The organism is Corynebacterium sp. CTNIH16, from assembly GCF_032821655.1.
Classification (GTDB): Bacteria; Actinomycetota; Actinomycetes; order Mycobacteriales; family Mycobacteriaceae; genus Corynebacterium; species Corynebacterium marquesiae.
Map to the genome: position 1 here is coordinate 230,687 of NZ_JAVBIG010000001.1, position 56,338 is coordinate 287,024.

Here is a 56,338-nt window from a genome sequence, read left to right on the forward strand (position 1 = left end):
GCTGCGCCAATCCTATTAAGCTGGCAGACGTTTCGTGACTTCCCACTAACTTAAGGTTTCACATGAGCCAGCCACGGCACTCTGTTTTCGAATCCACCGTTCCCTCCCATGTTCGTGCGGCCTCCGGTGTGAGCCCGCACAGCGCTTCCTACCGCAAGTTCTGGTCGGGCCTATCCGGCGCCGTCATGGAGCAGATTGCCGATAATTGGGAGCGCACCCGTTCCGCCTACGCTGCCACCCGCCAGCAGCACTACTTCTCCGCGGAGTTCCTGCAGGGCCGCGCGCTGCTCAATAACCTCACCAACCTGGGCTTGGTCGACGATGCCAAGGCAGCGGCCACCGCTGCCGATCACGAGCTGAGCGATGTCCTCGACGCCGAGCACGATGCCGCGCTCGGCAACGGTGGCCTCGGCCGCCTTGCCGCCTGCTTCCTCGATTCCGCTGTCACCCAGGACTACCCCGTCACCGGTTATGGCCTGCTCTACCGTTACGGCCTTTTCCGCCAGTCCTTTGAGAATGGCTTCCAGAAGGAACAGCCTGATGCATGGATGGAAAACGGCTATGACTTCATCATCCGCCGCGCCTCCGAGCAACGCCGTGTCCACTTCGATGACATGGATGTGCGCGCCATTCCCTATGACATGCCTATCACCGGCTATGGAACCGATAACGTAGGCACGCTACGCCTGTGGAAGTCCGAACCCATCGCTGAATTCGATTACGACGTCTTCAACTCCCAGCGCTTTACGGAGGCCATTGTCGATCGCGAGCGCGTCATGGATATCTGCCGCGTGCTCTACCCCAACGACACCACCTACGAGGGCAAGGTACTGCGCGTTCGCCAACAATACTTCTTTGTCTCCGCATCCCTGCAGACCATGGTGGATAACTACATTGCCCAGCACGGCGAGGACCTCACCGGTTTTGCGCAGTACAACTCCATCCAGCTCAATGACACTCACCCTGTGCTCGCCATCCCTGAGCTCCTGCGCATATTGCTCGATGACCATGGTCTGAGCTGGGATGCGGCGTGGAAGATCGTCACCGAGACCTTCGCCTACACCAACCACACCGTGCTCGCGGAGGCACTGGAGAGCTGGGAAGTGTCCATCTTCCAAAAGCTGTTCTGGCGCATCTGGCAGTTGGTGGAAGAAATCGATCGCCGCTTCCGCGAAGATATGGCCCATCGCGGCCTGGATCAGGGTCGCATTGACTACATGACGCCGGTGTCCAACGGACAGGTTCACATGGCCTGGATCGCCTGCTACGCCGCTTACTCCATTAACGGTGTCGCCGCCCTGCATACCGAAATCATCAAGGCCGATACGCTGTCTGAATGGCATGAGCTCTGGCCAGAAAAATTCAACAATAAGACCAATGGCGTCACCCCGCGCCGCTGGCTGAAGATGTGCAACCCCCGCCTGGCAGAACTGCTCACCCAGCAGGCTGGTTCCGATGCGTGGGTTACTGACCTCACCCAGCTGGCCAGACTCGCCGATAAGGCCGACGATGCTGACCTACTACGAGAACTGATCGCCATCAAGCAGGCCAATAAGCGCGACTTTGCGCAGTGGATAAACGACCACCAAGGCGCTGAAATCGACCCTGATTCCATCTTTGACGTGCAGATTAAGCGCCTGCACGAGTACAAGCGCCAGCTGATGAACGCCCTCTACGTCCTTGACCTCTACTTCCGTATCAAGGACGAGGGCGAAACCGTGCCGAAGCGTACTTTCATCTTTGGTGCCAAGGCCGCACCGGGCTACGACCGCGCCAAGGCGATTATTAAGCTCATCAACACCATCGCAGACCTGGTCAATAACGACCCGGCCACCAAGGACATCATCCGCGTCGTCTTCGTAGAGAATTACAACGTCTCCCCCGCAGAGCACATCATCCCAGCCGCTGATATCTCCGAGCAGATTTCTGTGGCTGGCAAGGAAGCCTCCGGCACGTCCAATATGAAGTTCATGATGAATGGTGCCCTGACCTTGGGCACCATGGATGGAGCAAACGTAGAAATCGTCGAGGCGGTTGGCGAGGACAACGCTTATATCTTCGGCGCCCGCAATGAGGAGTTGCCACAGCTGCGCGCAGAGTACAACCCGGGCGAGCTTTACCAGAGCGTGCCAGGCTTGGCCCGCGTACTGGATGCGCTTGTCGACGGCACCCTGGGCGCAGACAATGCCGGTATCTTCGGCGATCTGCGCGCCTCGCTTCTCGACGGCTTCGGGGAGCACGCTCAAGACCAGTACTACGTCCTAGGTGACTTCGCCGACTACCGCGAGACCCGCGACCGCATGGCTGCCGAATACGAGGCAGACCAACTTGCCTGGGCCAAGAAGGCGTGGCTCAATATTTGCTACTCTGGCCGCTTTTCTTCCGACCGGACCATCGCGGACTATGCCAACGAGGTCTGGAAGATCCAACCAACTCCGATTTCCCAGAGCTAAGAAAAGTCCTGCCCCTCCGCTTCTGCAGCTGAGGGCAGGACTTTAACGTGGCGTTAGGCCTACTTCTGTTTGTTTAGCGCAGGCCGACACGCTTTAGCTGCTCATAGATGGGCTTTAGGTCAATATTGAGCACACCCATCTGCGTGGCTAGGAAACCGAGTCCGCCAACGACAGCGCCCAAGATTCCTAGGCCTGTAGCTAGACCTGCGGCAAAGCCCTTGCTGCTGCCCTTCTTTCCTGCATCATCCGCCGGATTAGTAGTACTTCCCGGCTGCTCTGGCTCGTCGGCAGAGCCGGCGTCACCATTCCACCACTCATCAAAGACCAAGTTGGCCACCAAGGTGTTATCGATGAAATCGCCGCGCACCGAATCCGTACCGGAGGTATTAGCCATGATGTCCTCAGAGCCTGCACCCTTGAAGAAGAATGGCACCAATTGGTTGGTGTGCTGCCCGGAGTACCAACCGTGCCGAGCGACCTTGCCCTTTTCGCCTTCCATGGCGTTAAAGCGGTCTTCCGCATCAGGGTTGTCGTCCGTCGCTGCCTCATTCGCACCGGATAGATAACCGGTTTCGTGATCCGCGGTCACGACGAGCAAAGTGTCCTCCCACGAGGAGTTCTCCTCTACCTACTTGATGGCAGCAGCAACCGACTTATTAAAGTCCTGAGTCTCCTCGATATCGCGCACTGGGTTATTTCCGTGGCCGGCCCAGTCGATGGCACCGCCCTCAATCATGATGGAAAAAGCCATCCTCGTCCTGTCCCAGCGCATTGAGGGCGCCAGTCGTCATGGTGGGGAGATCGACGACGTCGTTAAGCGGGTCAGAGTACGGAGCCTTTGCCTCGCCCGAGCGGGAGTTCTGCAACGTGGAACCTACCTGCGCGATACCCCAATACTTCTGCTACGGCTTGACGTCACCTTGCGCCATCTTCTTGAAGTCATCGTCGGACTCGAAGTAATTCCAGTCGGTCTCGCCTCCGGAAAGCTTGGCGTAGTCGTCCTCGTACATGAAGCTATAGTCGGGAGTATCGACCTTCTGGTGGTCATTATCGTAGAACGGGTGGCCAGCGGCCATGACCCAGTCGAGGGCGCTGCCGAGCATCTCACGGCTAATGTCCTGCAGCTTATCGCGGTCCTTGTTGTGCGCGGCCCACGCCGCCGGAGTGGCTTCGGAATAGAGAGTGTCTGATGGTTTGTGTGTGGGTACCTAACCTGCATGAGGAGATGGACCAGAATGACTACTGTGGCGAGACGAGATCCGGCTGATAAGGCCAAGATTGATGCGATTGAAAAGAAGCTTCTTGCTAACCCTGAAATCGCGAAGCTGATTGATGACCTAGGCACGTCTACAACGGATGCCAACGACCTGGTTCGCGGCATGCTACAGGCCTCGATTCCCAGAGGCCTCAACGCTGAAATGGATGCCCACCTGGGCTACGAGTCTGGCGACAGGAGCGCTAAAGCTGCAGCTAGAACAGACAATCACCGCAACGGGTCGTATCCAAAGACCGTGGATTCTAACTACAGGCCAGTCACCGTTGATGTGCCAAGAGATCGGGCGGGAACCTTCTTGCCGACTATGGTCCCTAAAGGCTCGAGGAGATTGACCGACGTTGATGACATGATCGTCAGCTTGTATGCCGGTGGGATGACAATTAGGGACATCCAGCACCATATGGCAACGGCGATGCGTGTTGATATTTCCCATGAGACGATTTCCGCAGTCACCGATGCCGTCCTCGATGAGGTCATGGTCTGGCAAAACCGCCAGCTAGACGAGTTCTACCCGGTCATTTTCCTGGACGCGCTGCGCATTAAAATCCGCGATGGCGGCCTAGTGGTCAATAAGTCCGCGTACATGGCAATCGGCGTGGCTCTCGACGGTATCAAGCACTTTTTGGAATCGTGGATTGCCAAAGAAGAAAGCGCTTCATCCTGGGCGCAAGTATGCGCCAATCTTTCTAACCGTGGGGTTAAAGACGTCTTTATCGTTTGCTGTAACGGGTTCAAAGGCTTGCCGGAAGAAGTAAAGGCAACCTGGCCGAACTCTATGGTGCAAACCTGTATCGTGCACCTGATTCGTGCCGCTAACCGATGGGTAGCCTACAGGGATCGCCGGGGCGTATCGGCCGCGTTGAAAAAGATTTACACCGCCACGGACGAGTCCACAGCTAAGGCTGCCTTAGACGAATTTGAAGCCTCTGAATTGGGAGAAAAGTATCCACGCTCAGTCAAAGTCTGGCGAGATGCATGGGCGCGTTTCGTACCGTTTCTCCAGTTCCCACCAGCAGCCAGCAAGGTCATTTACACGAAGAATTCGATTGAATCATTCAACAATGAACTGCGGAAAGCTACCCGCAACAGGGTGCAGTTCACTAACAATGAATCAGCGCTCAAGACGCTATGGTTGATGATCTGCAATATCGAAGACAGACGAGTTGCCAAGAGAGCGAAGCAGGGCAAACGAGTCTCAGCGACAACCGGCAGACTCATGGAAGGGACCCGAGTTTCCGGCTGGAAACAAGCCATTAACCAAATGGCCGTGGCCTACCCCGACAGCTTCGACAAATACCTATAAACCTAGCCCCACACACAAACAACTTGACACCCTCCGAACAAGCAAGCATTGATAGATGCAGGTCTGCACTACATTTTGTCGGTGAAACCCCACCGTGCCTGAGGTGATTGAAACCTGGCGGCGGGAAATCCCTGGTGAAGCCTACGCCCACGGCCAGATCTGGACACAAGCCTCGGCAAGCGATGCGCGCAAACACACAACCCCGAATACGGTGACCCACTTCCAGTACTCCTATGATCGGGCCAGACGCGGCCTGCGCGGAATCAAAGAGCAAGTCGCAAAAGCCAAACGCGCTGTTGACGGCGAAATCGCCATTAAGCGCAACCGCTATTTCGATCTTTCCACCCCGAACAAGAAGGTCAACTACGCTCTTGCAGCCAAACACCGAGCCCTAGCCGGAATTAAAGGCTATGAAACCGACCTGACCGCTCTTCCCGCCCAGGAGGTTATCGGGCATTACCGCAGGCTATTCCACATTGAAAATGTCGTATCGGATGTCGAAATCAGACCTGAAAGCACGCCCAATCTATGCGAGGAAACAAAACTCGATCACAGCACATCTCAATATTGTGATGGCAGCACTAGCCGTGACCCACCTGATGGAGACCCGCAGTGGTCACTTCATCAAACGCCTCGTGAGAACACTCAAGAAATACCGCAGCTTTCAACTCGTCGTTGGCGGCGAAACCATTCACGCCGCCGTACCATTCCCGCCCGACCTCACTGCCACCATCCAAGTAATCACCGGCCGCGAACTTCCGCACAAAATTGGCCTAAGTCAGGTTAGAAGGGAATCAGCACACCGTCTCGTGGGATTCGTGCTCTGGGTGCTCAATCTGGATGGTGGAGTGCTCGATACCGTGTTCGCGCAGGGCCTGCTGGGCGGCATCCAACAGCGGGCCGGTGCCGACGGTGCCGTCGCGCACGATATGCACGGTCGTGAGCACGTTCACGCCGTCCAGGCTCCACAAGTGCAGGTCGTGGATGTCAGCAACGCCCTCGACCTGCCGCAGCGCGGGCTCGATCGCACTGGCGTCGAAGTCCGCCGGGACTTGCTCGAGCAGCACGCTCGCCGAAAGCCGCATGAGCTGCCAGGCGCGCGGCAGCACCATCGCCGCGATCGCTAGGGAGGCGATCACGTCCGCCGCCACAAACCCCGTGGTCAGTACCACGATGCCGGCCACGATTACTGCGACCGAGCCGAGCATATCCACTAACACGTGCAAGAACGCGCCCTCCACGTTGATCGAGGATTTGCGGTGCCGGTGCAGAACCCACGCCGATAGCGCATTCGCCACCAGGCCGATCACCGCGATGATCAGCATCGTTTTTCCCTGCACTTCGGCCGGGCTCTGCAGGCGGCGCACCGCCTCGACGACAATCCACACCGAGATCGCCAGCACCATCACTGCATTCGCCAGTGCAGCAAGCACCTCCACTCGTCGGTAGCCGTACGTGGCCTGAGCCGATGCTTGTCGGCGCCCAACCAACACCGCTAACACCGCGATGATCAACCCCGCAGCGTCGGAAAGCATGTGCATCGCATCCGCCATCAGCGCCATCGAACCCGCCAACCAGCCGCCGATCAGCTCCGCGAAGAAGACGGTGCCGGTAATGCCTAGCGCAATCAAGAGTGCGCGCAGCGGCGTGCTGGAGTGATCGTGGTCGTGGTGCTCGTGTGCCATGCACTCAGCCTATCCCCGTCGACGCTTATTGACAATTAAATGAAAATGGATGGCGGTAAGCGCAGCCACTGAGGCCAAGTCGGCCTGATTTAGGTCATTGTGCAGTTGTCCTTTGAATGTGTAGAGAAGCTGAAACATGAACAACCAAAAAGTACTGCAGCCGCATGTCAGGAAAGCAACCGCTGAGTATACTCGAGGTAAATATAAATCTACATTTGTATAAATGTATATAGAAAAGCGCCGCGACCCGTGGAACGTGTTAAAAGAGGGTCACGGCGCTTGTACCAAAAGAAATTACTTTTTGGTCTCACCCAACAGATGGCACTGAATCATGTTGGTGTTACCAGCGATTCCTGGAGGGGTACCAGCAATGACGACAATCATGTCACCTTCCTCGTACTTATCCATCTTCAGCAATGCATCATCGATGGCTTCCATCATGTCATCGGTGGACTTAACATCCGGGCCCAAGAAGGTCTCAGCACCCCACGTCAGAGCCAGCTGGGAGCGAACCGCTGGGTCCGGCGTAAACGCCAACAGCGGAAGCTGGGAGTGCAGGCGAGCCACTCGCTTAGCGGTATCGCCGGAGGTAGTAAAGGCTACGATGGCCTTTGCATTGAGGCGCTCGGCAATATCGCGGGCGGAATAGGACACCACACCACGCTTGGTGCGCGGAACGTGGGACAGCGGTGGAACCTTGCCACCATCTTCAGCATTAGCCACGATCTTGGACATGGTGCGCACGACGTTCTGCGGGTCAATACCCACGGAAGTCTCACCAGAGAGCATAACGGCATCAGCGCCATCGAGAACGGCGTTAGCCACGTCGGAAGCCTCTGCACGGGTCGGGCGCAGGTTAGAAATCATGGAATCCAGCATCTGGGTAGCCACGATGACCGGCTTAGCGTTCTCGCGAGCAATCTGGATAGCGCGCTTCTGGAACAGCGGCACGCGCTCCAGCGGCACCTCAACACCGAGGTCACCACGGGCAATCATGATGGCATCGAATGCCAGCACGATAGACTCGAGCGCGTCTACTGCCTCAGGCTTTTCCAGCTTGGCAATGACCGGAACGCGGCGACCCTCTTCGTCCATAATCTCATGGACCTTATCCACATCTGCTGGGGAGCGGACAAAGGACAGTGCCACGAGGTCAACGCCGAGCTTCAAAGCGAAGCGCAGGTCAGCGATATCCTTTTCCGACAAAGCCGGAACAGAGATATCCATACCAGGGAGGGAAACGCCCTTGTTATTGGAAACCGGCCCACCTTCGGTGACCTCACAGACAACGTCGTTGCCGTCGACCTCCTTACAAACAACGGCAACCTTGCCGTCGTCGATCAGCAGGCGGTCACCTGGCTTGGCGTCCTTGGCCAGGCCCTTGTAGGTGGTAGAGACGCGGTCATGGGTGCCTTCGATATCGTCCACGGTAATGCGGACGATCTGGCCGTTATCCCACTGCTCCTCGCCATTAATAAAGCGGCCAAGGCGAATCTTAGGGCCCTGGAGGTCCGCTAAGATACCTACGGCGCGGCCGGTCTTATCGGTGGCTTGGCGCACCCAGTTGTAATTCGCCTCGTGGTCTGCATGCTCGCCGTGAGACATATTCAGGCGGGCAACGTCCATGCCGTCCTGTACAAGGCGCAAGATACCATCCTCGCTAGCAACGGCAGGGCCGAGAGTACAAACAATCTTCGTTCTTCTATCCAGCATTATTGGCCTATTCCGTCGGGGAAACTGAACACTCCCCAACCTACTCCTTCGAAAGGATTGGGGCCACAATTTCTCGGGCTCATTTTCTGAACGGGCACCCCAAAATGTCCTATTTCCCACAAAACCAAAAGCAACCGGGCACACTTGGGCAGTGTTTACGTCGATAAAGAACCCGGTTGCTGCCCGTCAGATACCGCGTGCTCATCGCGGTGCTCATCATGTGCGCGGTGCGCTGCCCAATACTTAGGATCCACCTCTTCGGGGGACTCTGGGCCCTGGCGGGGCCTATCAAGCATAAAGAAGACAACCGCGGCGATGATAAAAATCACTAGGGAGACGATGAGATTCACGCGGACCCCAAAGATATGGGTCGCCTCATCGGAACGCATCCCTTCAATAAAGAAGCGGCCCAATGTATAGCCCATGACATAGAGGGCAAAGACGCGCCCGTGCCCCAACTTCCAGGCCTTGTGAGCCCACAAGAGGAAAAGACAGACTAGAACATTCCACACGAGCTCGTACAAGAAAGTCGGGTGCACCGAGGTCATGACCTCACCCGTGGAGTGTCCGGAAACGGGAGCATAGCCGCCATTTTCATTGACGCGATAATAGATGTCTAAAGCCCACGGAACGTCGGTCGGGCGCCCATAGAGCTCTTGGTTAAACCAGTTACCTAGGCGTCCAATCGCCTGCGCGAGGACGAGGCCTGGCGCCACCGCGTCAGCAAAGGGGCCGAGCGGCACCTTTTTCACTTTGAAAAGCACCCACAAAGCTAGTGCGCCCAAGGCTACGGCGCCCCAAATGCCCAGTCCGCCATTGGTGATCTTCAGCGCGTCCGCGGGATTGCAGCTATTGCAAAAGTACTTCTGGTTATCGGTAATGACGTGGTAGAGCCGCCCGCCAATGATGCCGGCTGGGATGACCACGATGGCGGCATCCCATACTGTGTCTGGGTTACCGCCGCGTGCGGTGTAGCGGCGTAAGGTCATTCGCAAGGCGACGATAATTCCTACGATGATGCACAGCGCATAGGCACGAAGGGGAATGGGCCCCAACTGCCACACGCCCTGCGGCGGGGACGGAATATTTGCAAGAATTTCTGTGTGCACATAGCCAGTGTGCCTTATCCCCCACCCCACCAGCTAGTTGGGGTCTTATTCTATCTTGCGCGCGGGGCACGCTGGGTGCTGCCCGGCAGCCACCAAAGAGCGCGCCAGCGCCGTAGGATCCTGGGCAGCCATGACTGATTCGCCCACCAAAACTGCATCGGCGCCGCGTGAAGCATAGTGAAACAGGTTGCGCGCGTTATTTACCCCGCCTACTGCGATGCGCAGAATCGATTCTGGCAGGCCTGGAGCGATATCGTTAAACGCCTCGCGGTTAATAGCATCCGAAGCCAACGACCACGCATTGATGGCAATGACGCTACTTCCTGCCTTGATTGCGCGGTCGACCTCGGCGCAGTTGCGTACCTCTACGATGGCGGTCATACCGAGCGATTCCACCCGGTCCAAAAGCGCCTCCAGGCGAGCTTGCTCTAAGAGTTCGACCTGCAACGGAATAGCATCGGCCCCAAAGCACCGGGCTTCATGAATTTGGTAAGGGTCCACGATGAGATCGCGCGACATCATGGGAATATCAATCGCAGCACGGGCAGCTGCCATGTCTTCTAAAGAACCGTGAAAGCGGCGGAAATCGGTCTGGCATGCCATGAGATGTACGCCGCAGTGTTCAAAGGTGCGGGCCCATTCCGCCATCTGTTCCGCAGAGCCAACATGAGCGATTTCGCCGCCGTAGGGTACGGCGCGCTTGAGCTCTGTGATGACCGAGCAGCCTGTGCGTAGCAAAGCCGCGCGGGCATCCCGGGGAGGCTCCATGTCACGCGAGCGGGCCTTCACCTCTTTAAAAGACACGCGGGCTTCCCGCGCAGCGACGTCCTCCAAGACTCCTGCAACAAGGTGGTCAACGGCAATGGGCGTAGGCATCAGCACCTCCCTCCACGGGCGATTAAAATCACACTTAGGTTAACCCGCTCGCGTGCCGTTCCGGAAATTACACAGGAAACGGGGCTAATTTTTGCCCATATCAGTGGGATCGATATCACTATCAAGGGCGTCCCACATCACGCGGCCAGAGTCGGAAGAGGTTTCCAAATCCTCCTCCAACTTTGCCTGCCGTGCCGCCGGGGTTTCGTATTTGCTAGACGCCTTCGCCTTATCCACGCCTGGATTGCGCGCAAGCATGACCGCACCGAATAGGGCCGCTGCCGCACCTATTAGGGCCAGAATTGGTCCCAGGGAATGCACCTCGGTGGAAACGACCGTGGCCCAGTCAGAAATCTGGGCAGAGTCAACAGCGTTTTCATTGGCCGAGGCTCCCTGCAAGATCTTCTGCGCACGCTCGGCGTCCGCGCCCGCAGTCAGCAGGCTCACCGGGGTCCATGCACTAGCCGCCGCAGCGAGGGCGCACACAATGCCCACCACTCGCCTACCGACGCGCCGCAGCGCCATCCCCGCGACGGCACCGGCTACCAGAACCAGGGTCAAGGCCATGATTTCCAGCGACCAGGCCGAGCCGATGATGTCATTGGCCGCGGAGCCGGCCTTGTCGTCCTCGCTGGAGGCTACCACCCACGTAGCACGGGAGGACAGCCACAATACGATGGCTCCTACAGCGATAAGTAGTGGTCCAAGGCGTCTAGCCTTCACGATTGCCCTCCTAGGAGATCGGTGGCGTCAAAGCACGTGCGGTCACCGGTATGGCAGGCGCCGCCGCGCTGCCGCACGGTCAGCAGAATAGTATCTCCATCGCAGTCAAGGCGAACGCCCAGCACCTCTTGGGTATTTCCAGAAGTTTCTCCCTTGACCCAATATTCATTGCGCGAGCGCGAAAAATACGTTGCCTTGCGAGTAGCGAGGGTATGGGCCAAAGCGTGGTCATCCATCCAGGCGAGCATCAGCACCTCACCAGACTCAGCCTGGGCAATGGCCGGCACCAAGCCTTGGTCATTGCGCTTGAGCTGCTTGGCGATGTCCCCGTTAAGTTCAAAGTCGCCCGGGCTACTCATCGGCGCACCTCGTAGCCCGCAGCGTCTAGATCCTCTTTCACATCGCTGATTTCTACCTCACCGAAGTGAAAAATGCTTGCTGCCAAGACGGCATCGGCGCCGGCTGCAACTGCCGGTGGGAAGTCTGCGGCGTTTCCCGCGCCGCCAGAGGCGATAACGGGAATGATCACCGCTGCGCGCACGGCGCGCAGCAATTCAAGGTCAAACCCTTCCTTTGTGCCGTCGCCATCCATCGAGTTAAGGAGGATCTCCCCTACGCCGAGTTCTTCGCCGCGGCGTGCCCATTCGATGGCGTCGATCCCGGCCGATTCCGTACCGCCGTGCGTGGTGACCTCAAAGCCGGATGGCGCATACTCTTCGTGGCACCGGCGGGCATCAACGGACAGCACGATGCATTGGGCCCCGAAGATCTCAGCCATTTCGCGCAGCAGTTCCGGATTCTTAATGGCCGCAGTATTTACAGAGACCTTATCTGCCCCGGCGCGCAATAATTCTCGGACGTCATCAACGCTGCGAACTCCGCCACCCACCGTCAATGGGATGAATACCTGGTCCGCAGTGCGGCGTACGACCTCGAGCATGGTGGAGCGGCCTTGCTTAGAAGCAGAGACATCCAAGAAGGTAAGCTCATCGGCTCCTAGGGCGTCATAACGCGCGGCCAGCTCCACTGGATCGCCGGCATCACGCAGGTTGTCAAAGTTGATCCCCTTGACCACGCGGCCTTGGTCTACGTCTAGGCAGGGGATCACGCGTACGGCTACAGCCATGGCGGCCGCCTCCTTTTTAAGATGTGAATTTTAGCGGTGAAAAGTACCGGTATGACGAGAAAGGATATCCACGATGGTGGCATGAACCTGCGGGGTACCTGCCACCATGCCGCGCGACTGCGCAGTCCACGAATTGCCTTCCGGATCGGTGACAACGCCTCCAGCGGCCTGAATTTGCAGTGCTCCCGCGGCGTTATCCCATGGGTGCGGAGAGAAGTTAATCGCGCCATCGAACACACCCTGCGCGACGAAGGCATTATCAAGCCCCACAGAACCGGTCATTCGCGGGCGCAATCCGGTCTCGCGCAGCTCGTGGAAAATTTCAGTGGGCAGGTGCGAAGAGCACCCCACGTGGCCGCGTGCTTCATCAAATCCCATCGCATCGTCCCCTCCGCCGAAGCCAGTGGTTGGCCCGCCTACCGAGCGCAGTGGGGCGCCATCGCAGGTGACCAGACGGCGTTCCAAAAGCGGGAAGTCAGATACCGCGGCAACGGGCGCACCCTCATGAATGAGTGCCACCAAGATGCCGGCCATGGGGTTTCCGGCAGAGTAGTTTGCGGTGCCATCGATCGGATCTACCACCCACACGGTATCGAGCACGCTGCCGCCTGATTCTTCTCCATAGACCGGGATGCCGGTCATCTGGGTCAAGATATCGCGCAGCTGTTGCTCGATGACGAGATCTACCTCGGTGGCAAAATCTCCCTGTCCCTTAAATCGGGCGGGCGCAGCTCCGAGGCCGGAGCGAAAAATGGGTTCTACTTGGTCTACGGCCGCCTCCGCGAAGGCCACCAACTCGCGGGGTTCCATCATGACTTAGTTGTCCTCAGGGTCGAAAGGGTCAATGGTTTCTTCTGCCGGCAGCGGCTCTACCTCGGCCACCGCAGCGAGTGCTTCGTCGAGGGTGAAATTCCCCTCGTACAGGGCCTTGCCAATAATGGCGGAATCGATACCCTCATTTACATAAAGCGCGAGCTCGCGCAGGTCTTCCACGCTAGAAATGCCACCGGAGGCGGTGATTTTTGCCTCCGTCGCCATCGCTACCTCGCGCAGGAGCTCAATATTAGGTCCGGTGAGCGTGCCATCTTTAGATACGTCTGTCACCACAAAGCGCTGGCATCCGGCGGCATCGAGGCGCTCGAGTACCTCCCACAGGTCGCCGCCATCGGAGACCCAACCATTGCCGGCGGTGCGCCACTCGCCGCCATCTTCGCGCACGGCAAGGTCCACGAGGACCTTATCTCCGTAGCGCGCGAGGATGTCCTCGATCCATTCCGGCCGCTCAAGAGCAGCCGTGCCGATACTAATGCGCTGCGCACCGGTAGCCAGCGCGCGCTCCACCGCGGCATCGTCCCGAATGCCGCCGCTAAGCTCCACATTTACCCCTAGATCTCGAGTAATCATCGCCATTTCCTCGTGGTTGGAGCCCCGGCCGAAAGCCGCATCCAAATCCACAAAATGCAACCAGTGCGCACCCTGGGACTGCCACTTTTGTGCGGCATCGCGCGGGGAACCATACGAGGTCTCGGTGCCTGCTTCGCCTTTATCCAAGCGCACGGCTTGGCCTTGAGATACATCGACTGCTGGCAAAAGCGTAAAAGTCATATTCTTCATCCTACCTAGAGCGTGCGCATCCAGTTTTCCAAAAGCTGAGCACCGGCGTCCCCGGATTTTTCAGGGTGGAATTGAGTCGCCCACAGGGCACCGTTTTCTACCGCCGCGACGAACCTATCGCCCGCGTGCTCCGCCCAGCTCACCTGCGGCGGACGGGTAATTTCCGTTTCCAATTCCCAACGGCGAACGCCGTAGGAATGTACGAAGTAGAAACGTTCGTCTTCCGGTAGTCCGGCAAACATATCGCTGCCGACGGGTACTTCCACGGTATTCCACCCCATGTGCGGCAGCACCGTAGAGTGCAACTTTTCCACGGTGCCGGGCCACTCGCCGCAACCGATGGAGTTGATGTTGTGTTCCACTCCGGCGTCGAAAAGCACCTGCATGCCTACGCAAATGCCCAACACCGGCCGCTCTCCGGCCAAGCGCTGGCCGATGACCCGAGGGCCCTGCACCGCCCGTAGCCCACGTATGCAGGCAGCAAAGGCACCCACCCCAGGGACAAGCAGACCGTCCGCTTCCACCGCTTCCTTGGGGTCCGCGGTAACGGTGACGTCCGCGCCCACCCGCTCCAGCGCGTGCTGAGCTGAGCGCACATTGCCCGCGCCATAATCCAATAATGCGACCGTCTTTGTCATGGGCTATACCTTACGCATGCGACGCAGACGCGTCCGGATATCGTTGGTTTCGCTCACGCGGGTGCGCCCAAGGACAAAATCTGCCGACGTCATCACAACGCCTACGACGAGGATGACCACGCCGGCCCCAAAAGCCCCCGCATAGCCGTAGCCGGCAACCAAGGCACCCAAGAGGGTCGAGCCCAAGCCGGTGCCGCCGTCATAGAAGATATTCCAGATGGCAGAAGCCTCCGAGACCCGCTCGCGCGGCAGGCGATCAAACATGGACAGCAGCGCCTCATTTTGGGCAATACCGAATGCGCCACCGAACAGGAAGGCACCAAGCACGAGCCACCATACGGAACCATCGAGATAAAGAGGAACGGCAATGGCAAGCACGCCCACGATAGCCATTACCTGCCCGGGGATGTAGAGCCGGCCGGGAGTGCCTACGCGGTCTGCCACCATGCCCGCGAGGTAGCGGAAAATCATGGCGGCGCCGCCCACAATGGACAGCATGATGCCGGCCAAGCTGGCGCCGCGCTCTGCATCGAGTTCTTGTACCGCCGGCGGCAGGAAGGATGATACGGCGCCATAGCTCATAGAAAACGTCGTTAGCGCCAGCGCCGGAACAAGCACTAGCTTCCACGTAGGAACGCGGATAAGGTTCGGCTCTTCTTCGGTATCAGAGGCGAGCGTGACCTTGATCTTGGGAATGCGCAGGCACAGACCAAAGCCCACGAACCCAATGACTCCGGCGGTGATATACGTCGAGGCATAACCCAGCTTTTCCGCCATGGTCAATCCCAGTGGCAAAAAGACCATTTGGCCCAGGCCAGTGAAAACACCAATCATGCCGGTGGCCTTGCCCAGCAAGCGTACCGGCGCCAGTTCCGCAATGAGCGCGGACTCAGAAACGGTCAGCGCGCCAAAGCCCACGCCGCGCAGAGCAGAAAAGAGTAGGACAACCCAAGCATCGGTACCCAAGAGGTGGCCAAAGGCAGGTACGCCCAGGGTAAAAGCGGACAGTGCCATCACGCGGCGGTAGCCCCACCGGCGTAGGAGCCACGGGGAGATGATCTGGGTAAGCACGGTGAAGGCCATGAAGATGCCCGTGGATGAGCCCGCCAAGGTAGCTGAGCCGCCGGAGTCAATAACCGCTAGCGGCACCACTGGAAGGAGGATGGACCAAGCACCGAAGGCTGCGGCGATGGCCAACATGGTCGCGGTATAACCCGGAACCTTCCAGATATTAGTTTCTTGGGTATTGCTCATTTACCAAACGCTCCTACCATCCACGAGATTGCTGCCACCACGGTGATTGCGGCCAATAAAGAGGCTACTACTGTCATTGCCTTCGATCCCTGTTGGTAGGCAGACCACGCACCGCCCACCAACATGCCGGCGACGAGGAAGAGGACCAAGATCATAAAATGCATGCGTTCTAGAGTGCTCCCTTCGTCGAAGGAATGCCAGTCTGGCGCGGATCGAATTCCACTGCGCCGCGCAGCGCACGCGCTACGGCTTTAAACTCCGCTTCCGTAATGTGATGCGGATCGCGACCATAGCGCACGTTGAGGTGGAGCGTTACCGCAGCGTGGGTGGCGAGCGTTTCAAAGAAGTGGCGGTTGATCACCGTGGCGTAATGTCCCCCGATGGTCTGCCACTGCAGGTGTTCTGGTTCGCCGTTCATTACAAAATAGGCGCGCCCAGAAAAATCCACCACCGCTTCCACTAAGGCTTCATCCATGGGCAAAAGCTGGGAGCCAAAGCGGCGAATGCCGGCCTTATCCCCCACCGCCTTACGCAGCGCGGTGCCGAGCACGATGGCGGTATCTTCCACAGTGTGGTGGGCATCTACCTCCACATCGCCCTCAGCTTGCACGGTGAGATCAAAGCTGCCATGAGTAGCAAAGGCTGTGAGCATGTGGTCAAAGAAAGGCAGTCCGGTGGAAATATCGCTTTGTCCCGTGCCATCGAGGTCGATGACCACAGAAATCTGCGATTCCGACGTCGCCCGCTGGGCGCGTCCTACGCGGTTGCTCATGCTTCGCTCCTTTCTCCTGCGACCGGGAAATCAGCCACTACTGTATCCGCAAGGTCCTCGGCTACGGCCAAAAAGGCCGAATTTTCTTCTGGCAGCCCCACGGTCATGCGCAGGTGGCCTGCGATGCCAACATCGCGAATAAGCACTTCCTTATCCAAGAACTGTTGCCACACGCGGTGTTGGTCAGCAAAACGGCCGAAGAAGAGGAAATTGGATTCGCTAGGCAGGACGGTATAGCCCAGTTTGCGCAAGCGAGTGGCCACCCGCTTGCGCTCGGCGGCAATCTTTTCCACGGTGGCGAGCGTATCCGCACTATGGCGCAGTGCCACCGTCGCCGCTGCTTGGGATAGCACGGAAAGGTGATACGGCAGCCGCACCAGCATCACGGCTTCCACAAAGGCCGGGTCCGCCACGAAATAACCGAGGCGGCCGCCGGCAAAATCGAAGGCCTTAGACATGGTGCGCGAGACCACCAGCTTCGTGGGGTATTTCTCCAGCAGCGTTACCGCAGATGGCGAGGAAGAAAATTCGCCATAAGCTTCATCGACGATGAGGATGCCCGGGGCGGCGTCGGCAAGCGCGGCAATATCGTCCACGCTGGTCACCCCACCGGTGGGGTTATTCGGCGTAGTCACAAAGATGATATCCGGCTGGTGCTGCGCCACATCTGCGAGCGCCCGGTCCATATCAATGCGGAAATTCTCATCGCGCGGGCACTCCAGAAACTGCGTGTGAGTCCCATCCGCGAGGATAGGGTGCATGGAATAAGACGGGGTGAAACCGAGCACGCTGCGGCCTGGACCGCCGAATGCCTGCAACAGCTGCTGCAAAATCTCATTCGAGCCATTGGCCGCCCACACCTGCGCATAGCCCACGCGCACGCCGGTTTGTTCAGATACGTAGTCCGCCAAGGATTGGCGCAGCTCCACCGCATCGCGCTCCGGATAGCGATTGAGTGTGGTGGCAAGGCGCTGGGTCTCCGCCACCAAGTCATCCACTAGTGCCTGCGAGGGAGGATAAGGATTTTCGTTGGTATTGAGCTGGTAGGCCACGTGGAGTTGCGGCGCCCCATAGGCAGACTTGCCGCGCAGCTCCTCGCGCAGGGGAAGATCATTCAAGTGCGTCATTTAATTCTCCTCGAATCGGGCGCGGATAGCCTCACCGTGGGCAGGCAGCCCCTCGGCCTCCGCAAAAGCGATAACGTGCGGGGCAATTTCTTCCAACGCAGCTCGGTCATACTCAATAAGGTTGACCGGCCGCATAAAGGTATGGGTAGAAAGGCCGGCAGAAAAGCGCGCCGTACCGGAGGTGGGCAATACGTGATTGGAGCCGGCTGCGTAATCTCCGAGCGGCACTGGAGCAAAGTCCCCTACAAAGATGGCACCGGCGTGCTTAATCCGCTCGGCCACCGCGCCGGGCTCTGCGGTGTGGATCTCCAAGTGCTCAGCAGCATAGGCATTGGCCACCGCCACCGCTACATCCAAGGAATCGACCAGCACAATTCCGGATTGCTCGCCGCCTAGGGCTTCGGCCGCTCGCTGCGCATTTGCGGTGGCGCTGTAGCGCGCTTCTACCTCGGCATTCACACGCTGAGCTAGGTTTGGCGAAGCCGTAATGAGCACACTCGCGGCCATCGGATCATGCTCAGCCTGGGAGATAAGGTCATAGGCCACATACACCGGATTCGCAGTGTCATCAGCGATAATGGCGATTTCGGTCGGCCCGGCCTCAGCATCAGTACCCACCACGCCGCGCACCAACCGCTTGGCCGCGGTGACGAAGATATTTCCAGGGCCGGTAATCATGTCCACTGGGGCTAGTCCGGCGTCATCATCTCCGTAGGCCATCAGCGCGACGGCCTGGCCGCCTCCTACCGCCCAGACCTCATCCACGCCCAGCATCTGGCACACGGCCAGCACCGTGGGGTGCGGCAGACCGCCGAATTCTTTTTGTGGCGGCGAGGCTACCACCAAGCTTTCCGCGCCGGCCGCCTGCGCTGGCACGGCATTCATAATCACCGAGGACGGATAGACCGCCTTGCCTCCCGGCACGTATAGTCCGACGCGCTCAATGGGGCGAAAGACCTCGGTCACCGTGGCACCTGGTGCTAGCTCGGTGGTGTGCGCGGCCGGTTTTTGCTCGGCGTGAACCTTGCGGACCCTCTCGATGGAGACCTCAATCGCTTGGCGCACCTGCGGGTCTAGTTCGGAAGCGGCCCTCTCCAACTCCGCTTGGGGCACCCGCAGATGGGCTGGGCGCACGCCATCGAATTGCTCGCCATAGTCCAAGGCGGCCGCAGCGCCTTCTTGGCGTACTCGATGAACCAGCGGCGCCACCTTGTCCACCACGGCGGCGACGTCGGTGCCACCGCGCGGTAAAACTCGCCGCAACTGGGCGGGGCGCAGCTCTTGGCCACGCAGATCGATGGTGCGAAGCATTCCCGGTTCCTCTTCTCCCTATCGGATTTCTGTTATTAAACCAATATCCTAATGGTCAAACGCCAGCGAGGGGGCCGGTTTGGGCTATAGACTCGATGTCAACACAGCTTTAAGGTGGTGGCAGCGATGAGCGAAACTGAACCCTCTCTTCTGCTCTCGCATGCCCGGACCATTGCCCGCGATAATGACGTGTCCTGCTGGGCCCTGCCTACTGGCGAGCTACTCGTTCCACATGCGGCAGGCGGCTCCACCTTCATCTTTGTAGACCAGATGGAAGAACCGGTGCTCCACCTGCACACCAGCCCCCGCGGCGGCGTCGATCTCAGCGAGATCTCCGAGCTCGCGTACTTGGCCAACGAGTGGAATCACGATTGCATCTCCCCGGTCGTCGTGGTTGATTATGACCAGCCTGACTGCGTGAGCGTGTCCGGGCACAGCTATCTGCCGGCCGATACCTCCCCCAGCCGCGAACAGCTTGCAGCGTTCCTCCTACCGGCACTGCGCAACGCGGAGGTCCTCATGGATCTGCTCGCCCAATCCCATCCTGGCCTCGTGCGCGAAGCCTCACCGGAGCTTGCCCCGCTTGCCGACGCCCCCTTGGAGCCCTTCACCCTCGATAGCCTGGCCGGGCTCCTACCGCTTATTGGGATCCAGCGCTTCCAAAGCGACGGCGCCACCGCCATCTACGCCTGGGTCAATGATGTTCTTTTCGCCTTTGCACTGGACAACGGGCCCAGCCTCATTATCAAAGGGCATTGGGACCCCAGTCTGGACGAGGCGGAATTTACCCGGCTATTCCTCATTTGCAATGACTGGAATCGCGCCCACCACGGCGCCGTGGCATTTTGCCACCACACCTCCGAGGGCCTGCAAGTGCGGATGGATGCCGCCACTATTACCGCCGCGGGACTTACCCGTCCGCAACTATTTAGCGCCATCGGCCGTGGGCTCAAGCACATCCTGCACGGCATCGATGACATCGCGCACGAAGTAACCGGCGCCTCCCCCGTCGAATGGCCTTAGACGCGCACATCACCAATCTTCATCGGCACTCACAAACGCCGTGGACCAATAGGCAAACATCGCCATAAAGGGCGCCACCGCCCACGAGATGGCTGGGGAGAAATTCGGCGCAAACTCTACGACTTCCCCTGGGTTTTCTGGTGGATGCGTGGCAGTGACCCCGCCAAATACATAAAACGACGCCGCCCCAGCCAGGGCACACACGCCGACCCACAAGAGCATCGACAAGCCCCGCCCCTGCCGGCGCAAATACGCGCCCAACCCCAAGAACAACCCAAGCAGGCCAGTAATGAGGGCAAAGGTAATAAAGGCGATGAACTGAACGCTTCCCATCGCATCGATGGCATAACCGCCGTCATCTACCTCATGGCCGGTGAGCGTCGGCCGGAAAATCCCCCACAGCGCACCGGCCACGCCGTAAACGAGGAGCGCACACGCGAGTAACCCCGCACCGAAGCCTAGGGTGCGGGGTAACCGACGCTTTAACAAAGACAACTTAGTTACAGAAGGTCCAGTTGCCATTCTCGCGACGGAAGCGGACCGTAGAGGTCTCAGTGCCCTCAGAGTTGGACACGCTCACGGTTGCAGAAGCATCGTCGCCATTGACCACAACGTCGTTGACGGACTGCAGCTTGGTCGACTGCGGGATGGACTCCAACTGGCTAGCGAACTTCTCCACTTCGCTGTTGCCGCCGCCCTGCTGGCGCATAGTGTTGGCGTACTCGGCAAAGGACTGGTTCGGCAGGCTATCGACGTACTGCTGGTACTGGCCGAACTCCTGGGACTGCTCATCGCGCACCGCCTGGCAGGCGTGCTGCGGCATGTAGTTGAAGTATTCCTTCACATTGTCGATCTCATGCTGACCACGGACCAGCTGCTCGATGGCCTGCTTATCGGCATCATTAGCATTCTGGCCGCCCTCAATCGGCTTGATGTCCTTCGCTCCCGCGAAAGGATCCTCACCATTGTTCAGCGGGTTAGCCAGCTGATCGGGACCCTCGCCAGCACCGTCCTCGCCCTCCTGGCCTTCTGCACCCGCAGCGGCGTCCTTGTTTTCGCCGTCCTTATTCCGATCCTTTTCTTTTTCCTTGTCCTTATCCTCGGACTTATCGGCATCTTTGTCCTCGGATTTATCTGCAGACTTATCCTCAGAAGACTTGGATGCCGTGGTGGCGGCCGCCTTCTTGGAGTCGTCATTGTCATCCGAACCACACGCAGCTAGCGCCAGCGGGGTGACCAGCGCAACTGCGATGAGGGACTTCTTTGCAGGGGTCAAAAAGGACAAGGGAAAGCTCCTGAATCAATCTTGCGAATGTGAAGCCACCCCAAGGGCGGCCTCTTATTTGTCTTCGCAATACTAACAACCCGACGATGGAAATGACATTGAGACTCCGTTAAAAGAACCTGTGAACTACCGTCTCCCGGCCAAGTCCGTACAATTGCCAAGGTGCACATAAACCGCGAGAGTATTATCGACGCCGCTCTTTCCCTGCTTGATGCCTACGGGCTTGGCGACGTCACCATGCGCCGCGTTGCTTCCTCCCTCGGCGTCGCCCCCGGCGCGCTCTACTGGCACATTGCCAATAAACAAGCGCTCATTGCAGCCCTAGCGGAGGAAATTATCTCCCCCGTTTCTGGGGAGTCGCTCGAGGATATCAGCCTCAATCTTCGTGATTTACTGCTCGCCCGCCGCGACGGCGCCGAGGTAGTCATTGCCGGCCTCTCCCTCCCGCAGGCCCCTGCCTGGGACCACCTCATGACGGCCTTCACCGCTGCTGCCACGCGCAGCACCCTCGCTACCACCAGCGCCCACCGCGCCGCCGCGCTCTCCGCCATTCACCTCGTGCTCGGCGCCACCTTAATGGAACAATCCCAACGCCAGCTTGCAGAAACCACCGGTGAGTCTCCGGCCACAGATTATCGCGCAGACCTCCTACGCGGCGTGCGCATTATTAACGCTGGACTTACGCACGGCGCCGGCACCTAAAAAGCGGTTATGCTCGTGGGCATGAACACTCCCGCCATGGACGCAGTCCCCACGCCCACCGAGCGCTACGGCCGCCAAATCTGGCCCGGCAAACCCACCCCACTGGGATCCACCTTTGACGGATCCGGCACCAACTTTGCTCTGTTTTCCGAGGTAGCAGACAAGGTCGAGCTCTGCCTCATCGACAAAGAAGGCAACGAGGAGCGCATCGAAATGTCGGAGGTCACCGCCCATGTGTGGCATATTTACCTCCCCAACGTCACCCCTGGCCAGCGCTACGGCTACCGCGTCTATGGCCCCTATGAACCAGAAAACGGCCTGCGCTGCGACCCTTCCAAGCTCCTTGTAGACCCCTATGCCCGGGCGTTCGACGGCGAATTCGACGGCGATGCCTCCCTCTACTCCTATGACATCCACGCCGAAGAACCCGGCACCGGCCGCAACGAAGAAGACTCGCTAGGCCACACCATGTTGTCTGTGGTGATTAACCCCTTCTTTGACTGGCGCAGCGACCACCGCCCCCATATTCCCGATAATCAAAAGGTCATCTATGAAACCCATGTCAAGGGCATGACCATGACCCATCCGGACGTACCGGAAGAGCTGCGCGGCACGTACGCCGGCATGGCCCACCCTGCCGTCATTAACTACTTTAAAGAGCTTGGCGTTACCACCGTCGAGCTCATGCCCGTCCACCAATTCCTGCAGGACGATCGCCTGCGCAACTTGGGCCTGCGCAACTACTGGGGCTATAACACCTTCGGCTTTTTCGCCCCACACCATGACTATGCCTTTGCCAAGAAGCCGGGCGAGGTGGTTTCCGAGTTCAAGACCATGGTGCGCGCCTTCCACGAGGCCGGAATCGAGGTCATCCTCGATGTGGTTTATAACCACACCGCCGAGGGCAATCACATGGGTCCGACCATTGCTTTCCGCGGCATCGACAATGGCGCGTACTATCGCCTCGTCGAGGGCGATGAAGCCCATTACATGGACTACACCGGCACGGGCAATTCCCTCAATGTCCGCCACCCACACTCGCTGCAGCTCATTATGGATTCGCTGCGCTACTGGGTCACGGAGATGCGCGTCGATGGTTTCCGCTTCGACCTGGCGGCAACGTTGGCGCGGGAGCTTGACGACGTCGACAAGCTCGCCACCTTCTTCGACCTAGTCCAGCAAGACCCCATTGTCAGCCAGGTTAAGCTCATTGCCGAGCCTTGGGACATCGGCCACGATGGTTACCAGGTGGGCAACTTCCCGCCCATTTGGAGCGAATGGAACGGCAAGTACCGCGATACCGTGCGCGACTTCTGGCGCGGCGAGCCCGCTACCCTAGGTGAATTCGCCTCCCGTCTGACCGGCTCTTCAGATCTTTATGCCGATAATGACCGCCGCCCCACCGCCTCCATCAATTTCATCACCGCCCACGACGGCTTTACTTTGCGCGATCTTGTTTCCTATAACGACAAGCACAACGAGGCCAATGGCGAAGATAACCGCGATGGCGAATCCTTCAACCGCTCCTGGAACTGCGGTGAAGAAGGCCCCACCGATAATGATGAAATCCGCAAGCTACGCCGTCGCCAAGTGCGCAACTTCCTGACCACTCTCCTGCTTTCCCAGGGCACTCCTATGCTCTCGCATGGCGATGAATTCGGCCGTACGCAGGACGGCAATAATAACGTCTACTGCCAAGACAACGAGCTGTCGTGGATGGACTGGTCCATGCTGGAGGAAGAAAAATCCGCCGCGATGCTGGGCTTTACCAAGCGCGTGCTGTCCATTCGCAACCACCACCCCGTCTTCCGCCGCAAGCGCTTCCTCGCCGGCGGCCCGCTCGGCGCGGATGTCCAGGAACGCGATATCGCCTGGCTGGTTCCTTCGGGCCGCCTGATGACCCAGGACGACTGGGACCACGACTTCGGCCGCGCCCTCATGGTCTACCTCAATGGCAATGCGATTACGGAAACCACCGCCCGCGGCGAGCGCATCACCGATGATTCCTTCATCATGATCTTCAACTCTCACGACGGCGAAATCGAGTTCACCCTGCCCACCAAGGATCTCGGCGCTACGTGGCGGCTGATGGTCGATACCGCCGATTCCGGTGGCTACCCCGCGGAGGAAACCCTCATTGAGGCAGAGGGTACGATCACGGTGCAGCCGCGTTCAACGCTGATTCTGCGTCAGATTGAACCGCCCATCTTCGATTCCTAAAGAAAGGCCCCTCGTGTCATTTCCCGCGCACGGCGCACTCATCGATGTCACAGCGGATAAACTCGTGCTTCACCGCACCCTGCTGGCCACCAGCCTCGGTGCCCCCACCACGCAGGATATCCCGCTTGAGTCCATCGACACCGTGCGTGTGAGTGAACCGACCCCCACCGGCTTCGGCGCCCTCGACTTGGGCGCCGCCGGCACTATAGCCTTCGCCCCGCACCAAGACCCGCAGGCCGTCGCCTGCGCCATTTCCGCCGCACAGCGCGGCGAAGCACCCTCCTCCGCCGCCACCATCCCCGGCCTTGATTTCACCGCCGTGGACGTGGAAACGGCCAACGATAACTGGGGCTCTATCTGCCAAATCGGCGCGGTGCGCTTCCGCGATGGTCAGGAGACCGCCTCCCGGTCCTGGCTGTGCACCCCTCCACCAGGCCTCGAGCACTTCGCGGACATCAACGTCTCCATCCACGGCATTAACGCGGACAATGTGCAAGGAGCGCCGGCATTTGCCGATGCCGCCAAGGAGCTCTTCGATTTCCTCGGCGGCGACGTGCTTGTCGCGCACAACGCCCAGTTCGATTCCACCGCCCTGCGCTCCGGCCTGCTTTCCGCCGGCGCCGAGGTGCCCACCGTGCCGCTGGCCTGCTCCCTCGCGCTGTCCCGCGATGCTTCCAAGGCCAAGGTTATTTCGGTGCGCAACCACAAGCTGCCCACCGTCGCCGCCCACCTGTCCGCGCCGGACTTCAGCCACCACGACGCCACCGAAGATGCCCGCGCGGCCGGCGAAATCATCGCCCGCTTGGCCGAGCGCTTCGGGCACACCGGCAGCATCCGCGACCTATTCACCGCACGCGAATTCACCTTGGGACGTCTCGATGCCGAGGCTATCCTGCCAGTTCTGCGTGCCCACACCGCCCCCACCTCCGGCGCGGATCTCGGCGCTGGGACCGACTTCCGCGACCAAACCCGTGCGGCCGGCTCCGCACAGAAGAAGTCTCGCCGGCCCGCCCCGTGGCAATCCGTAGCCACCCCGGACACGATCCCAGAGCCGAACCCCGACGCCGACCCGGAAGGCGCACTCTACGGACAGCACGTCACCCTCACCGGCGATTTCGAACCCTATGACAAGGGCGTGCTGTGGCAGGGCATCGCCGAGCGCGGCGGCCAAGTGGCAAAGAACGTCACCAAAAAGTCCACCCTGCTCATCGTGGGCGAATGGGCCAAGAAAACCTCCAAGGAAAAGCGCGCGGAGGAACTGCAGGCCAAGGGCCAAGAAATCGCCATCTGGCCGGCCGATAAGCTCTTTGCCGAGCTGCAACTCGACGCCGAGCCGCCCTTCTAGGCCCAACCGGGGAACCAAACGGCGGTTTCTCCAGTCCAATAAAGGCGACCGCACCCTACCGCCACACTGGAGAACCCGCCGTGACCGTCGCCCTGCGCCCGCCTCGTCCCACCACCGCAAACCTGCTGCCTGCGCTCTTTGCCCGTTCCTGGCTGAAAGAACAGCGGCTTTCTGACGACGGCTTCTGCGACTCCCTCGCCACCATCCAGCTCTCCCCCAGCCTGTCCATGGCGCTGGTCTTTCCTGGCAAGCAGACCTTTCGCCGGCTCAGCCACCGCGGCCTCGCAGACATGGATATCTCCGCGCGCCGAGCATGGAACCATGCTTCCCATAACCTGCAGCGCGCCGCCCTCGATTCGCAAGGGCTGCGCTTTTGGACCCGCCCCGCCGCCTGCGAACTCCCTTCCGCCGCCCGTTTCGGCGGCCTACAGGTCCGCTCCCACGGCGCGCCGATTTCTTCCTGGATTGCCCACCCGGAGACCTTTACCGTGCTGGACAAGCACATGCGTCGCCTGCTGCGTTCCCATTCGCTGACCTACCTAGTGCCGGACTCCGCCACGCTCTTTGCCTTTGCCCACCTGCCGGACACCTATGCCCGTCAGCTGGCCGCCGATGCCGTCGCGCGCGTGCCCCGCCATCGCACCGTGCTCCACCCACGCCCGCTAGTATGGTCTAACGGATTCCCGCGGGAGTTATGAAAGGAGCACTATGCCGGAAAGTAGGATGTCGCGACTGAGCAACCAGTACCATGACTGGACGCGCAGCCACCCCACCGCCGCGGTGGACTTCCGGACCGCCATCGAGGACCTCCTCAATGACGCCGGCATCATCTTCGACCGCGTCTCTACCCGCGTCAAAACCTGGCCCTCGCTGAAGGCGAAGGCCAAAAAGCGCCGCGAGAACGGCGATTTCGTCTATCCCCAGCCCTGGCAAGAGATCCACGATGTGATGGGCGTGCGCGTGACGGTGTATCACTCCACCGCCATCCCCCAAGCGCTCAACGTCTTTGGGGAGTCTTTCCACGTGGAGCGCTCCGTAGACAAGGCGGCCGAAACTCGCATTTCGGGAGGTTTCGGCTATGGTTCCCACCACTTGGTGCTCACCGTGACCGAGGATAGCGCCGTCGCGATGGAAGAACTGGCGAACTATGTCGGCTGGACCTTTGAGGTGCAGATTCGCACCGTCCTGCAGCACGCGTGGGCGGAGTTTGAGCACGATATCCGCTATAAGCAGGGACCGAACCCACCCTCGCCGGAGGTGGACCGCCTCTTTACCTTGGCCGCGGGGCTCATCGAGCTCGCCGACCAGCAATTCGATGAGATAGCCGCCCTCAAGGCCCCCGATACAGAAACCGACAAGGACGTCGAGCTTACCGCCGAGACCCTCCCGGGCGTACTCGCCATCATTTTGGGCAACCGCTTCCCGCTCTCGCGTTCGGAGCACTACCGATTCCTGGCGGAGCTACTGGAGCAAAACGGCGTGCGCCACTTAGGCCAGCTTGAGCAGCTGCTGGATGATACCGCCATTGCCCACGTCCACGACGCCATGCGCTACCGTTTCCGCCCCGGCCAGGTGCGGCTTATCGACGACCTCCTGCTCAACAAGTTTGGCAAGCAACACATCGAGGCCACCGCCGAATCCGGCGACCGCCCGGGCCGCAAGCGGCGGCTTACTGCGCGCCTGAAAGCGCTACGCGCCGCCCACTAGCCGCGCAGGATTTTCGGCAACTTACCGGAAACCGCCGCGGAATTTCTCCATATCACGGCGTTCCTTCTTCGTCGGCCGACCGGCACCGCGCGGGCGCACGGGAACCGACGGCAGAAACTCCTTGGGCGGCGGCGGTGGCGCGTGGTCCGTATAGCAGGTACGCGCGACGGGCGCGCCCACGCGCTTGGCGACGGTCGCTAAAACCTCGAGGTCATGCTCGTGGTGGTTGCGCCATACGCGCACGCGGTCGCCCGGCACCACCTGTTGGGAAGGCTTGACGGCCTCGCCATTGATCTTCACGTGCCCAGCGCGCACGGCGGTCGCGGCCGCGGACCGGGTTTTAAACATACGAACGGCCCACACCCAGGCATCAATCCTGACGGGGCGGCCGCTAGGTTGCGGTGCCGGCATTTAGTACTGGTTGTGGTTCTCGTTGACGATTTTCTGGATCTTCAGCCAGTTATAGCCGCCACCTGCGACGGCAACGATGGCACCAAGTAGCATCCAAGCCCAGAAGTTAGCCGAAAGCACGCCGAGCACTACGCCCACACCGATGCCGCCGGCCACGCATACGACGGCGTTGCGGGAGTGCTTGCGCACCTGCTGCTTGCGCTGCGCAATGGGGTTATTCGGTCGTTGCTGCATACTCATGGTCAGGATCCTACCTCAACCCACGCGCTGCCGGCCTCTGCCGCTTCCAGCTGGCCCTGCGAGATCGCTGCCAGCGTAGCTTCCAGCTCATCCAGCCCGCCTGGGCGCACGGCCAGCGTAAAGGTCACCGCCGCCGCATACGCGGTATCGGTTATCTCATAGCCGCGCCCGCGCAGGTCCGCTTCCACGCGCCCGGCCGTCGCATGCGGACACTCCACCGCATAAAGCTCCCGACGCGCCCTGGTTACCGCGCGCACCTTCTCCATGGCCTCGCTCACCGCGCCGCCATAGGCATGCACCAGCCCGCCGGCCCCCAGCTTGATGCCGCCGAAGTAACGCACGACCACCGCGCATACATCGAGCATGCCGGACCCCTTCACCACGTCCAGCATCGGCTTTCCAGCCGTTCCGGAGGGCTCGCCGTCATCGGAAGAGCGCTCCACCGGGTTCGCACCGTCGACGTGAAAGACGTAGGCGGAGCAGTGGTGGCGGGCATCGGGAAAGCGGCTGCGGGCGGCGTCGATAAACGCGCGAGCTTCTTCCTCGTTGGTCACGCGGCCGATCAAGGTAATAAACCGGGATCGCTTAATTTCAATTTCGTGTTCAACCTGGCCCACTGGGCGACGATAAGAATCCTGCATTAGGCCACGAGGAATTCGTACTCGGGGGTGCCGGGCTTGAGGTACTGCACCGAAATCTTGGATTCTCCCATGCGCTTTAGCAGGCCATCGAGGTCCTCAGCGCGGCTAAGCTGCAGGCCCACCAGCGCAGCGCCCGTCTCGCGGTTATTGCGCTTTAAGTACTCAAAGAGCGTGATGTCATCGGTCGGGCCCAAAATCTCTTGCAAGAAGTGGCGCAGCTGGCCCGGCTCCTGGGGGAAGTTCACTAGGAAATAATGCTTCAAGCCGCGGTGGACCAAAGAGCGCTCCATGATCTCGGCATAACGCAGCACATCGTTATTGCCGCCAGAAATCACGCACACCACCGTCGAGCCTGGTTCCAGGTCCAATTGGTGCAAACCCGCCACCGACAGTGCACCGGCCGGCTCCGCAATGATGCCCTCGTTTTGATACAGGTTGAGCAGGTCCGTACACACCGCGCCCTCGGACACGGTGTCAAAGCTCAGGCGCTCGCGATTGGCCTGCAAAATCTCATAGGGCAGCGCGCCCAAGCGCTTTACGGCCGCGCCATCGACGAAGGGGTCGACCTCCTCCAGCGTGACCGGGCCGCCGTGGTCAAACGCCGCTCTTAGCGACGCCGCCCCTTCCGGTTCCATGCCCACCACCCGGGTGTGCGGTGCCATATCCGCCACGTAAGAGGTGATGCCGGAAATCAGGCCACCGCCTCCCACAGGAACGACGATGGTATCGAGAGACTTGCCCTTGGCCGAAAGCTGCGCCAGAACCTCCGCCGCGACCGTGCCTTGTCCGGTGATGGTATCGCGGGCGTCGAAGGGCTCGATGAAGGTGGCGTCGCGCTCGGCGGCGTCGGCATGCGCAGCCGCGGCTGCTTCATCGAAGTTGGCGCCGACCACCACCAGCTCCACCTGGTCGCCGCCATGGACCAGGATGCGGTCGCGCTTTTGCATCGGCGTAGGCTCCGGCACAAAAATCTTGCCGGCTATGCCCATCGTGCGGCAGGCATAGGCCACGCCTTGCGCATGATTGCCGGCCGACGCCGTAACAATTCCCCGGCCGCGCTCTTCCTGGGGAACATTCGACATACCGTTTAACGCGCCGCGAATCTTATAGGAGCGCACGTCCTGCAGATCCTCCCGCTTGAGATAGACCTCGCAGCCCGTCTCGGCCGACAACCGGGCGCAGTACTGCAGCGGAGTCGGGGCGATTTCCGAGCTAATCCGCGCCTGCGCCTGCTGGATATCGGATGCATGGATGGTCGAATCAGTCATGTCTTGACAGTCTACCCATTCACTGGAAATTCACTGTCCTTTAGTTGCACCGTTACCTCCATCAGCAATAGTGGACATAACCACAAGAAAGGAATATCTATGCTCAAGCGCATCTCTCTCTGCGTTACCTCCTCCCTCGTCCTGGCCTGCGCCCCAGCCGCCCACGCCCACATCGTGGATAACGTGCTGGAACACTCCGCCCCCAACGCCGCACTGCAGCTGACCCCCATCGGTTCCTATGAATCCGGCGTGCTAGGCAAATCCGCCGCCGAAATCGTCGCCTACCACGCTGCGTCCCAGCGCATCCTCACCGTCAATGCGCGCTCCGGTGAGGTCGATATCCTTGACGCCTTCGATCCCGCCCAGCCGCGCAAGATCGGCGCCATCTCCGCCGGCGGGGACAAGGAAATCAACTCCGTGGCCGTGCGCCCCGATGGCCTGGCCGTCGCCGCGGTACAGCAGGCGGACAAAACCGACAACGGCGAAGCGCTGTTCTTCAATGCCGAAACCGGCGAGGAGCTTGGGCGCGTAGGCGTAGGCGCCCTACCCGATAACGTGCACCTCACCGCCGACGGCCGCCACGCGCTGGTAGCCAACGAGGGCGAGCCTTCCGACGCCCTCAACGCCGAGGGCACCGCCTACCTCAAGGACCCAGAGGGCTCCATTTCTGTCATCAGCCTGCCCGCGGACGTCGCGGCGCCCGCGCTTGGCGACGTCCACACGGCCGACTTCACCGCCTTTGACACCGCCGACCTTGACCCTTCAATCCGCGTTTTCGGCCCCTCCGCGCACCATAACCTGCCCTCGCGGGACTTCGAGCCGGAATACATCTCCTCCGCGGGCGGCAAGGCCTATGCCACGCTGCAGGAAAACAACGCGATCGCGGTCATCGATATCGAGTCTGCCACCGTAGAAAAGGTCATCCCCGCTCATATCGCAGACCACTCCCAGGTGCCGATGGATCCGTCCAATAAGGATCACGCCGCGGAGCTGCGCACCATTCCGGTCAAGGGCCTGTCCATGCCGGACTCCATCGGTGCCTTCGAGGCAGGAGGCCAGACTTATTTCGCCACCGCCAACGAGGGCGATGCTCGCGAGTGGGGAGGCTATACCGATGAAGTAAAGCTCAAGGACCTGGTAAAGGACGGCAAGGTCTGTGATGACCTCGAGCTTCCCGAGGGCATCGAGGACAAGAAGGTCGCCGGCAACCTCAAGCTCACCAACGCTTCTGGCTGGAACGAAGAAAAGGACTGCTTCGACGGCCTGTATTCCTATGGCTCGCGCTCCTTTAGCATCTACGACGCCGAGGGCAACGTCGTCTTCGACTCCGGTGCGGACTTCGAGAACGTCACCAAGGATATGCCCGGCCTCAACTTCAACGCCGATAACGAGGATCCGGATTTCGATGACCGCTCCGATAATAAGGGACCAGAGCCGGAAGCCTTGACCATCGGCAAGGTTGGCGATCGCACCTACGCCTTCATCGGCGCAGAGCGCGTGGGCGGCATCTTTGTCTACGACGTAACCACCCCTGCCGAGGCAAAGTTTGTCACCTACGTCAACAATCGCGATTTCTCCGTTGGCTACGACGAGGACGATGTTGCTGCCACCACCCAGGCCGGCGACCTCGGACCAGAGGGCCTAGCCTTCGTTCCCGCCGCAGATTCCCCTACCGATGACGCACTCCTCATCTCCGGCAACGAGGTATCCGGCACCACCACCGTGTTCTCCGTCAAGGACCTGCTTGCCGACGCCTCCGATAACACCGACTCCCCCTCCACGTCCGCGGGTTCCACTGGTTCCAGCAGCGGCAGCAGTGGCAGCAGCGTCGCCGCCGGTGTGGGCATCGTGGCCGGTTTGGTAGGTCTTGGTGCCCTGATCGGCGGGGCGCTGGGCTTCCTACCGAAGACAGTCGACGAGTTCTATGCGCTGTTGCCGGCACAGGTGCGCAAGCTTTTGCCATAGATCTTCTGGGATTTACCTGCTAAATTATTTGAGGCTAATACCTCTCACTCTAAAGGAGAACCATGCGCAACCCTCTCAGCACTTCGCTCGTCGCCGCCACCGCCGTGGCAGCGGGCCTTGTCGCACCAGCAACCGCTTCTGCCGCTGAAGAGCAGCCGAAGCACATCTCGGCTGAATGCCAGGCCGAGGTCGATAAGGCGAAGGAAGAACACCTCAAGAAGATCGAGAACGGCGAGCTCGGCTCTTCCGCCCGCACCCCGCAGGAGCTCATGCAGGGCCTGGCTAACGGCTACGGCTCTTCTGGAATGCCCAAGGAGCCGGACTGCGTAGCCAAGGAGGCGGAACAGCGCCAGATCGAGGCACTTGAGCGTCTGCCTATTTGGGGCTCTTCCACCCCAGAAAAGTTCCTCGAGGTCATGAGCTGGGTGACCGTAGCCGCCAGCCTCGTCGCTGCGCTGCTGCAAGCTTTCAACATGGTTGCCACGGTGAACCCGGCTGTGCTGGAGCCGATGAAGAATGCCCTCAAGCAGCTGGGCGTGCGCTTCTAAGCACTGAATTATTTAGCCGCTCCGGAGTTTCGGAGCGGCTTTAGGCGTTTTTAGAAGAGTTCGCGGGTAGCGATATCAGCGCCTTCTACCAAGGATTGCAGCTTCGCCCACGCAATCTGGGGGTGCAGGCGGCCGCCGAGGCCGCAGTCGGTCGACGCGATGACGTTTTCCGGGCCGACCACCTCAGCGAATTGAATGATGCGATCGGCCACGAGGCGCGGATGCTCTACCGCGTTGGTGGAGTGAGAGACCACGCCCGGGTAAATCACGGTGCCCTCCGGCAATGCGTGGTCCTGCCACACGCGCCACTCATGCGCGTGGCGCGGCGAAGCGGCCTCGAAGGAGAATCCTCCGACCTCGGCACGCAGGATTTCCTCGACGATGTCCGCAAAGGGCACGTCGGTAACGTGCGGTCCGTGCCAGGAGCCCCAGCAGATATGCAGGCGCGTTTGTTCCTTGGGCAGGCCGGCGATGGAATCATTGAGTACGTCGATGCGCTCGCGGATAAAACCGCGGAAGTCCTCCACGGACGGCTCCGGGTTGATTTGGTCCCAAGCCTCGGCCAGGTCGGGCGCGTCGAATTGCACAGTAAGCCCAGCATCGGTAATGGCCTGGTATTCGGTGCGCATGGCGCGGCCGACGTCGGCAAGCAGCTCATGCTCATCGTCGTAGTAGCGGTTGGTCAGGCGTGCGGCCGAGCCGGGCGAAAGGGCGGCGATGAAGCCGGGGGTGCCGGCTGGGAGGGCGTCGGCAAGCAAGCGCACATCGGCGGCGACCTCGTCCTGGCCGATGTAGGTTACCGGTCCGGTGAACTCTGGGTTCGCCACCTTGGCGCGGCCGGTGAAGATGCCAGAATCCGGATCATTATAGGCCTCCGAGAACAGCGCGCGGTCGCGGCGATCAATAAACGACGTCAGCCGCGGCTCACCCGGCTTGGAGCGCACCACCTCGGCCGATTCCCAGCGGTCGGTATCCGTCATCGTCAGCCCGCCCAGGCGGCTAAACGAATAATTCCACCACGCGCCATAATCCACCGCGCCAGAGGTGATATGGCCGTACTCGCCCTCGTTAATGATATCGAGTCCGAGATCGAGCTGCCGCTTGACGACGTCCGCCACCGCAGCCTCCAAAATCCCCTGAAACTCCGCGGCTGGCAGCTCCTCGCGCTGCAGGTTGGCTTCCAGCAGCTCCGGGGTGCGCGGCAGTGAGCCGACGTGGGTGGTGCGAATCTTGTTAACCATCAGGTTTCCTCCATCAATATAGACTGTGCTGTCTAGATTAGTGGAGAGCGCCTGCCGCCGCCGAATTTAAATTCAGCCTAATATGCCCGCGCCCATGGTGGCCTTGAGGTCGCCCATGAGGTTTCCGGATCGCTCCACACGCAGGTGGTCGCCGAGGATCATGGTGGTGGACTCGGAGCCATCGACAAGCTCGAGGTAGACATCCGACTCGCCCTGGTTTTTGAGCAGGACCTGCTTGAGGCGGGCAATGTTTTCCATGGTGCACTGATCCGTGCGCATGGTCAGGCGCAGCGGCAGGCCGGCGCCACCGCCAGGGCCCAGCTCCGGCACGCGGATATCGGAGCAGAACAGCGAGCGGCGCTCATCGCGCACCTTGACGTTCACTCGCGCGAGGATGATATTGTCCTCGACAATCTGCGGGGCGACGAGCGAGTACACCTTGTTGAATACCAGGATTTCCACCTGCGCGCCGTTGTGGTCTTCCACCGTGACAATGGCCCACGGCGAGCCATCGCGCTTGGAAAAGCGACGGTCCACGCCCGAAATGATGCCGCCGATGATGAGCTCTTGGCCGTTATGCACCTCGTCGTTGAGGATCTTGGTCAGCGGGGTATCCGTCTGCGCGGCCAGCGCCTCCTCGAAGCCATCGAGAGGGTGGCCGGAAACATATAGGCCCAGCATCTCGCGCTCGAGGGCAAGTTCGTGTTTGCGATCCCAGTTGTCTTCCGGAATGTCCAAGGCAAAGGCGTTGGAAGCCGCGTCGTCCTCTCCCCCGCCAATTCCGGCAAAGAGGTCGAACTGGCCCTTGTCTGCGGCCTTTTTGGTGGTTTGCACCGCATCCACCGCGTCCTCGTGGATGAGCATGAGGCCCTTGCGCGGGTGGTTCAAGTCATCGAAGGCGCCGGCCTTAATCAGCGCTTCTGTCACGCGCTTAGTGCAGGCGGCGAGCTCGATCTTGTCCAGGTAATCACTAAACGAGGTAAACGCGCCCTTGTCGTGGCGGGATTTGATGATGGATTCCACCACTTCCGAGCCCACGTTGCGGATAGCGCCCATGCCGAAGCGGATATCCTCTCCCACCGCCTGGAAGTCCTCTTCGGACTCGTTGACGGACGGCGGCAGCACCTTAATGCCCAAGTGGCGGCAGTCCGAAAGGTAGATGGCGGACTTATCCTTCTTATCGCCCACCGAGGTCAACAGCGCGGCCATGTATTCCGGTGCATAGTAGGCTTTGAGGTAGGCGGTCCAGAAGGACACCAAGCCGTAGCCCGCGGCGTGGGACTTGTTAAACGCGTAGGACGCGAAGGGCTCGATGGTGCCCCAGAGCGCATCCATGGCGGACTTGGAGTAGCCATTTTCTTGCATGCCGCCCCAGAACTTGTCGTACTGCTGGGCCAGCACTTCGGGCTTCTTCTTACCCATTGCCTTACGGAAGCCATCTGCCTCGCCGGCCGTGTAGTTGGCGACCTTCTGCGAGATACGCATGATCTGCTCCTGGTAGACGATGAGACCGTAGGTCTCATCCAGGATTTCCTTGAGCGGCTCTTCCAACTCCGGGTGAATCGGGGTGATTTCTTTCCGGCCGTTCTTACGGTCCGCGTAGTCCCAGTGGGCGTTCACACCCATCGGGCCCGGGCGGTAGAGCGCAAGGGAGGCCACAATATCCTTAAAGCCGGTCGGCTTCATGCGCTTGAGCAGCTCCTGCATGCCGCCGGAGTCGAGCTGGAAGACGCCCAGCGTATCGCCGCGCGAGAGCAGATCATAGACCTTGGAGACCTTGGGGTCGTCGGCATGCAGCTGCTCTAGGTGGACTTCTTCGCCGCGGTTGCGCTTGATGTTTTCAATCGCATCGCCGATAACGGTGAGGTTGCGCAGGCCCAGAAAGTCCATTTTCAGCAGGCCAATGGCCTCGCACGCCGGGTAATCCCAGCCGGTGATATAAGCGCCGTCGGCCGGGCGCTTCCACATAGGAATGTGGTCCATAAGCCGGACCGAAGCCATAATCACCGCACAGGCGTGCACGCCCGCCTGCCTGACGACGCCCTCCAAACCCCGCGCCGTGTCATAAATCTTCTTCACATCCGGGTCGGATTCCACCATCTGGCGGACCTCTGCGGCCTCGGAGTAGCGCTCGTGGTCCGGGTCCGTGATGCCCTTAAGCGGAATGTCCTTGGCCATGATCGCCGGCGGCAGCGCGCCATTAATGCGGTCGGCCATCTGGAATCCGGGCTGACCAAAGTGCACCTTGGCCGAGTCCTTAATGGCCTGCTTGGTCTTCACCGTGCCGAAGGTAATCACCTGCGCCACCTTGTCTTCACCCCAGCGCTCGGCCGCATAGGTAATCATTTCGCCGCGACGGCGGTCATCGAAGTCGATATCGATATCGGGTGCGGACGGGCGCTCAGGGTTCAAGAATCGCTCGAAGAGGAGATCGTGCTCCAGCGGGTCGATATTGGTAATGGTCAGCGCGTAGGCGACGAGCGCGCCGGCCGCCGAACCACGGCCCGGCCCCACACGAATGCCCACGGAGCGTGCATGCTTAATGAGCTCGGCCACGATGAGGAAGTAGGACGGGTAGCCCTTCATCTCAATAACGGAGATCTCATACTTGGCGCGCTCGATATATTCCTCCGGAACATCCTGGCCGGGGAAGCGCGCTTGCAGGCCCTCCATCACCTCATGGGTGAGCCAGGAAGTTGGGGTGTGGCCCTCGGGGACGTCGGCAATAGGCATGCGATCGTGGGTGTGTTCTTCCCAGATCTCGCCGTAGTCTTGTACGCGCTCGGCAATCCACAGGGTGTTATCGCAGCCGTCTGGAATCATATCGTCCCAGGTCTCGCGCATCTGCGCGGCCGATTTAATGTAATAGCCGGTGCCGCCGAACTTGAAGCGGTCTGGGTCCATGAACGTCTTGCCGGTCTGCACGCACAGCATCGCCTCGTGCGCCGGCGCCTGGGACTCCAACACGTAGTGGCAGTCATTGGTCACCAGAGGCGGCAGGTCCAGCTTCCGGCCGATCTCTAGTAGCCCATCGCGCGTGCGCTTTTCGATGTCCAGCCCATGGTCCATCAACTCCAAGAAGAAGTTGTCCTTGCCATAGATGTCCTGCCACATGGCCGCGGCTTCCAGCGCCTCGTTGAACTGGCCGAGGCGCAGGCGGGTCTGGACGTCGCCAGAGGGGCAACCGGTGGTGGCGATGATGCCGTCGGCATGCTCGGCAATAAGCTCGGCATCCATGCGCGGCCACTTGCCCAACTGGCCCTCGTAAGAAGCCAGCGAAGACAAGGTAAAAAGGTTGCGCAGGCCGGTCGCATTCTCCGCAATCATTGTTTGGTGGAGGTAGGCGCCGGACGCGGAGACGTCGTCGCGCTTTTGATCCGGCGTACCCCACAGCACACGCTTCTTATTGAAGCGGGATTCGGGCGCCATATACGCCTCGATGCCGATGATGGGTTTGACGCCGGCGCCGGTCATGCGCCGGTAGAAAGCATCAGATCCATACATATTGCCGTGGTCGGTCATGCCGACGGCCGGCATTTCTTGGCGGACCACCTCGTCTGCCAGCATATCGACCTTGGCCATGCCGTCCAGCATGGAAAACTCGGTGTGGTTGTGCAGGTGGACGAAGGAGGAGTTTTTGGCCATGCGGCTCATCATAGCGGGGCGGTCAAAATGGGCTATTATTTTGTGATGCTCTACACGCTCGCCGCCTACATCATGTGGGGATTTTTCCCCGCGTTCTTCCCTCTGCTGCTGCCAGCATCGCCGCTGGAAATCTTGGCTCATCGCGTGTTGTGGACCGCGGTGTTGGTTACGGGATTTTTATTCCTCGGCGGTCGGTGGCGCGAAATGGCGCGCATGGACAAGCGCACGTGGGGTTGGCTTGCGGCCGCGGGTGTATTCATCACGGTCAATTGGGGTACCTACGTGTTGGCGATTAATAGCAACCACGTGGCCGATGCGGCGCTAGGATATTTCATCAATCCCCTGGTGTCGGTCGCCCTTGGCATGGTGTTTTTGAAGGAACGACTGCGGCCGTGGCAGTCCGGAGCGGTGGGCGTTGCGGCCATCGCGGTGCTGTATTTGACGTTCTTTACCGGCCAGGCGCCGTATATTTCGCTGCTATTGGCGTTCAGCTTCGGCTTTTATGGGCTGCTCAAAAAGCAGGTTCGGGTGTCCTCGGCCGTCTCAGTCGCAGCAGAAGCCCTCGTGATGTCGCCGCTGGCGGTGGGCTACATCCTGTGGCTAGAAACAAGCGGCCAGGGCACTTTCGCCAGCGAGAGCGTCGGCCACGCGCTGCTTTTGGTCAGCGCCGGCTTGATTACCGCGCTGCCGCTTCTCTGCTTTGCGGAGGGCGCACGGACGCTGCGCTTATCGACGATCGGAATGCTCCAATACCTCACCCCCATCATGCAGATGCTGTGGGCGCTTTTCGTCACCCACGAGCTTTTTTCGACCCACCGCTGGATCGGCTTCGGCATCATCGGCGTGGCCGTTGCGATTTACGTCGCCGACTTGGTGCGCATGGCTAAGAGCGCTTGAGTTCCTCGCGGGCGGCGCGGGCGCGGCGACGCGCCGCCTTTTCCTCTTCCGCCCGCAGCGCCCAGCGCGGCATTACCACAACGAGAAAAATGCCATAGGCACATACGATCCCGGAAAACACCAGCGTCATCGAGGTGTCGCCGGTGAAAAGACCGATAAAAAGCGCGATGCCGGATACCACCACCGCGACCCACGCGGCTAGATAAGCAAACTTGTAATTGGGCATCCACTGCGAATAGGGCTGTTTTGAGGCCATGGTCCTAGCTTAGGATCGCCACAACGCGCGACGCCTCAGTGACGCCGCGAAAATCACGTGGTGGGCCCGGTTTCTACGAGGTCGGGTGGGGGCGGATCCCAGGGGTTGACCCAGCGCACCCCGCGGGAGGTGCGCTCGAAGCGGCCATTGCGCGGCGGGCCGGTGCGATGGTCATCATTGCGGCCATTGTGATAGGCACAGGCGGTGGTGAGGTTTTTCGCATTGGTCCATCCTCCGCCAGCCCAGCTGAAGATGTGGTGGACCTGGCACTCATCAGCGGGCTTATTGCATCCCTTGACCGGACAAGTGGGATTTTCCGCCGCAGCCATCATGAACTGCTTCCAGGTGGCCCCACGGCGCATGCGGTACAGGTTCACTGGGCCCTCTACGGGGTGGAGCAAGGTGACAAATCCCTCCTCGGCGAGCGCGCGCTGGGCCAATTCGGCACCGGTTATCTGCGCGCCGTTGGTCATGGTCAGCACCACATCATCACTGCCATGGGCCACGCCGAGCAACTTATCTAGTGGCACCACAACATTAGTGCGCACGCTAGAGGTAGAGGCGCCGGTGCGGAATAAAGAGGCGACGTCGGCAAGCGAGCCGGCATGCTGGTGGAGTTCTGCAATCAGCGCGGAAGGGCCGGTGATAGCTAGCGTCCACGGCTTTCCGGCAGCGCGGCGCCGCAACCGCACCCCCGGCTTGGGTTCGCGCGGCGCGCGCATCTCACGCAGCTTCTTGCGGGCACGCCTTTCCATCTCCCGCGTATCGCACGCGATATGGGTGAGTTCGGCGCGCAAAGCCCAGGCGCGGGCTTGGGTGGGCGCGCGCCCGGCATGCTTTTCGATGACCTCAAGCGTCGGCAGCGAATGCCGGTTGCGGCGGGCCCCATCTACCGCACGTCGTTGGCGGCGGCGAAAGCGCGTGGGCCCGAAATAGACCTGTGCTAGCTGCGCAATGGATTCTGCTTCGGCATCGGGCATGCCGGCGGCGTTAAGGTCCGCGGCGGAGGCATCGGCTGCCTCGGCGAGGATATCCATCGCCGAGTTGAGTGCCGCAATATAGGCCCGAATGTGTTCCATGCCCTAGATGCTAAAAGCGCTGGGCGGCCACCGCGCGCCACAGGGCCCAGGAGGGCGATATTAGCTGGGAGGGCGGATGGCGAAGCTGCCCCAGGCGGCGTCCGCAGGTGCGGGCTCGACGGCGGCGACGGAGGGGGTGGAGGCGACGTCGGCAAGCTGGGCGCCCGACCCCCACACCACGGCCGCGCTCACCGCGGTGGGACGCTGCCCATAGGAGGCACCGATGCGGTCGAAAGCGCACTGGATAACGGCGGCGCGGTCTTCGCCGGCGGTCGGTTCGGGGACGTCGATGGGGGCGGTGGAGCCGATAAGGATAGCGTCCATGCGCGGGGCTGCGGCAACGGCGGCCGCGGCGGCTACGGGCGGCAGATCCTCGTCGAAGGTGACAAGGGCGTAGGCAGTGGCGTTCGGAATGTCGCTGCCGGACACGCGCGCAATATACTCCGCTCGCGATTCGCCATCCGGGCCGAGCTGATCGCCTTGCACCTGCGAAGAAGCCTGGGTCCCCAAGGCACCGAAGAGCGCAAGGGCGGCAAGGAAAAGCACCGCAAGCACCGCCAAGGCCGCTAGCCGACGCCGCCGGTAGACCTTCCTCATCCCCGCAAAACCTCCAAGGCGTGCTCGAGATCTGCCGGGTACGGCGCCGCAATCTCGAACCACTTGCCGGTGCCAGGATGAGTAAAGCCGAGTTTTACCGCGTGCAGCCACTGGCGCTCGAGCCTAAGGCGCTTAGCCAGGTTCGGATCCGAGCCGTACATCGGATCGCCCACGCACGGGTGGCCGGTGGCGGACATGTGCACGCGGATCTGGTGGGTACGGCCGGTCTCTAGGTGCACTTCGATGAGGCTGGCCTCACGGAAGGCCTCGATGAGGCTGTAATGGGTGACGGCCGCTTTGCCGTCGTCAAGCACGGCGAATTTCCAGCCCGACTTGGGGTGGCGGCCGATGGGCGCATCGACGGTGCCCTCGATAGGATCCGGCAGGCCCTGTACCACAGCGTGGTAGGTCTTTTTTACGCTGCGGTACTTAAAGGCATGCTTGAGCGCGGAATAAGCGCGCTCCGAGGAAGCCACGACCATCACGCCAGACGTACCCACATCGAGGCGGTGCACGATGCCTTGGCGCTCGGTCGGCCCAGACGAAGCCACGGTATAGCCGGCCGCGCGCAGCCCGCCGATCACCGTCGGCCCGTCCCAGCCCACGCTGGGGTGCGCGGCCACGCCCACCGGCTTATGCACGCAGATGATATCGGCATCGCTGTAGAGCACGTCCATGCCCTCGACCAGCTCTTCGCGCGGCAGCAACGGCTTTTCTGGCTCCGGCAAAAGCACCGAAACCACGTTGCCGGAGGTCAACCGCTCGGACTTGCTCAGCTCCTGGGAATCGATGGTTACACTGCCCTCGGCGCACAACTGCGCGGTGGCGCTGCGGGAAAGGCCAAGGAGCTTGGCCAGGGCGGCGTCGGCACGCATGCCTTCTAGGCCTTCAGGAATGGGGAAGCTGCGCATCTGCCTATTCATGCTCGGCCTTCCTTTCCTCCAGCACCATGGCGATGATGAAGATCACCACGCCGCAGGTAATGGCCGCGTCCGCGATATTGAACACGGCGAAAGAGCCGACCGAAATATAGTCCACCACGTGCCCGAACCAGAAGCCAGGGGCGCGGAAGATGCGGTCGGCGAAATTACCCAGCGCGCCACCGGCAATGAGCGCTAGGCCCACCGCCTGGCCGGAGTGGGTAATGCGCGGGGCGGCAATGGCCACGCCGAGCACAAAGACCAGCTGGATGGTGGTAAAAAGCCACGTCGATCCCTCCCCGCCCATGGAAAAGGCGGCGCCAGGGTTAAAAAGCAGGGTAAACCGGAACCAATCCCCAATAACCGCCAGGGGCTCGCCCTCCGTAAGGATGGAGAGCATTATTTGTTTCACGGCTTGGTCCACCAGCGCCACGGCGATGACAACCGCGGCGATAAGTCCTGTCTTGCTCCTTCGTTTTTGACTCACCCGCTCTATTCTAAACGGGAGCGTCCGGTATTTTGGTAAGCGTGTTTCGAGTCAAAGTTTTTGCAGCCCTGACCACAGCCGCCGTAGCGCTTACGGCGTGTTCCTATGAAAAGCCGGGACCCGCGGTAGAACAGCCCGTGGGCCTGACTATCGACGCCCCACGCGTCACCGTGGACAATCCCGGCACCGGGGAGAAGAAGCTCCTGGAATACCGCGATATTGACTCCACGCAGGACGTGAACTACCGCGTTACCGAAGGTTTTTCGCAGGACCTGCTCAAAAAGTCCGCGGCCAAGAAGTTTCAGGCCTCCGACGTCGAATCCACCACCACTACCCTGCCGCTATCGGCCAAGGTAGATAAGGCTAGCGAGGACGTTGAAGATCAGCTGCCGGCCACCCGCAATGCCTTTGTCACGGCCGGTGCCCCGGAAACGTCTGGGGAAACCGACATCTCCTCGGCCGAGGGATTTCAATTTGGCTGGCGCGGCCAAAATACAGGCCAGATGAATTCCTTGCGCTTGGCCGCACCCAAGGACGCCACGGATGAAGCCCGTGGCTCTGTCGAACAGGCGATTATGAAGCTGACGGCGCTACCCGTGGTTTTCCCCACCGAGGAGGTAGGCAAAGGAGCGAGCTGGACGGTGGATTCGCGCGTTACCGGCGAGTCCACCCTGCTGCAGACCACGCGCTATACGGTCGCTTCCATCGAGGGCGACCAGGTCAAGCTCAACGTGGAGGTAGAACAGCGGCCGTCGCTAGGCGCGCTGTCCTTTGAAGGCCAGGCCCAGGGTACAGAGTTGGAGGACAAGGAGCTCAAGGTAGTGGACTCCAGCACCCAGTCCAAGGGCAACATCACGGTAGACCTGAGCAAGCCACTGCCTGTGGGCGGTGACGTGTCTTTCGATACGAAGGTCATTTATGGCGCCGCCGGCTCGGAGCTGCGCGTGGTGCAGTCGAGCCTGACGGAGCTGAACTTTTCCTAGTTACTCGGCCGGGGCTTCCACAGGGGCCTCAGCTGGCGCCTGCTCGGCGCCGGCAGCCGGGGCATCGCCTTCAGCCGGGGCAGCGTCGCCCTCGGCCGGTGCCGGGGCGGGTGCGGAGGCACCGGCGCCGGTATCTGCACACATCTCCGGAACCTGTTCCGGCGGCACGGTGTTTTGGATGAGCGTGCAAGCCCACGCCTTGGAGAGCTTCCAGGTGCCATCTTCGTACACGAACTCCACCTGGTCAGCGGTCTGCTGCTGGCCGTCAGCGGTGGTGAAGTTCACGGTGGTCAGCACGGACTGTGGGTCATAGCCCGGAAGCACAGGATCGACGACCTCGAACTCGGCACCGGATTCCTGCTTGGACTGTGCCATGGTGTCAAAGATTTCCGGTGCGGTCTCGCCGCCCTGCACGGTGGCGGTCTTTTCCTGCTCAGAGGCGTTCGGATCAGTGGCCTTGGCCAAGATGGCGTTGAGATCCGCCGGGGACGGCAGCGCCGGGGCGGCGGAATCGCCGTCGGAAGAGGCGGATTCCTGCGCCTCGGTGTTGGTGGCGGCGGTATCGTCCTGCTCATCGTCGGAAGAGCAGGCGGCCAGGGCGGTGGCCGCGGTCAGTGCGAGGCACGCGGCGCTAAACTTGCGGAATTTCACTTCTAACTCCTCACGTCTGGGTTCTAAACTCCCATCAGTTTACAGCTGCACCAGCTTTTTCCGGGCTGCGCCCGCCGCGTGGGCGAAGATTTCTTTAACCTTGGGTGCATGACCCGACTTGCTTTGATCGCCACCGGCGGCACGATCGCGTGCACCACCGTGGCCGATGGTTCCTTGGTTCCCACCGTCTCCGGCGCGGAGCTCGCCGCTGAAATCGACGCCGAGGTAGTGGAGTTTCGCCAGCTCGACTCGTCATCTATTACTTTGGCGGACCTCGATGAGCTCATTGCGGTGGTCAACGAGCACACCGCGCGCGAGGATATCGGTGGCGTGATCATCACCCATGGCACCGACTCCATGGAGGAAACCGCGCTAGCGTTGGAGATTTTCTGTGGAGGGGCAAAACCCATCGTGCTTACGGGCGCGCAGCGCGCCTACGATCACCCCGCGGCCGACGGCCCGACCAATCTGCGCGCTGCCCGCGAGAGTGCGGCCAGCGGGCGCCCGGGGGTTTTCCTCTGCTTCGGCGGTGAGACCATCCCGGCGCGCGGTGCGCGCAAGCGGCACACCAGTGACCTGCGCGGGTTTGAGTCACTGCCCGTTCCTGGCACCACCCCGCGCTTGAATCCTGCCCCGCTGGCGTCGCAGCGTATCGAGATCATCCCCACCTATCCGGGAGCGGGGCGCCTGCTGGTCGACGCCGCCGTAAACTCCCCCACTTCCGGTCTCATTGTGGAGGCCATGGGCTCGGGAAATATGGGCGAGGACATGGGCCGCGCGCTTGCCGACGCCCTCCATGCCAGCCTCCCTGTCATCATTTCTACCCGCACACCCTATGGCCCGACGGCGCTGGCTTACGGTGGAGACGGTGGTGGCGCAAGCCTAGGGAAACGTGGCGCCATCAACGCCGGCTGGTTCCGACCGAGCCAAGCGCGAATCCTGCTCGCGGCGGCGCTAGCAACCGGCACCGATCCGGCGGAGCTGTTTGCCCAGGAGGGTTAGTCCTCGCTGGTCAGCCAGTCCTTCCAATCCAGCGAGTCGAGCGGGTCTGCTGGCACGAGCGCGGGATCGTCGGCCGCGAAGGATTTGGTGCGGCCGGGACCCGTGGTGCGGGTTTCAAAGCGCACGCTCACCACCCCGTGGCCGGCGCCTTGAATCCAACCGTGGCCGTAATCGGGGTGGAAAACATCCTGCGTGGCGTGCCACTGGCTATCGGTTTCTTCTTCCACCGTCACCGTAGGCGCCGGAATGGCCGGTGTTGCGTCGTCGCTCACCCCAGTCTCATAGTCCGTATCCGCCGGTGCAGGACGCACGATCTCGCGGTCGAGCTCCGGAAAAAGCACGTCTTGGCGAGCGGCCTCTAGCCCGGAATAGCTCACCCCTACCAGGCGGATGGGCCCCAACTCATCGGGGTAGCGGGCAAGCTTGAAGGCGGCAGCGGTAAGCACGGCGGCGTCGTCAGTCGCGTAGGGCAAGGTGGTCGAGCGCGATTCGATATGAAAATCCGCCATGCGCAGCTTCACCGTTACGGTGCGCGCGCCGCGCCCGTCCTTAAGCAAACGACGGTGAGCGCCCTCCGCCGCGCGAGTGATGGCTGCATCGACCTCGGGAGTGGTCTGCAAGTCTTTCGGGTAGGTGTGCTCGGTAGAAATCTGCTTAGAAATAGCACGCGGCGCCACCTCACGGTCATCAATGCCGCGGGCCAGCTGCCACAGCTGCAGCCCCACCACACTGCCGATGGAAATCTCTACTTCCTTGCGCGTCATCGCCGCTAGCTGCCCAATGGTTTCTACGCCGATGGACTTGAGCTTCGCCCCGGTCACCGGGCCGACTCCCCACAGCTTGTTCACCGCAAGGGGGTGCAGCATATCTAGCTGGCGCTCCGCTGGGATAACAAAGGTGCCATCAGGCTTCGCTTCGCCCGATCCAATCTTGGCGAATTGTTTGCCCGATCCCGCCCCAATGGAGCACGGCAGACCCGTCTCTTCCCGAATGAGCCCGCGCAGCTCATCAGCCCAGCGCTTGACCTCCTCCGCGCTCGCCCCTTCTAGGGCGGCGGGTTCCATAAAGGCCTCATCGATGGAAAGCTGCTCGATGACCTCCACGTGTTGCGCGATGATGCCAAATACGCGCCGCGACGCCGCCGCATACACTGCCCGGCGCGGCTGCACTACCACCGCGCGAAGTCCAACAAGCTGCTGCGCGCGATACATCGGCATGGCCGAATGCGCGCCGTACTCGCGCGCCTCATAGGAGGCGCCGGCCACCACGCCGCGCCCACTGGTGCCTCCCACCAAAACGGGACGCCCCTGCAGCGTAGGCCGGGTCAGCTGTTCGACAGATGCATAAAAAGCGTCCATGTCGATATGTAAAACCCAGCGTTGCATGCGGCCCAGTCTAATAGGCGTACCTCCACATGCACTCCTGGATGTTTGCATGCCGTTAATTAAAGCTTTAATTTCCTTCCATCTCATCGCCACCCGCCCGCAAAGTCATCTATTTAGGTTTTCAAAGACACTTTCTCCAGAAAGTAACCCTCAGCCTATGAAGCCCCCAATAGTTGCACACAGAGCCCACAACTCGCCTCACTCCTTACTGCCCGAGCCGAACATATCGACCCCACAGCCCTGAGGAAACAATCGCCACTGCACGTATTCCCCTCGTCTTGGCAGCACAACCGAAAGGCCGCACATGCCCGCTAGCATCTTCGTCTTTTCAGATCTCCACTTAGGTCTCCCTGGCGCTCCTGGGCTGGACTGGGCCCTGCAGGCACTCGAGGTTGCCGCCAATAGAGGGGCCACGGCGTGCGTGTGCTTGGGCGATATCATTGACCGCAACGCTAACTCGGCCGAGTTTGTGCCTCAGGTCCACACCGTTATGGCCCATGCTGTCACTCTGTTCAGCGAAGTCCACTTCATTTCCGGCAACCACGACACCCACCACAACCTGGACTTCCCGCCCGAGGTCACAGTCCACGGCACGCAGGTGCATACCTTTCACATAGGAAACACCACGGTTCTAACCGCAGCGGTGGCCACCGATCCGGACCCGCGCCGCCTCCAGCTTCCTCCCCGCCGCAGCAACGGGCCCATCCTCGGCCTCCTACATTCTTCCGTCACCGGTGAGTTTTCTAAAGGCACCTGCCTGCCGGTTTCCGTGGCTGAGCTACAGGCCTGCGAGGCCGATGCCTGGATCCTTGGGCACGTCCACACCCCGCACACGCTTGCCGACGCCCCCTTCATCGGCTGGGTCGGCATGGGCCACGGCTTACTCTTCGACCCTGATACGTGCCACGTCACACGTTTGCATTACTAGATTCGTTCCCCACAAATCCCACTCATATCTTTGCTTGCATGCAAGCTTGCATGCAAGATGGATGCATGTCCAATGAACGAATGCAGCCCGCCGCGGAGCGCGCCTATGACTTCGTCAAAGAGAAGATCATTGACGGTTCCTTCGAGCCCTCGCAGATGCTTTCCGAGGCCTCCCTGGCTACCGAAATGGGAATTAGCCGCACCCCAATGCACGAGGCGTTCCTGCGCCTAGAGGTCGAAGGCTTTCTACAGCTCTACCCCAGGCGGGGTGCGCTCATCGTGCCGATCAGCCCGCAGGAAATTCGCGAGGTCTATGAAGCACGCTTGCTCGTAGATAGGCACTGCGCTGAGAAAATCTGCGCCATGCCTGACGCCGAGCGCGCGGACATCGCTGATCAGCTAGACGCGACCATCACAGAACAAGACACTGCGTTGGATGGCGCAGACCTGTATGCCTATACGCATCTTGATGCGCGTTTCCACCAGATCATCATGGATGGCGGTGCCAATCGCCTGCTGGCTGGGCTGGGACACCAGCTGCGCGAACGCCAGCAGCGTTTTACCGCTACAGCCATTGGCCGCAACGTAGCCCGCGCCCGCACCTTCGTGGATCAGCACCGCACGCTTGCCGATGCCCTCCGCGCCGGCGACCTCGACGCCTACCGTTCCGCATTGGACACCCACCTAAGCAACTCGAGGAATCAACTATGACCGAAAAGTTTGCCAAACACTCATGGTTTCCCGTCGCTGGCAGCATGGTCGCTGTCGCGTGGGGCGGCAATGAGTTCACCCCTCTCCTAGTTATGTACCGCGAGGAGTCGCACTTCTCGCAGGTCACCGTCAATGGCCTCTTGGCTGCCTATGTGCTCGGCATCGTGCCAGCGTTGCTGATTTCTGGCCCGCTTTCGGACTACATTGGCCGCCGCCCCACGATGCTGCCTGCCGCGCCGCTGTCACTGTTGGGTTCTTTCCTTTTGTCCATCGCGCCGAACGAGCCGCTCGTCATCGCCGTGGGCCGCATCATGTGCGGCTTGGCTTTGGGCATCGTCATGGCTGTCGGCTCCACATGGGTGGCAGAACTCATCACCCGCGCTGGCGGCGATCCAGCTGCCGGGCCGCGCCACGCCTCCATGTGTCTGACCTTAGGATTCCTCATCGGCGCCGGCCTCGCATCGGTACTGGCCCAATGGGGTCCGTGGCCCACCCACTTGGCGTATATCCTGCACATCCTCCTCACCGTCGCCACCGCCATCTGGCTGATGAAGACCCCGGAAACCCGTCCGCCGCGGGGCGCTACGGTAAAAGACACCTTCCTTGACTTAAGCATCCGCGACATGCTGCGTATGCTGCACATTCCCTCCGCAGCACACCGCCGCTTCGTGCGCATTGTCCTGCCGGTCGCACCGTGGGTCTTCGGCTGCGCTGGCGCCGCCTATGCCCTCCTGCCCCAGCTTTTGTCCAAGTCCGCTGGCGATGCCCCCATCGCTTTCTCGGGCCTGATGACCGTTATCACCTTGGGCTGCGGCGTCGGCATCCAGATGCTCGGCAAGGTCATCGATACCAGCCGCTCCGCCCGCGCTTCCGCAGTTGCCATGGGCGTTATCACTGTGGGCACCATCCTCGGCGCGGTTGCCTCCCATACTCGCTCCCTGCCGCTCGGAATCGCCGGCGCAGCGGTCATGGGCGCAGGCTACGGCCTCGCCCTGGTCGCCGGTCTCTCCGAGGTCCAACGCATCGCCCGTGCCGAAGAACTCGCCGGCCTCACCGCCGTCTACTACTCGGTGTCTTATACCGGCTTCTTTATCCCCATGGCTTTCAGCGCACTTGCGCCGCTGCTCGGCTTTACCACCCTATTCCTCATTGGCGCCGTGCTCGCACTGTGCTGCCTCATTAACGTGGTCCTCGGCTGGCGCGCCCACCTGCCTGGCCCGGTCCGTTAAGTCCTATCACTCATAAAAAATTGCCCAGCCGCACTGGCTGGGCAATCATTTTTTAGGTGGCAACGTACGCGCTACTGCTTGACGACGGTAGCGCTAACCCCCTTCACCACCTCGTGTATATCCGCACCATCGAGCGCCTCGGTGGTCACCTGGAAATCGGTGGCGAGCACTTCACCGGCGATGTGGTCGGCGTGACGCTCCGCCCAGGCCTTCTTCTCCTCGGGGACAGAGAGTACGGCCGCGATGCGATCCGAGACCTCGAACCCAGAAGCCTTGCGGGCATCTTGGAGGCCGCGGATAACGTCCGCCGCCCAGCCTTCGGCCTCGAGCTCTTCGGTCACCTCGGTATCAAGTACTACCAGGCCGTCAAGACCTTCGATACGCGCGGTCGACTTCGGATTCGCTGCCTGCAGGCGCTCGGTGTACTCATCCGGGCCAAGCACGATATCGCCGTCCACTACAACCTCATCGCCGCGACGTTCGTAGTTGCCCGCCTTGAGGTTCTTGATGGCGCGCTGCACGTCCTTGCCCAAGCGCGGGCCGGCGACCTTCGCGTTACAGACAACCTGGAAGGTGCCTACCGAATCGACGTCGTCAGTAAGCTCAACTTCCTTGACATTGACCTCATCGCGAATGATATCGGCAAAGTCTGCCAGGCGCTGCGCCCCGTCGAGGGCCACCGTCAGCTTCGGCAGCGGCAAGCGGTTGCGCAGCTTATTGGACTTGCGCACCGAGGACGCTGCCGAGGCCACCGCGCGGGTCGCATCCATCGCAGAGACGAGATCTGCATCAGACGGGTAATCCGCAGCCTGCGGGTAGTCTGCCAGGTGCACCGAACGCTCACCAGTAAGCCCGCGGTAGATAACCTCCGCCACGTGCGGTAGCAGCGGTGCCACCACGCGAGTCACAGTCTCCAGCACGGTGTACAAGGTATTAAACGCCTCAGGATGGGCGTCCTCGCCCTCCCAGAAACGATCGCGCGAGCGACGGACGTACCAGTTGGTCAGGACGTCGGCAAACAGGCGCACCTCTTCGGTTGCCGTGGCGATATCGGTATCGGCAAGCGCCGCGTTGACATTGGCCACGACATCGTGGGTCTTAGCCAAGATATAGCGGTCCAAAACGTGCGCGGAGCTGGTGTCGAACTTTGCTTCCTTCTCTGCGTAGAGCTGCAGGAAGGTATAGGCATTCCAGATAGGCAGGATAGCCTGGCGCACGCCCTCGCGAATGCCCTGCTCGGTCACGATGAGGTTGCCTCCGCGCAGGATAGGCGAAGACATCAGGAACCAACGCATGGCATCCGAACCATCGCGATCAAAGACCTCGTTGACGTTCGGATAGTTGCCCTTGGACTTAGACATCTTAAGGCCATCGTTGCCCAGCACGATGCCGTGGGCCACGACCTTCTTATACGCCGGGCGATCAAAAAGCGCGGTGGACAGCGCGTGCATCACATAGAACCAACCACGCGTCTGTCCGGAGTACTCCACAATGAAGTCGGACGGCGAGTGGGTTTCAAACCATTCCTTGTTCTCGAATGGGTAGTGCTTTTGCGCAAACGGCATCGAGCCGGACTCAAACCAGCAATCCAGCACGTCTGGCACGCGGCGCATCATCGACTTACCGGTCGGATCATCCGGGTTCGGGCGCACCAACTCGTCGATGTGTGGACGGTGCAGCGACTCCGGCCGGACACCGAAATCGCGCTCCAGCTCGTCCAAGGAGCCGTAGACATCCATGCGCGGATAGTTGTCATCATCGGACATCCACACTGGGATAGGTGCACCCCAGTAGCGGGTACGGGAGATATTCCAGTCGCGCGCTCCCTCGAGCCACTTGCCAAACTGGCCATCCCGGATATGCTCCGGTAGCCACTCAATCTCCTTGTGGTTAAGCTCCACCATGCGATCGCGGAACTCGGTCACCTTCACGAACCAAGCCGGCAGCGCCATGTAGATAAGCGGCTCACCCGAGCGCCACGAGTGCGGATAGGAGTGCTCGATGGTGACGTGGCGCACCACTCGCCCAGCAGCTTTCAGGTCCTTAATGATGTCCTTATTCGCATCAAAGACCAGCTGGCCTTCATACGGCGGAACCTGCGAGGTGAACTTGCCGTCCTCATCAACTGGGATAACCAGCTCGATGTCGTACTGGTTGGTGGTATTCATATCGTCTTCACCAAACGCAGGAGCCTGGTGTACCACACCGGTGCCGTCCTCCGTGGTGACGTAATCAGCGATCAAAACCTGGTAGGCGTTGCGCAGATCCGGGAAGAAGCCGAAGATCGGCTCATAAGTAAAGCCCTCGAGTTGCGCGCCGGTAAAGGTCTCCAGGACCTCGGCCGCCCCTAGTTCCTTCTCCAGGGTGGCCAGCAGGTTTTCCGCCATGATGAAGGTACGGCCAGCGAAATCACCCTCGGTAGCCTTAAAGAGCACGTAGGTAACCTCTGGATGAACCGCCAAGGCCTCGTTCGAAGGCAAGGTCCAAGGGGTGGTGGTCCAGGCGAGGAAGGAGGCGTCGGCAAGCGCAGGGTGCTCCGCCAACGTCTTTTCTGCCGCGCTTCCCTCGCGCGCGCCCTCCACTGGGAAGGTAACCGTCAGGGTCGGATCCTGGCGCATCTTATAGGAATCGTCCAGGCGGGTCTCCTGATTGGACAAAGAAGTGTGCTCCGCCCAAGAGTACGGCAGGACGCGGAAGCCCTTGTAGATCAAGCCCTTGTCATAAAGCTCCTTGAACGCCCACATGACCGATTCCATGTAGTTGATATCCATGGTCTTGTAGCCGTTTTCAAAGTCCACCCAGCGGGCCTGGCGGTTGACGTACTCTTCCCACTCATCGGTGTACTCCAGCACGGACTTGGCGCAGTATTCATTGAACTTTTCCAAGCCCATGTCCTCGATCTGCGCCTTTTCAGTGATACCCAGCTGCTTTTCCGCTTCCAGCTCGGCGGGCAGACCGTGGGTATCCCAGCCGAAGACACGAGGCACGTAATTACCAGCCATGGTGCGATAGCGCGGGACGATATCCTTCACATAACCGGTCAACAGGTGCCCATAGTGCGGCAAGCCATTTGCGAATGGAGGGCCATCATAAAAGATGTACTCTGGGCAGTCCTTGGTCTTTTCTAGCGAAGCCTGGAAGGTATCATCCTGCTTCCAGTACTTCTGGACTTCCTCTTCCATATCTGGGAAGCGGCTGGAGCCGCCAGTCATGTCGACCTTGGGGTAAACCTTTTTCGCCATAATTATCCTTCACTCTTAACACGGTGCAGGGACGCGCCATCAAGGCTCGCGGTACCACCCTGCTTGAGCCCGAAGGCTCCGCTTCGTTTCGGTGAAGGAGTTGACGGTCCCACCCGTTCAGTTCTACTGGGCCACACTGGCTGTTCTTCTGAATTGCTCCCCGGTGATGGCCGGATCACTGCGTGTAGGCCACAGTATAGCGCCCTAGATTCTTCGTGCACAAGAAGTTATCCACAGGCTAAAAATTTTCCCTTGTGGGGGCTTGCGCGGGGAAATAAATTGTGAATCGTGAACGCGCTAGATACTTACCTCGCAGCCATGGCACCCGGGATGGACATCGTCCTCGGGTGCGCAGGCATGTCTGAGGACGACCTCTGCGCGCGAGGCGCCGCTGAAAAGACGGCCCGCGAGTTGGCATTGCTAAAAGAGGCGTACTGCGGCACGACCAAGTTCGCTAGGAAGCGTCGTCGTGCTATCGAAGGTGCTCAGCACAATGGGCATTCCATCGTTGCTTTATCCATCATTGAAAAGTATGCGCGCAAGATGCCCACGCTTTTCGACGCCTGGGTCCTCCGCGAACAGCTATGCACCACCAAGGCCACAGCAGGGGCGCTAGAAAAGCTGGCCCAGTCCAAGGTCCCGAAGAAAAAGCGCAAGGTGAAGCCTGGTGTACGCATCATCAGACGCAAGGATGCGCCGTGGACGCTAGCGATCGATGGCTCGTCTTCGTTTATTGCGGACCTCCACGCGGCGGTGGAGAACCAGGATAAAAAGCCGCTGGATGTGGTGGAAGATACCTTCTTCGGCAACAATACGGGGCAACGAAGCACCGTGGTAACCAATGTCATCGTGCAGCTGGAGGACTACGTGCGCATCGTCAACGGTGATGGTGAAGAAATCACCTTGCAGATGACCAACGGAGCAACGCTTACGGGTGCGCAATATGTGCGCCGCGCACTAAAGGAGCATGGGCTCATTACCCTGCTGAGCCCCTATGAAGGCGCGGTGAACCTGTACCGCACGGAGCGCTTCGCCAATGCAAAGCAGCGGTTGATGGCGGGCGCGGAAAACCCGGTATGCCCATGGCCGCGCTGCGCTAAGCCTGCCGACGAATGCCAAATTCACCATCTGGAGCCGTGGTTGCACGGTGGATTGACCAATATCGCGAACTTATCCACAGCTTGCGCGTACCACAATGGTGCCAACGATGACGATCCCAATGCCCCTCCGCTGCGCGGGCGACTTGCCCGTACCAACGGACAGATTCGGTGGCAACCGCCCGATTGCTAGAACCCGACTGCGAAATAAGGCGCTTCGTGCGCCTTATTGGCATGCCTGCAACCAAAAGCTTGCGGTCTCGCGGCGTTAGTCCTCGCGGAAGGCTGCGCGCAGAGCCTCTTGTTCGGGGGATTCAGTTGCTTGGGATTTGTCAGCGCGATGCTTATGCGCCCAGTCCAGGATGAAGCACACGAGTCCGAGCCCAGCAGCGGCGAAAACGATATACAACGACCAGTCGGCTCCCGAGATAACGAAGTTGACCAAGGCCACGAATGCCACGAGGGCGAGAACTAAAGCGGCAACGAGCACAGTGGTTCCTTTCGGTAGGAGCGGGCTAAAGCACGACGGTCTAAAACAACAATAGCGCCCCCGCCGCGGTGGCGGAGGCGCTACGAAGAACGAGGTGGCTTAGTTGTTGCCAGCCTCGCCGTTCGGTGCGGCGGTGCCGCGGGTAGCCAACTCTTCAAGCTGAGACTCGAGCAGGGTCTTCAGGCGGGTGCGGTACTCACGCTCGAAGGTGCGCAGCTCGGAGATGCGAGCCTCCAGTGCGGTCTGCTGCTGCTTGACGGTGTTCATAACCTCGGTGTGCTTGCGCTCGGCATCGGCCTGCAGCGAAGCGGCCTTCTCCTCTGCCTGGCGGATTTGTGCCTCAGCGCGGGAGGAAGCATCAGACTCGGTCTGCTTTGCCTTAGCCTCAGCGTCAGATACCAGCTTCTTGGAGCGGGAATCTGCATCCTGCAGCTGAGCGTCGTACTTTTTCTGGGCGTCGGCAAGCTGTGCCTTGGAGCGGGAATCTGCATCGGTCAGCTGCTTCTCAGCGGCAGTGCGCGCCTCGGACAGCATGGACTCGGACTCCGCACGAGCCTCGGAGGTCAGGCGGTCTGCCATCTCCTGTGCCAGACCCAGAACGCGGGCAGCCTGCATGTGGGTTTCTGGAGTAGCCAGGCCATCGGCGGTCTGAGCAGCACCAGCACCTGCGATACCCGCAGCCGCTGCACCAGCCTTGGAGGAACCAGCTGCGGAAGCGGACTTCTTCAGCTCGTCGTTTTCCTTCTTGGAAGCCTCGAGGTCCTTCTTTGCCTGGGCTGCCTCCGCGCGAGCTGCCTCGGCGTCTTTCTTGGCCTGAGCCGCCTCATCGCGGGCTGCCTTCAGGTCGGCGGAAGAGGAAGCAGCAGCGGAGCCAGACGCCTGTGCCTTGGAAGCCTCAGCCTGAGCTGCCTTAACCTGCTCCTGTGCCTTCTTGGTCTCTTCCTTAGCACGGGAAACCTCGGACTTAGAGTCCGCCAGCTTGGTTTCGTACTCCGCGCGCAGCTTGGCCTCAATTTCCTTGCGCAGCGCAGCCTCATCGGCGCGGGTGGAAGCTGCAGTTGCGGTACCAGCAGCACCGGCACCAGCACCCGCCTTAGCCTGGGAGTTCAAATCGCTGACCTGAGCCTGCAGGTCTTCGTTCTCATCCTGCAGCTGGGCAAGGGCGTCCTCTACGAGGTCGAGGAACTGATCCACCTCGTCTTCGTTGTAGCCGCGCTTGCCAATTGGCGGCTTGCTGAACGCGACGTTGTGAACATCAGCTGGTGACAGTGGCATGTCTTCTCTTCCCCTTCAGGTTGGTACAACCCCGGAGCTTCCAGGGCCTTAGGAGTGCGGTTCAGGTCTAACTAAACCTTCCCCACAAAGGTACATGTGGTTCATAATACGGGTTATCGCGATTTATCGTAACCAAACGCCCACAATAATCGACGCCCCGCCGAGTCTCAACGTTTACCACAGGTTTCGAGGCGACGGGGGTGCTAAGTCAGAAAAATTATCCGCAAGATCATTGTGAGTATCGAGAGCAAGACGAACAGTACAAGCACCGATACATCAAGCGCTACGCCACCCATTTGCAGGGGCGGGATCAGGCGCCGCAACGCCTTGACCGGCGGGTCCGTAATCACAAACAAAGGCTCCGCTATAACCATGAACCAGCGTGGAGGGTTGAACTGCCGCGAGAAGGACTGGATCATCTCAATAATGATGCGGGCGATGAGCACCCACGTGTAGATCCGCACGAGCAGGATAAGAATAATTCCGAGTTGTGTCACAATGACCGAGCCTATCGAATAAACCCCCGCGGGTGCCCAATCGGCACCCCGCGGGGGTTAAATGAACCGTGCCGCTTTAGCGCAGGCCTGCGGCACGCTCGAGTTCGTGCTTTGCAATGTCTGCAGACTTAGGCACGATGGAAAAGACCTTGCGCTCAGTGTCCATACCCTTGGTGAGGTTGAGCATACGACCCTCCAGGCCGAAACAGAGGCCGGCAGCGAAGTCGATGAAACGCTTGGCAGTGGCCTTTTCGGCGTCAGTCAGCTCGAAGACCACAGCATCACCGTCGCGGAAAGGCTCGCCTACCTTGGCGGCATCATTGAAAGACGTCAGCGAAATAGCCACGATAGTCGGAACGAATTCCTCCTGTACTGGGGCCGGCTCATAGGACTGCGGGGCGCGGCGAGGTGCGTAGGCCGAGGAGCTATTTTCGGAGTAACGCGGCTCCTCGTTGTAGTAGGCATCGTCCTCTTCGATGTCCACCGGGCCCAGCCCGAAGAAATCCTTCGTCTTATCAATGAATGACATTTTTGGGTCTCCCTCTGACCTAAATTTGTACAAGTCTAAACGCGTAAAATGTGTCTGGTGTGACTCATGTGATTTACGCTGTGAAATGCGCTTTTGCGATGTTTTTAACCTACTGGCCGCGGTCCCATGATACTGGTTCCGACACGCACGATATCGCTGCCCGCAGCAATTGCCTCGGCCATGTCCGCACTCATGCCAGCAGACATTTTCAGCGCTCGATTGAGCTCCGACGATAAGCGATCTACCTCTCCACGCACGTTCCGGAATACCTCACCTGCGTCGGCGTCGAGAGGCGGAACAACCATGAGTCCGGCAAGTTCCAGGTGCTGCGCTTCTTCTACGGCACGGACGAGCTCATCGAGGGCGTCCGGAGATACACCACCTCGAGCACCATCACCATCGGCGGAGACTTGGATAAATACCGGCAAGTTGCTTTCGCGCTCGCCTCGTTCCTTGGCTAAGGAAACTCCCCGCTCCAGTGCGTGGGCGAGCTTGAGAGAATCAAGCGAATGCACGCTGGTCGCCCATCGAGCTACATGGTTGGCTTTCTTGGTCTGGATCTGGCCAATCATGTGAAAATGCAACTGGGGCAACTCAGCGGCCTTTGCCCGAGCTTCTTGCTCTCGGTTTTCGGCGACGTCGGTAACCCCAAGATCCGCCAGCAGGGCAATATCCGCAGCAGGGTGGAACTTCGTCACCGGCAACAGCTGGGGCGGTTTTCGACCTGACTGCGCTGCTAGCCGTTCAATCTCGGCACGAGTGGCCGATAGGTTTTGTTCTAGCTGTACCTTTCGGTCTGACATTACTTAGCCTCCAACCAAATTAGTCCGGCCTGGCGGCCGGTGGTTCCTTCGCGTCGATAG

General features: G+C 60.5%; 59 protein-coding genes (1 of these 59 only partly in view). 18 read left to right on the plus strand and 41 right to left on the minus strand.

Annotated elements, in window-relative coordinates:
- Nucleotides 1-62 precede the first annotated feature (62 nt).
- Entirely contained in the window at nucleotides 63-2,453 is a 2,391-nt protein-coding gene (locus RAE04_RS01110; RefSeq protein ID WP_317026129.1) for a glycogen/starch/alpha-glucan phosphorylase, read from the plus strand.
- Between the two features lie 73 nt (nucleotides 2,454-2,526).
- On the opposite strand, the gene RAE04_RS01115 is transcribed toward RAE04_RS01110, so the two are convergent.
- The 4 genes from RAE04_RS01115 to RAE04_RS01130 are packed head-to-tail and all read right to left on the minus strand — an operon-like array spanning nucleotide 2,527 to nucleotide 3,556.
- Entirely contained in the window at nucleotides 2,527-3,051 is a 525-nt protein-coding gene (locus RAE04_RS01115; protein WP_238799525.1) for a hypothetical protein, read from the minus strand.
- A 30-nt stretch (nucleotides 3,052-3,081) separates the two neighbouring features.
- On the minus strand, nucleotides 3,082-3,204 hold the full coding sequence (locus RAE04_RS01120; RefSeq protein ID WP_317026130.1) for an alkaline phosphatase: 123 nt from the start codon (nucleotides 3,202-3,204) through the stop codon (nucleotides 3,082-3,084).
- Nucleotides 3,182-3,319: a hypothetical protein gene (locus RAE04_RS01125; RefSeq protein ID WP_317026131.1), complete on the minus strand. Its 138-nt coding sequence runs from the start codon at nucleotides 3,317-3,319 to the stop codon at nucleotides 3,182-3,184. The genes RAE04_RS01120 and RAE04_RS01125 overlap by 23 nt, the downstream gene beginning before the upstream one ends.
- A 36-nt stretch (nucleotides 3,320-3,355) precedes the next feature.
- Nucleotides 3,356-3,556, minus strand: a complete 201-nt coding sequence (locus RAE04_RS01130) for a hypothetical protein (RefSeq protein ID WP_317026132.1) — start codon at nucleotides 3,554-3,556, stop codon at nucleotides 3,356-3,358.
- A 132-nt stretch (nucleotides 3,557-3,688) separates the two neighbouring features.
- Here RAE04_RS01130 and RAE04_RS01135 point away from each other — a divergent pair, with 132 nt between their 5' ends.
- A complete protein-coding gene (locus tag RAE04_RS01135) occupies nucleotides 3,689-5,032 on the plus strand; it encodes an IS256 family transposase (RefSeq protein WP_317026133.1) in 1,344 nt (447 codons plus the stop codon).
- Nucleotides 5,033-5,135: 103 nt separating this feature from the next.
- Nucleotides 5,136-5,819, plus strand: a complete 684-nt coding sequence (locus tag RAE04_RS01140; protein WP_198010462.1) for a hypothetical protein — start codon at nucleotides 5,136-5,138, stop codon at nucleotides 5,817-5,819.
- Between the two features lie 7 nt (nucleotides 5,820-5,826).
- Here RAE04_RS01140 and RAE04_RS01145 read toward each other — a convergent pair whose 3' ends face one another.
- The 15 genes from RAE04_RS01145 to hisD form a co-directional block, all read right to left on the minus strand.
- Nucleotides 5,827-6,717: a cation diffusion facilitator family transporter gene (locus tag RAE04_RS01145; RefSeq protein ID WP_005328806.1), complete on the minus strand. Its 891-nt coding sequence runs from the start codon at nucleotides 6,715-6,717 to the stop codon at nucleotides 5,827-5,829.
- A gap of 294 nt (nucleotides 6,718-7,011) precedes the next feature.
- On the minus strand, nucleotides 7,012-8,427 hold the full coding sequence (pyk, locus tag RAE04_RS01150) for a pyruvate kinase (protein WP_317026264.1): 1,416 nt from the start codon (nucleotides 8,425-8,427) through the stop codon (nucleotides 7,012-7,014).
- A gap of 158 nt (nucleotides 8,428-8,585) precedes the next feature.
- The gene (lgt, locus tag RAE04_RS01155) at nucleotides 8,586-9,539 is read right to left on the minus strand and encodes a prolipoprotein diacylglyceryl transferase (RefSeq protein ID WP_317026134.1); all 954 of its coding nucleotides are present in this window, start codon (nucleotides 9,537-9,539) and stop codon (nucleotides 8,586-8,588) included.
- 45 nt (nucleotides 9,540-9,584) lie between these two features.
- A complete protein-coding gene (locus tag RAE04_RS01160; RefSeq protein ID WP_239228135.1) occupies nucleotides 9,585-10,415 on the minus strand; it encodes an indole-3-glycerol phosphate synthase TrpC in 831 nt (276 codons plus the stop codon).
- Nucleotides 10,416-10,499: 84 nt separating this feature from the next.
- Entirely contained in the window at nucleotides 10,500-11,138 is a 639-nt protein-coding gene (locus tag RAE04_RS01165; RefSeq protein WP_317026135.1) for a TIGR02234 family membrane protein, read from the minus strand.
- The gene (hisI, locus tag RAE04_RS01170; protein ID WP_198491661.1) at nucleotides 11,135-11,497 is read right to left on the minus strand and encodes a phosphoribosyl-AMP cyclohydrolase; all 363 of its coding nucleotides are present in this window, start codon (nucleotides 11,495-11,497) and stop codon (nucleotides 11,135-11,137) included. The genes RAE04_RS01165 and hisI overlap by 4 nt, the downstream gene beginning before the upstream one ends.
- Nucleotides 11,494-12,264: an imidazole glycerol phosphate synthase subunit HisF gene (gene hisF / locus RAE04_RS01175; protein ID WP_317026136.1), complete on the minus strand. Its 771-nt coding sequence runs from the start codon at nucleotides 12,262-12,264 to the stop codon at nucleotides 11,494-11,496. The genes hisI and hisF overlap by 4 nt, the downstream gene beginning before the upstream one ends.
- 30 nt (nucleotides 12,265-12,294) lie before the next feature.
- A complete protein-coding gene (locus RAE04_RS01180; protein WP_317026137.1) occupies nucleotides 12,295-13,077 on the minus strand; it encodes an inositol monophosphatase in 783 nt (260 codons plus the stop codon).
- A gap of 3 nt (nucleotides 13,078-13,080) precedes the next feature.
- Entirely contained in the window at nucleotides 13,081-13,869 is a 789-nt protein-coding gene (priA, locus tag RAE04_RS01185) for a bifunctional 1-(5-phosphoribosyl)-5-((5-phosphoribosylamino)methylideneamino)imidazole-4-carboxamide isomerase/phosphoribosylanthranilate isomerase PriA (protein ID WP_317026138.1), read from the minus strand.
- Nucleotides 13,870-13,883: 14 nt separating this feature from the next.
- Complete coding sequence (gene hisH, locus RAE04_RS01190) at nucleotides 13,884-14,516, minus strand: imidazole glycerol phosphate synthase subunit HisH (protein WP_317026139.1); 633 nt, start codon at nucleotides 14,514-14,516, stop codon at nucleotides 13,884-13,886.
- Nucleotides 14,517-14,519: 3 nt separating this feature from the next.
- Entirely contained in the window at nucleotides 14,520-15,770 is a 1,251-nt protein-coding gene (locus RAE04_RS01195) for an MFS transporter (protein WP_317026140.1), read from the minus strand.
- The gene (locus RAE04_RS01200; protein WP_005324605.1) at nucleotides 15,767-15,934 is read right to left on the minus strand and encodes a hypothetical protein; all 168 of its coding nucleotides are present in this window, start codon (nucleotides 15,932-15,934) and stop codon (nucleotides 15,767-15,769) included. The genes RAE04_RS01195 and RAE04_RS01200 overlap by 4 nt, the downstream gene beginning before the upstream one ends.
- A gap of 5 nt (nucleotides 15,935-15,939) precedes the next feature.
- Complete coding sequence (gene hisB, locus RAE04_RS01205) at nucleotides 15,940-16,542, minus strand: imidazoleglycerol-phosphate dehydratase HisB (RefSeq protein ID WP_317026141.1); 603 nt, start codon at nucleotides 16,540-16,542, stop codon at nucleotides 15,940-15,942.
- The gene (locus RAE04_RS01210) at nucleotides 16,539-17,669 is read right to left on the minus strand and encodes a histidinol-phosphate transaminase (RefSeq protein WP_317026142.1); all 1,131 of its coding nucleotides are present in this window, start codon (nucleotides 17,667-17,669) and stop codon (nucleotides 16,539-16,541) included. The genes hisB and RAE04_RS01210 overlap by 4 nt, the downstream gene beginning before the upstream one ends.
- Entirely contained in the window at nucleotides 17,670-18,980 is a 1,311-nt protein-coding gene (gene hisD, locus RAE04_RS01215) for a histidinol dehydrogenase (protein WP_317026143.1), read from the minus strand.
- A 126-nt stretch (nucleotides 18,981-19,106) separates the two neighbouring features.
- Between hisD and RAE04_RS01220 the strand changes: the two genes are divergently transcribed.
- On the plus strand, nucleotides 19,107-20,003 hold the full coding sequence (locus RAE04_RS01220) for a YbjN domain-containing protein (protein WP_317026144.1): 897 nt from the start codon (nucleotides 19,107-19,109) through the stop codon (nucleotides 20,001-20,003).
- Nucleotides 20,004-20,012: 9 nt separating this feature from the next.
- Here RAE04_RS01220 and RAE04_RS01225 read toward each other — a convergent pair whose 3' ends face one another.
- Together RAE04_RS01225 and RAE04_RS01230 are read right to left on the minus strand one after the other, a co-directional pair.
- Nucleotides 20,013-20,498: a hypothetical protein gene (locus tag RAE04_RS01225; RefSeq protein WP_284791567.1), complete on the minus strand. Its 486-nt coding sequence runs from the start codon at nucleotides 20,496-20,498 to the stop codon at nucleotides 20,013-20,015.
- Between the two features lies 1 nt (nucleotide 20,499).
- Entirely contained in the window at nucleotides 20,500-21,288 is a 789-nt protein-coding gene (locus tag RAE04_RS01230; protein ID WP_317026145.1) for a hypothetical protein, read from the minus strand.
- A 162-nt stretch (nucleotides 21,289-21,450) separates the two neighbouring features.
- Here RAE04_RS01230 and RAE04_RS01235 point away from each other — a divergent pair, with 162 nt between their 5' ends.
- From RAE04_RS01235 to RAE04_RS01255, 5 genes are all read left to right on the plus strand, one after another.
- The gene (locus tag RAE04_RS01235) at nucleotides 21,451-21,990 is read left to right on the plus strand and encodes a TetR family transcriptional regulator (protein ID WP_317026146.1); all 540 of its coding nucleotides are present in this window, start codon (nucleotides 21,451-21,453) and stop codon (nucleotides 21,988-21,990) included.
- A 21-nt stretch (nucleotides 21,991-22,011) separates the two neighbouring features.
- Nucleotides 22,012-24,210, plus strand: coding sequence for a glycogen debranching protein GlgX (glgX, locus tag RAE04_RS01240; RefSeq protein ID WP_284836303.1), 2,199 nt, complete (start codon nucleotides 22,012-22,014; stop codon nucleotides 24,208-24,210).
- Between the two features lie 13 nt (nucleotides 24,211-24,223).
- Entirely contained in the window at nucleotides 24,224-25,555 is a 1,332-nt protein-coding gene (locus tag RAE04_RS01245) for an exonuclease domain-containing protein (RefSeq protein ID WP_317026147.1), read from the plus strand.
- An 80-nt stretch (nucleotides 25,556-25,635) separates the two neighbouring features.
- On the plus strand, nucleotides 25,636-26,253 hold the full coding sequence (locus RAE04_RS01250; RefSeq protein ID WP_005328828.1) for a hypothetical protein: 618 nt from the start codon (nucleotides 25,636-25,638) through the stop codon (nucleotides 26,251-26,253).
- A 10-nt stretch (nucleotides 26,254-26,263) separates the two neighbouring features.
- The gene (locus RAE04_RS01255; protein ID WP_269953133.1) at nucleotides 26,264-27,262 is read left to right on the plus strand and encodes a GTP pyrophosphokinase family protein; all 999 of its coding nucleotides are present in this window, start codon (nucleotides 26,264-26,266) and stop codon (nucleotides 27,260-27,262) included.
- A 21-nt stretch (nucleotides 27,263-27,283) separates the two neighbouring features.
- Here the strand turns inward: RAE04_RS01255 and RAE04_RS01260 are convergent, their stop codons facing one another.
- The 4 genes from RAE04_RS01260 to ilvA are packed head-to-tail and all read right to left on the minus strand — an operon-like array spanning nucleotide 27,284 to nucleotide 29,822.
- Nucleotides 27,284-27,673, minus strand: a complete 390-nt coding sequence (locus RAE04_RS01260) for an RNA-binding S4 domain-containing protein (protein ID WP_005324575.1) — start codon at nucleotides 27,671-27,673, stop codon at nucleotides 27,284-27,286.
- Nucleotides 27,674-27,913 carry a hypothetical protein gene (locus tag RAE04_RS01265; RefSeq protein ID WP_225746746.1) on the minus strand — a complete coding sequence of 80 codons (240 nt, stop codon included), beginning with the start codon at nucleotides 27,911-27,913 and terminating at the stop codon, nucleotides 27,674-27,676.
- 2 nt (nucleotides 27,914-27,915) lie between these two features.
- Nucleotides 27,916-28,554 (minus strand): YigZ family protein, encoded by a 639-nt coding sequence (locus RAE04_RS01270; RefSeq protein ID WP_317026148.1) that lies wholly within the window; start codon nucleotides 28,552-28,554, stop codon nucleotides 27,916-27,918.
- The gene (ilvA, locus tag RAE04_RS01275) at nucleotides 28,554-29,822 is read right to left on the minus strand and encodes a threonine ammonia-lyase IlvA (RefSeq protein WP_317026149.1); all 1,269 of its coding nucleotides are present in this window, start codon (nucleotides 29,820-29,822) and stop codon (nucleotides 28,554-28,556) included. The genes RAE04_RS01270 and ilvA overlap by 1 nt, the downstream gene beginning before the upstream one ends.
- Nucleotides 29,823-29,921: 99 nt before the next feature.
- On the opposite strand from ilvA, the gene RAE04_RS01280 reads away from it, so the two are divergent.
- On the plus strand, nucleotides 29,922-31,787 hold the full coding sequence (locus tag RAE04_RS01280) for a choice-of-anchor I family protein (protein WP_317026150.1): 1,866 nt from the start codon (nucleotides 29,922-29,924) through the stop codon (nucleotides 31,785-31,787).
- Between the two features lie 62 nt (nucleotides 31,788-31,849).
- Nucleotides 31,850-32,335: a hypothetical protein gene (locus RAE04_RS01285; RefSeq protein WP_317026151.1), complete on the plus strand. Its 486-nt coding sequence runs from the start codon at nucleotides 31,850-31,852 to the stop codon at nucleotides 32,333-32,335.
- 50 nt (nucleotides 32,336-32,385) lie between these two features.
- Here the strand turns inward: RAE04_RS01285 and RAE04_RS01290 are convergent, their stop codons facing one another.
- Nucleotides 32,386-33,576, minus strand: a complete 1,191-nt coding sequence (locus RAE04_RS01290) for a cobalamin-independent methionine synthase II family protein (protein ID WP_317026152.1) — start codon at nucleotides 33,574-33,576, stop codon at nucleotides 32,386-32,388.
- Between the two features lie 72 nt (nucleotides 33,577-33,648).
- Nucleotides 33,649-37,221: a DNA polymerase III subunit alpha gene (dnaE, locus tag RAE04_RS01295; RefSeq protein ID WP_317026153.1), complete on the minus strand. Its 3,573-nt coding sequence runs from the start codon at nucleotides 37,219-37,221 to the stop codon at nucleotides 33,649-33,651.
- Nucleotides 37,222-37,248: 27 nt separating this feature from the next.
- Between dnaE and rarD the strand changes: the two genes are divergently transcribed.
- Nucleotides 37,249-38,118, plus strand: coding sequence for an EamA family transporter RarD (gene rarD / locus RAE04_RS01300; protein ID WP_317026154.1), 870 nt, complete (start codon nucleotides 37,249-37,251; stop codon nucleotides 38,116-38,118).
- Here the strand turns inward: rarD and RAE04_RS01305 are convergent.
- From RAE04_RS01305 to lspA, 5 genes are read right to left on the minus strand one after another with little or no spacing between them, the layout of a single operon-like run.
- On the minus strand, nucleotides 38,105-38,374 hold the full coding sequence (locus RAE04_RS01305; protein ID WP_317026155.1) for a permease: 270 nt from the start codon (nucleotides 38,372-38,374) through the stop codon (nucleotides 38,105-38,107). The two genes, rarD and RAE04_RS01305, sit on opposite strands and share 14 nt — an antisense overlap.
- A gap of 53 nt (nucleotides 38,375-38,427) precedes the next feature.
- The gene (locus RAE04_RS01310; RefSeq protein WP_317026156.1) at nucleotides 38,428-39,453 is read right to left on the minus strand and encodes an HNH endonuclease signature motif containing protein; all 1,026 of its coding nucleotides are present in this window, start codon (nucleotides 39,451-39,453) and stop codon (nucleotides 38,428-38,430) included.
- Nucleotides 39,454-39,513: 60 nt separating this feature from the next.
- Nucleotides 39,514-40,050: a hypothetical protein gene (locus RAE04_RS01315; RefSeq protein ID WP_317026157.1), complete on the minus strand. Its 537-nt coding sequence runs from the start codon at nucleotides 40,048-40,050 to the stop codon at nucleotides 39,514-39,516.
- Complete coding sequence (locus RAE04_RS01320) at nucleotides 40,047-40,973, minus strand: RluA family pseudouridine synthase (RefSeq protein ID WP_317026158.1); 927 nt, start codon at nucleotides 40,971-40,973, stop codon at nucleotides 40,047-40,049. The genes RAE04_RS01315 and RAE04_RS01320 overlap by 4 nt, the downstream gene beginning before the upstream one ends.
- Entirely contained in the window at nucleotides 40,966-41,457 is a 492-nt protein-coding gene (gene lspA / locus RAE04_RS01325) for a signal peptidase II (protein ID WP_049377622.1), read from the minus strand. The genes RAE04_RS01320 and lspA overlap by 8 nt, the downstream gene beginning before the upstream one ends.
- 41 nt (nucleotides 41,458-41,498) lie before the next feature.
- Here lspA and RAE04_RS01330 point away from each other — a divergent pair, with 41 nt between their 5' ends.
- On the plus strand, nucleotides 41,499-42,440 hold the full coding sequence (locus RAE04_RS01330) for a hypothetical protein (RefSeq protein WP_317026159.1): 942 nt from the start codon (nucleotides 41,499-41,501) through the stop codon (nucleotides 42,438-42,440).
- Here the strand turns inward: RAE04_RS01330 and RAE04_RS01335 are convergent, their stop codons facing one another.
- Entirely contained in the window at nucleotides 42,441-43,091 is a 651-nt protein-coding gene (locus tag RAE04_RS01335; RefSeq protein WP_049377625.1) for a hypothetical protein, read from the minus strand. It abuts the gene before it with no gap.
- A 108-nt stretch (nucleotides 43,092-43,199) separates the two neighbouring features.
- Between RAE04_RS01335 and RAE04_RS01340 the strand changes: the two genes are divergently transcribed.
- Nucleotides 43,200-44,093, plus strand: a complete 894-nt coding sequence (locus tag RAE04_RS01340) for an asparaginase (protein ID WP_317026160.1) — start codon at nucleotides 43,200-43,202, stop codon at nucleotides 44,091-44,093.
- Here RAE04_RS01340 and RAE04_RS01345 read toward each other — a convergent pair.
- Entirely contained in the window at nucleotides 44,090-45,478 is a 1,389-nt protein-coding gene (locus tag RAE04_RS01345; protein ID WP_317026161.1) for a DNA polymerase IV, read from the minus strand. The two genes, RAE04_RS01340 and RAE04_RS01345, sit on opposite strands and share 4 nt — an antisense overlap.
- A 304-nt stretch (nucleotides 45,479-45,782) precedes the next feature.
- Between RAE04_RS01345 and RAE04_RS01350 the strand changes: the two genes are divergently transcribed.
- From RAE04_RS01350 to RAE04_RS01360, 3 genes are all read left to right on the plus strand, one after another.
- On the plus strand, nucleotides 45,783-46,406 hold the full coding sequence (locus RAE04_RS01350; protein WP_317026162.1) for a metallophosphoesterase: 624 nt from the start codon (nucleotides 45,783-45,785) through the stop codon (nucleotides 46,404-46,406).
- Between the two features lie 65 nt (nucleotides 46,407-46,471).
- Entirely contained in the window at nucleotides 46,472-47,116 is a 645-nt protein-coding gene (locus RAE04_RS01355) for a GntR family transcriptional regulator (protein ID WP_317026163.1), read from the plus strand.
- Entirely contained in the window at nucleotides 47,113-48,345 is a 1,233-nt protein-coding gene (locus RAE04_RS01360) for an MFS transporter (protein ID WP_317026164.1), read from the plus strand. Before RAE04_RS01355 ends, RAE04_RS01360 begins: the two co-directional genes overlap by 4 nt.
- Nucleotides 48,346-48,416: 71 nt before the next feature.
- Here the strand turns inward: RAE04_RS01360 and ileS are convergent, their stop codons facing one another.
- Nucleotides 48,417-51,587, minus strand: coding sequence for an isoleucine--tRNA ligase (gene ileS / locus RAE04_RS01365; protein ID WP_317026165.1), 3,171 nt, complete (start codon nucleotides 51,585-51,587; stop codon nucleotides 48,417-48,419).
- A 288-nt stretch (nucleotides 51,588-51,875) separates the two neighbouring features.
- On the opposite strand from ileS, the gene RAE04_RS01370 reads away from it, so the two are divergent.
- Nucleotides 51,876-52,877: an HNH endonuclease signature motif containing protein gene (locus tag RAE04_RS01370; protein ID WP_317026166.1), complete on the plus strand. Its 1,002-nt coding sequence runs from the start codon at nucleotides 51,876-51,878 to the stop codon at nucleotides 52,875-52,877.
- 75 nt (nucleotides 52,878-52,952) lie between these two features.
- Here the strand turns inward: RAE04_RS01370 and RAE04_RS01375 are convergent, their stop codons facing one another.
- From RAE04_RS01375 to pgeF, 6 genes are all read right to left on the minus strand, one after another.
- Nucleotides 52,953-53,174 (minus strand): zinc-binding dehydrogenase, encoded by a 222-nt coding sequence (locus RAE04_RS01375; protein ID WP_317026167.1) that lies wholly within the window; start codon nucleotides 53,172-53,174, stop codon nucleotides 52,953-52,955.
- Nucleotides 53,175-53,273: 99 nt separating this feature from the next.
- Entirely contained in the window at nucleotides 53,274-54,449 is a 1,176-nt protein-coding gene (locus RAE04_RS01380; RefSeq protein WP_317026168.1) for a DivIVA domain-containing protein, read from the minus strand.
- A 203-nt stretch (nucleotides 54,450-54,652) separates the two neighbouring features.
- Nucleotides 54,653-54,946 carry a YggT family protein gene (locus RAE04_RS01385; protein ID WP_317026169.1) on the minus strand — a complete coding sequence of 98 codons (294 nt, stop codon included), beginning with the start codon at nucleotides 54,944-54,946 and terminating at the stop codon, nucleotides 54,653-54,655.
- 76 nt (nucleotides 54,947-55,022) lie between these two features.
- Complete coding sequence (locus RAE04_RS01390; protein ID WP_005324522.1) at nucleotides 55,023-55,475, minus strand: cell division protein SepF; 453 nt, start codon at nucleotides 55,473-55,475, stop codon at nucleotides 55,023-55,025.
- Between the two features lie 104 nt (nucleotides 55,476-55,579).
- The gene (locus tag RAE04_RS01395) at nucleotides 55,580-56,278 is read right to left on the minus strand and encodes a YggS family pyridoxal phosphate-dependent enzyme (protein WP_317026170.1); all 699 of its coding nucleotides are present in this window, start codon (nucleotides 56,276-56,278) and stop codon (nucleotides 55,580-55,582) included.
- Nucleotides 56,278-56,338: the 3' portion of a peptidoglycan editing factor PgeF gene (pgeF, locus tag RAE04_RS01400; RefSeq protein ID WP_198491692.1), read on the minus strand. It continues 671 nt past the right edge of the window; the window shows 61 of its 732 coding nt (coding positions 672-732); the start codon falls outside the window, past its right edge; its stop codon occupies nucleotides 56,278-56,280. Before pgeF ends, RAE04_RS01395 begins: the two co-directional genes overlap by 1 nt.

What these genes read in the sequence shown, in the direction of transcription:
- RAE04_RS01135 (WP_317026133.1), top strand. Translation starts at nt 3,689, where the DNA reads ATGACTACTGTGGCGAGACGAGATCCGGCTGATAAGGCCAAGATTGAT.
- ilvA (WP_317026149.1), bottom strand. Translation starts at nt 29,822, where the DNA reads ATGACTGATTCGACCATCCATGCATCCGATATCCAGCAGGCGCAGGCG.
- RAE04_RS01220 (WP_317026144.1), top strand. Translation starts at nt 19,107, where the DNA reads ATGAGCGAAACTGAACCCTCTCTTCTGCTCTCGCATGCCCGGACCATT.
- hisD (WP_317026143.1), bottom strand. Translation starts at nt 18,980, where the DNA reads ATGCTTCGCACCATCGATCTGCGTGGCCAAGAGCTGCGCCCCGCCCAG.
- RAE04_RS01305 (WP_317026155.1), bottom strand. Translation starts at nt 38,374, where the DNA reads ATGGCCTCAAAACAGCCCTATTCGCAGTGGATGCCCAATTACAAGTTT.
- RAE04_RS01180 (WP_317026137.1), bottom strand. Translation starts at nt 13,077, where the DNA reads ATGATGGAACCCCGCGAGTTGGTGGCCTTCGCGGAGGCGGCCGTAGAC.
- glgX (WP_284836303.1), top strand. Translation starts at nt 22,012, where the DNA reads ATGAACACTCCCGCCATGGACGCAGTCCCCACGCCCACCGAGCGCTAC.
- RAE04_RS01120 (WP_317026130.1), bottom strand. Translation starts at nt 3,204, where the DNA reads ATGGCTTTTTCCATCATGATTGAGGGCGGTGCCATCGACTGGGCCGGC.
- hisI (WP_198491661.1), bottom strand. Translation starts at nt 11,497, where the DNA reads ATGAGTAGCCCGGGCGACTTTGAACTTAACGGGGACATCGCCAAGCAG.
- hisF (WP_317026136.1), bottom strand. Translation starts at nt 12,264, where the DNA reads ATGGCTGTAGCCGTACGCGTGATCCCCTGCCTAGACGTAGACCAAGGC.
- dnaE (WP_317026153.1), bottom strand. Translation starts at nt 37,221, where the DNA reads ATGGCCAAAAACTCCTCCTTCGTCCACCTGCACAACCACACCGAGTTT.
- RAE04_RS01360 (WP_317026164.1), top strand. Translation starts at nt 47,113, where the DNA reads ATGACCGAAAAGTTTGCCAAACACTCATGGTTTCCCGTCGCTGGCAGC.
- RAE04_RS01130 (WP_317026132.1), bottom strand. Translation starts at nt 3,556, where the DNA reads ATGCTCGGCAGCGCCCTCGACTGGGTCATGGCCGCTGGCCACCCGTTC.
- hisB (WP_317026141.1), bottom strand. Translation starts at nt 16,542, where the DNA reads ATGAGCAACCGCGTAGGACGCGCCCAGCGGGCGACGTCGGAATCGCAG.
- RAE04_RS01290 (WP_317026152.1), bottom strand. Translation starts at nt 33,576, where the DNA reads ATGGTTAACAAGATTCGCACCACCCACGTCGGCTCACTGCCGCGCACC.
- RAE04_RS01315 (WP_317026157.1), bottom strand. Translation starts at nt 40,050, where the DNA reads ATGAGGAAGGTCTACCGGCGGCGTCGGCTAGCGGCCTTGGCGGTGCTT.
- RAE04_RS01260 (WP_005324575.1), bottom strand. Translation starts at nt 27,673, where the DNA reads ATGCCGGCACCGCAACCTAGCGGCCGCCCCGTCAGGATTGATGCCTGG.
- RAE04_RS01390 (WP_005324522.1), bottom strand. Translation starts at nt 55,475, where the DNA reads ATGTCATTCATTGATAAGACGAAGGATTTCTTCGGGCTGGGCCCGGTG.
- RAE04_RS01350 (WP_317026162.1), top strand. Translation starts at nt 45,783, where the DNA reads ATGCCCGCTAGCATCTTCGTCTTTTCAGATCTCCACTTAGGTCTCCCT.
- RAE04_RS01145 (WP_005328806.1), bottom strand. Translation starts at nt 6,717, where the DNA reads ATGGCACACGAGCACCACGACCACGATCACTCCAGCACGCCGCTGCGC.
- RAE04_RS01395 (WP_317026170.1), bottom strand. Translation starts at nt 56,278, where the DNA reads ATGTCAGACCGAAAGGTACAGCTAGAACAAAACCTATCGGCCACTCGT.
- RAE04_RS01380 (WP_317026168.1), bottom strand. Translation starts at nt 54,449, where the DNA reads ATGCCACTGTCACCAGCTGATGTTCACAACGTCGCGTTCAGCAAGCCG.
- RAE04_RS01345 (WP_317026161.1), bottom strand. Translation starts at nt 45,478, where the DNA reads ATGCAACGCTGGGTTTTACATATCGACATGGACGCTTTTTATGCATCT.
- RAE04_RS01200 (WP_005324605.1), bottom strand. Translation starts at nt 15,934, where the DNA reads ATGCATTTTATGATCTTGGTCCTCTTCCTCGTCGCCGGCATGTTGGTG.
- RAE04_RS01160 (WP_239228135.1), bottom strand. Translation starts at nt 10,415, where the DNA reads ATGCCTACGCCCATTGCCGTTGACCACCTTGTTGCAGGAGTCTTGGAG.
- RAE04_RS01285 (WP_317026151.1), top strand. Translation starts at nt 31,850, where the DNA reads ATGCGCAACCCTCTCAGCACTTCGCTCGTCGCCGCCACCGCCGTGGCA.
- RAE04_RS01280 (WP_317026150.1), top strand. Translation starts at nt 29,922, where the DNA reads ATGCTCAAGCGCATCTCTCTCTGCGTTACCTCCTCCCTCGTCCTGGCC.
- hisH (WP_317026139.1), bottom strand. Translation starts at nt 14,516, where the DNA reads ATGACAAAGACGGTCGCATTATTGGATTATGGCGCGGGCAATGTGCGC.
- RAE04_RS01195 (WP_317026140.1), bottom strand. Translation starts at nt 15,770, where the DNA reads ATGAGCAATACCCAAGAAACTAATATCTGGAAGGTTCCGGGTTATACC.
- RAE04_RS01210 (WP_317026142.1), bottom strand. Translation starts at nt 17,669, where the DNA reads ATGACGCACTTGAATGATCTTCCCCTGCGCGAGGAGCTGCGCGGCAAG.
- priA (WP_317026138.1), bottom strand. Translation starts at nt 13,869, where the DNA reads ATGACTTTTACGCTTTTGCCAGCAGTCGATGTATCTCAAGGCCAAGCC.
- RAE04_RS01270 (WP_317026148.1), bottom strand. Translation starts at nt 28,554, where the DNA reads ATGCAGGATTCTTATCGTCGCCCAGTGGGCCAGGTTGAACACGAAATT.
- RAE04_RS01255 (WP_269953133.1), top strand. Translation starts at nt 26,264, where the DNA reads ATGCCGGAAAGTAGGATGTCGCGACTGAGCAACCAGTACCATGACTGG.
- RAE04_RS01310 (WP_317026156.1), bottom strand. Translation starts at nt 39,453, where the DNA reads ATGGAACACATTCGGGCCTATATTGCGGCACTCAACTCGGCGATGGAT.
- rarD (WP_317026154.1), top strand. Translation starts at nt 37,249, where the DNA reads ATGGGCTATTATTTTGTGATGCTCTACACGCTCGCCGCCTACATCATG.
- RAE04_RS01110 (WP_317026129.1), top strand. Translation starts at nt 63, where the DNA reads ATGAGCCAGCCACGGCACTCTGTTTTCGAATCCACCGTTCCCTCCCAT.
- RAE04_RS01340 (WP_317026160.1), top strand. Translation starts at nt 43,200, where the DNA reads ATGACCCGACTTGCTTTGATCGCCACCGGCGGCACGATCGCGTGCACC.
- RAE04_RS01265 (WP_225746746.1), bottom strand. Translation starts at nt 27,913, where the DNA reads ATGAGTATGCAGCAACGACCGAATAACCCCATTGCGCAGCGCAAGCAG.
- RAE04_RS01320 (WP_317026158.1), bottom strand. Translation starts at nt 40,973, where the DNA reads ATGAATAGGCAGATGCGCAGCTTCCCCATTCCTGAAGGCCTAGAAGGC.
- ileS (WP_317026165.1), bottom strand. Translation starts at nt 51,587, where the DNA reads ATGGCGAAAAAGGTTTACCCCAAGGTCGACATGACTGGCGGCTCCAGC.
- RAE04_RS01355 (WP_317026163.1), top strand. Translation starts at nt 46,472, where the DNA reads ATGTCCAATGAACGAATGCAGCCCGCCGCGGAGCGCGCCTATGACTTC.